Origin of the sequence: Qipengyuania benthica (assembly GCF_030717865.1) — a bacterium.
Classification (GTDB): Bacteria; Pseudomonadota; Alphaproteobacteria; order Sphingomonadales; family Sphingomonadaceae; genus Qipengyuania; species Qipengyuania benthica.
In genome coordinates, this window is sequence record NZ_JAVAIL010000001.1 from 661,440 (window position 1) to 715,071 (window position 53,632).

57 protein-coding genes, 3 tRNA genes, 1 other RNA gene, 1 pseudogene and 2 riboswitches (2 of these 64 only partly in view) are annotated in these 53,632 nt (G+C 66.7%); of the genes and pseudogenes, 34 read left to right on the forward strand and 28 right to left on the reverse strand.

All coding sequences use genetic code 11. The annotated features are described in order from the left end of the window. A protein-coding gene (locus tag Q9K01_RS03315; protein WP_305928778.1) for an RluA family pseudouridine synthase crosses the window boundary here: on the reverse strand, window positions 1-281 show its 5' portion. Its footprint begins 664 nt before the window's first position; only the first 281 of its 945 coding nucleotides appear in the window; it begins with the start codon at window positions 279-281; its stop codon lies off the left edge, out of view. Window positions 282-300: 19 nt separating this feature from the next. Here Q9K01_RS03315 and Q9K01_RS03320 point away from each other — a divergent pair, with 19 nt between their 5' ends. The 4 genes from Q9K01_RS03320 to rnpB all read left to right on the forward strand — a co-directional run bounded on the left by Q9K01_RS03320 (window position 301) and on the right by rnpB (window position 2,589). Next, window positions 301-702 (forward strand): M67 family metallopeptidase, encoded by a 402-nt coding sequence (locus Q9K01_RS03320; RefSeq protein ID WP_305928779.1) that lies wholly within the window; start codon window positions 301-303, stop codon window positions 700-702. A 33-nt stretch (window positions 703-735) separates the two neighbouring features. After that, window positions 736-1,395 (forward strand): histidine phosphotransferase family protein, encoded by a 660-nt coding sequence (locus tag Q9K01_RS03325; protein ID WP_305928780.1) that lies wholly within the window; start codon window positions 736-738, stop codon window positions 1,393-1,395. Next, a complete protein-coding gene (locus Q9K01_RS03330; RefSeq protein WP_305928781.1) occupies window positions 1,392-2,138 on the forward strand; it encodes an N-acetylmuramoyl-L-alanine amidase in 747 nt (248 codons plus the stop codon). The genes Q9K01_RS03325 and Q9K01_RS03330 overlap by 4 nt, the downstream gene beginning before the upstream one ends. 7 nt (window positions 2,139-2,145) lie before the next feature. Continuing rightward, window positions 2,146-2,589, forward strand: an RNA gene (gene rnpB / locus Q9K01_RS03335) — RNase P RNA component class A. Between the two features lie 22 nt (window positions 2,590-2,611). Here rnpB and Q9K01_RS03340 read toward each other — a convergent pair. Further along, window positions 2,612-3,391: an acyl-CoA thioesterase gene (locus Q9K01_RS03340; RefSeq protein ID WP_305928782.1), complete on the reverse strand. Its 780-nt coding sequence runs from the start codon at window positions 3,389-3,391 to the stop codon at window positions 2,612-2,614. A 145-nt stretch (window positions 3,392-3,536) separates the two neighbouring features. On the opposite strand from Q9K01_RS03340, the gene Q9K01_RS03345 reads away from it, so the two are divergent. Both Q9K01_RS03345 and Q9K01_RS03350 read left to right on the forward strand, forming a co-directional pair. Then, a tRNA-Cys gene (locus Q9K01_RS03345) sits at window positions 3,537-3,610 on the forward strand. Between the two features lie 57 nt (window positions 3,611-3,667). Then, window positions 3,668-3,743 (forward strand) — tRNA-Thr (locus tag Q9K01_RS03350). 63 nt (window positions 3,744-3,806) lie between these two features. Here the strand turns inward: Q9K01_RS03350 and Q9K01_RS03355 are convergent. The 3 genes from Q9K01_RS03355 to Q9K01_RS03365 form a co-directional block, all read right to left on the reverse strand. Continuing rightward, entirely contained in the window at window positions 3,807-4,343 is a 537-nt protein-coding gene (locus Q9K01_RS03355) for an acyloxyacyl hydrolase (protein ID WP_305928783.1), read from the reverse strand. 128 nt (window positions 4,344-4,471) lie between these two features. Further along, window positions 4,472-5,500, reverse strand: a complete 1,029-nt coding sequence (locus Q9K01_RS03360; RefSeq protein WP_305928784.1) for a sensor domain-containing diguanylate cyclase — start codon at window positions 5,498-5,500, stop codon at window positions 4,472-4,474. Window positions 5,501-5,588: 88 nt separating this feature from the next. Then, on the reverse strand, window positions 5,589-6,155 hold the full coding sequence (locus Q9K01_RS03365; protein ID WP_305928785.1) for a hypothetical protein: 567 nt from the start codon (window positions 6,153-6,155) through the stop codon (window positions 5,589-5,591). 84 nt (window positions 6,156-6,239) lie between these two features. Here Q9K01_RS03365 and Q9K01_RS03370 point away from each other — a divergent pair, with 84 nt between their 5' ends. Further along, the gene (locus Q9K01_RS03370; RefSeq protein WP_305928786.1) at window positions 6,240-7,364 is read left to right on the forward strand and encodes a winged helix-turn-helix domain-containing protein; all 1,125 of its coding nucleotides are present in this window, start codon (window positions 6,240-6,242) and stop codon (window positions 7,362-7,364) included. A gap of 32 nt (window positions 7,365-7,396) precedes the next feature. Here the strand turns inward: Q9K01_RS03370 and Q9K01_RS03375 are convergent, their stop codons facing one another. From Q9K01_RS03375 to Q9K01_RS03400, 6 genes are read right to left on the reverse strand one after another with little or no spacing between them, the layout of a single operon-like run. Next, window positions 7,397-7,816 (reverse strand): Na+/H+ antiporter subunit G, encoded by a 420-nt coding sequence (locus Q9K01_RS03375; protein ID WP_305928787.1) that lies wholly within the window; start codon window positions 7,814-7,816, stop codon window positions 7,397-7,399. Beyond that, the gene (locus tag Q9K01_RS03380) at window positions 7,813-8,082 is read right to left on the reverse strand and encodes a K+/H+ antiporter subunit F (RefSeq protein ID WP_305928788.1); all 270 of its coding nucleotides are present in this window, start codon (window positions 8,080-8,082) and stop codon (window positions 7,813-7,815) included. Before Q9K01_RS03380 ends, Q9K01_RS03375 begins: the two co-directional genes overlap by 4 nt. Next, window positions 8,079-8,564, reverse strand: a complete 486-nt coding sequence (locus Q9K01_RS03385) for a Na+/H+ antiporter subunit E (RefSeq protein ID WP_305928789.1) — start codon at window positions 8,562-8,564, stop codon at window positions 8,079-8,081. The genes Q9K01_RS03380 and Q9K01_RS03385 overlap by 4 nt, the downstream gene beginning before the upstream one ends. A gap of 1 nt (window position 8,565) precedes the next feature. After that, window positions 8,566-10,095, reverse strand: coding sequence for a monovalent cation/H+ antiporter subunit D (locus tag Q9K01_RS03390; protein WP_305928790.1), 1,530 nt, complete (start codon window positions 10,093-10,095; stop codon window positions 8,566-8,568). After that, entirely contained in the window at window positions 10,092-10,448 is a 357-nt protein-coding gene (locus tag Q9K01_RS03395; RefSeq protein WP_305929167.1) for a Na+/H+ antiporter subunit C, read from the reverse strand. Before Q9K01_RS03395 ends, Q9K01_RS03390 begins: the two co-directional genes overlap by 4 nt. Continuing rightward, window positions 10,448-13,306 carry a monovalent cation/H+ antiporter subunit A gene (locus tag Q9K01_RS03400; RefSeq protein WP_305928791.1) on the reverse strand — a complete coding sequence of 953 codons (2,859 nt, stop codon included), beginning with the start codon at window positions 13,304-13,306 and terminating at the stop codon, window positions 10,448-10,450. Before Q9K01_RS03400 ends, Q9K01_RS03395 begins: the two co-directional genes overlap by 1 nt. Before the next feature lie 184 nt (window positions 13,307-13,490). Here Q9K01_RS03400 and Q9K01_RS03405 point away from each other — a divergent pair, with 184 nt between their 5' ends. From Q9K01_RS03405 to gcvPB, 11 genes are all read left to right on the forward strand, one after another. After that, window positions 13,491-13,763 carry a metal-sensitive transcriptional regulator gene (locus tag Q9K01_RS03405; protein WP_305928792.1) on the forward strand — a complete coding sequence of 91 codons (273 nt, stop codon included), beginning with the start codon at window positions 13,491-13,493 and terminating at the stop codon, window positions 13,761-13,763. 43 nt (window positions 13,764-13,806) lie between these two features. Further along, window positions 13,807-14,295, forward strand: a complete 489-nt coding sequence (locus tag Q9K01_RS03410; protein ID WP_305928793.1) for a DUF411 domain-containing protein — start codon at window positions 13,807-13,809, stop codon at window positions 14,293-14,295. 41 nt (window positions 14,296-14,336) lie between these two features. Next, the gene (locus Q9K01_RS03415; RefSeq protein WP_305929168.1) at window positions 14,337-15,062 is read left to right on the forward strand and encodes a glutaredoxin family protein; all 726 of its coding nucleotides are present in this window, start codon (window positions 14,337-14,339) and stop codon (window positions 15,060-15,062) included. Between the two features lie 124 nt (window positions 15,063-15,186). Beyond that, entirely contained in the window at window positions 15,187-16,179 is a 993-nt protein-coding gene (locus tag Q9K01_RS03420) for an ArsR/SmtB family transcription factor (RefSeq protein ID WP_305928794.1), read from the forward strand. A gap of 17 nt (window positions 16,180-16,196) precedes the next feature. Then, complete coding sequence (gene metF / locus Q9K01_RS03425; protein ID WP_422785291.1) at window positions 16,197-17,108, forward strand: methylenetetrahydrofolate reductase [NAD(P)H]; 912 nt, start codon at window positions 16,197-16,199, stop codon at window positions 17,106-17,108. Continuing rightward, complete coding sequence (locus Q9K01_RS03430; RefSeq protein WP_305928796.1) at window positions 17,101-18,147, forward strand: homocysteine S-methyltransferase family protein; 1,047 nt, start codon at window positions 17,101-17,103, stop codon at window positions 18,145-18,147. Before metF ends, Q9K01_RS03430 begins: the two co-directional genes overlap by 8 nt. After that, window positions 18,147-20,768 carry a methionine synthase gene (gene metH / locus Q9K01_RS03435; protein WP_305928797.1) on the forward strand — a complete coding sequence of 874 codons (2,622 nt, stop codon included), beginning with the start codon at window positions 18,147-18,149 and terminating at the stop codon, window positions 20,766-20,768. The genes Q9K01_RS03430 and metH overlap by 1 nt, the downstream gene beginning before the upstream one ends. 153 nt (window positions 20,769-20,921) lie before the next feature. After that, a riboswitch (glycine riboswitch) is annotated at window positions 20,922-21,025 on the forward strand. A 34-nt stretch (window positions 21,026-21,059) separates the two neighbouring features. Beyond that, window positions 21,060-22,280, forward strand: coding sequence for a glycine cleavage system aminomethyltransferase GcvT (gene gcvT, locus Q9K01_RS03440; protein ID WP_305928798.1), 1,221 nt, complete (start codon window positions 21,060-21,062; stop codon window positions 22,278-22,280). A 4-nt stretch (window positions 22,281-22,284) separates the two neighbouring features. Further along, entirely contained in the window at window positions 22,285-22,656 is a 372-nt protein-coding gene (gene gcvH / locus Q9K01_RS03445) for a glycine cleavage system protein GcvH (protein ID WP_305928799.1), read from the forward strand. Window positions 22,657-22,803: 147 nt separating this feature from the next. Beyond that, window positions 22,804-24,165: an aminomethyl-transferring glycine dehydrogenase subunit GcvPA gene (gene gcvPA, locus Q9K01_RS03450; RefSeq protein WP_305928800.1), complete on the forward strand. Its 1,362-nt coding sequence runs from the start codon at window positions 22,804-22,806 to the stop codon at window positions 24,163-24,165. Then, complete coding sequence (gcvPB, locus tag Q9K01_RS03455) at window positions 24,162-25,781, forward strand: aminomethyl-transferring glycine dehydrogenase subunit GcvPB (RefSeq protein ID WP_422785280.1); 1,620 nt, start codon at window positions 24,162-24,164, stop codon at window positions 25,779-25,781. The genes gcvPA and gcvPB overlap by 4 nt, the downstream gene beginning before the upstream one ends. 9 nt (window positions 25,782-25,790) lie before the next feature. Here the strand turns inward: gcvPB and Q9K01_RS03460 are convergent, their stop codons facing one another. Together Q9K01_RS03460 and Q9K01_RS03465 are read right to left on the reverse strand one after the other, a co-directional pair. After that, on the reverse strand, window positions 25,791-27,056 hold the full coding sequence (locus Q9K01_RS03460; protein ID WP_305928801.1) for a lipopolysaccharide biosynthesis protein: 1,266 nt from the start codon (window positions 27,054-27,056) through the stop codon (window positions 25,791-25,793). 18 nt (window positions 27,057-27,074) lie between these two features. Next, window positions 27,075-27,866 carry an NTP transferase domain-containing protein gene (locus Q9K01_RS03465; protein WP_305928802.1) on the reverse strand — a complete coding sequence of 264 codons (792 nt, stop codon included), beginning with the start codon at window positions 27,864-27,866 and terminating at the stop codon, window positions 27,075-27,077. 89 nt (window positions 27,867-27,955) lie between these two features. Here Q9K01_RS03465 and Q9K01_RS03470 point away from each other — a divergent pair, with 89 nt between their 5' ends. After that, window positions 27,956-28,693 (forward strand): Nmad3 family putative nucleotide modification protein, encoded by a 738-nt coding sequence (locus Q9K01_RS03470; protein ID WP_305928803.1) that lies wholly within the window; start codon window positions 27,956-27,958, stop codon window positions 28,691-28,693. Here Q9K01_RS03470 and mmsB read toward each other — a convergent pair. From mmsB to Q9K01_RS03515, 9 genes are all read right to left on the reverse strand, one after another. After that, a complete protein-coding gene (mmsB, locus tag Q9K01_RS03475) occupies window positions 28,680-29,546 on the reverse strand; it encodes a 3-hydroxyisobutyrate dehydrogenase (protein ID WP_305928804.1) in 867 nt (288 codons plus the stop codon). The genes Q9K01_RS03470 and mmsB overlap by 14 nt on opposite strands. Before the next feature lie 203 nt (window positions 29,547-29,749). Next, complete coding sequence (locus tag Q9K01_RS03480; protein WP_305928805.1) at window positions 29,750-30,532, reverse strand: enoyl-CoA hydratase-related protein; 783 nt, start codon at window positions 30,530-30,532, stop codon at window positions 29,750-29,752. A 136-nt stretch (window positions 30,533-30,668) separates the two neighbouring features. Then, a complete protein-coding gene (locus Q9K01_RS03485; protein WP_305928806.1) occupies window positions 30,669-31,727 on the reverse strand; it encodes an enoyl-CoA hydratase/isomerase family protein in 1,059 nt (352 codons plus the stop codon). A 12-nt stretch (window positions 31,728-31,739) separates the two neighbouring features. Then, window positions 31,740-32,897 carry an acyl-CoA dehydrogenase family protein gene (locus Q9K01_RS03490; protein WP_305928807.1) on the reverse strand — a complete coding sequence of 386 codons (1,158 nt, stop codon included), beginning with the start codon at window positions 32,895-32,897 and terminating at the stop codon, window positions 31,740-31,742. 52 nt (window positions 32,898-32,949) lie between these two features. Next, window positions 32,950-33,336 carry a RidA family protein gene (locus Q9K01_RS03495; protein ID WP_305928808.1) on the reverse strand — a complete coding sequence of 129 codons (387 nt, stop codon included), beginning with the start codon at window positions 33,334-33,336 and terminating at the stop codon, window positions 32,950-32,952. After that, the gene (locus Q9K01_RS03500) at window positions 33,333-33,647 is read right to left on the reverse strand and encodes an I78 family peptidase inhibitor (RefSeq protein ID WP_305928809.1); all 315 of its coding nucleotides are present in this window, start codon (window positions 33,645-33,647) and stop codon (window positions 33,333-33,335) included. The genes Q9K01_RS03495 and Q9K01_RS03500 overlap by 4 nt, the downstream gene beginning before the upstream one ends. Window position 33,648: 1 nt before the next feature. Then, window positions 33,649-34,140: a hypothetical protein gene (locus Q9K01_RS03505; RefSeq protein WP_305928810.1), complete on the reverse strand. Its 492-nt coding sequence runs from the start codon at window positions 34,138-34,140 to the stop codon at window positions 33,649-33,651. 5 nt (window positions 34,141-34,145) lie between these two features. Further along, a complete protein-coding gene (locus Q9K01_RS03510; protein WP_305928811.1) occupies window positions 34,146-35,648 on the reverse strand; it encodes a CoA-acylating methylmalonate-semialdehyde dehydrogenase in 1,503 nt (500 codons plus the stop codon). A 92-nt stretch (window positions 35,649-35,740) separates the two neighbouring features. Further along, window positions 35,741-36,955: a DUF819 family protein gene (locus Q9K01_RS03515; RefSeq protein ID WP_305928812.1), complete on the reverse strand. Its 1,215-nt coding sequence runs from the start codon at window positions 36,953-36,955 to the stop codon at window positions 35,741-35,743. A 109-nt stretch (window positions 36,956-37,064) separates the two neighbouring features. Between Q9K01_RS03515 and Q9K01_RS03520 the strand changes: the two genes are divergently transcribed. Continuing rightward, window positions 37,065-37,138 (forward strand) — tRNA-Gly (locus Q9K01_RS03520). A 251-nt stretch (window positions 37,139-37,389) separates the two neighbouring features. On the opposite strand, the gene Q9K01_RS03525 is transcribed toward Q9K01_RS03520, so the two are convergent. Then, window positions 37,390-38,184 carry an SDR family oxidoreductase gene (locus tag Q9K01_RS03525; protein WP_305928813.1) on the reverse strand — a complete coding sequence of 265 codons (795 nt, stop codon included), beginning with the start codon at window positions 38,182-38,184 and terminating at the stop codon, window positions 37,390-37,392. Window positions 38,185-38,288: 104 nt separating this feature from the next. Here Q9K01_RS03525 and Q9K01_RS03530 point away from each other — a divergent pair, with 104 nt between their 5' ends. The 4 genes from Q9K01_RS03530 (at window position 38,289) to Q9K01_RS03545 (ending at window position 40,543) form a co-directional block, all read left to right on the forward strand. Further along, a complete protein-coding gene (locus tag Q9K01_RS03530) occupies window positions 38,289-38,852 on the forward strand; it encodes a hypothetical protein (RefSeq protein ID WP_305928814.1) in 564 nt (187 codons plus the stop codon). A 116-nt stretch (window positions 38,853-38,968) separates the two neighbouring features. Beyond that, a complete protein-coding gene (locus tag Q9K01_RS03535; protein WP_305928815.1) occupies window positions 38,969-39,430 on the forward strand; it encodes a Dps family protein in 462 nt (153 codons plus the stop codon). Window positions 39,431-39,455: 25 nt separating this feature from the next. After that, on the forward strand, window positions 39,456-40,079 hold the full coding sequence (locus Q9K01_RS03540) for a 6-phosphogluconolactonase (RefSeq protein ID WP_305928816.1): 624 nt from the start codon (window positions 39,456-39,458) through the stop codon (window positions 40,077-40,079). Further along, window positions 40,076-40,543, forward strand: a complete 468-nt coding sequence (locus tag Q9K01_RS03545) for an NUDIX domain-containing protein (protein ID WP_305928817.1) — start codon at window positions 40,076-40,078, stop codon at window positions 40,541-40,543. The genes Q9K01_RS03540 and Q9K01_RS03545 overlap by 4 nt, the downstream gene beginning before the upstream one ends. On the opposite strand, the gene dinB is transcribed toward Q9K01_RS03545, so the two are convergent. Beyond that, window positions 40,540-41,700, reverse strand: a complete 1,161-nt coding sequence (gene dinB / locus Q9K01_RS03550; RefSeq protein WP_305928818.1) for a DNA polymerase IV — start codon at window positions 41,698-41,700, stop codon at window positions 40,540-40,542. The genes Q9K01_RS03545 and dinB overlap by 4 nt on opposite strands. A 67-nt stretch (window positions 41,701-41,767) precedes the next feature. On the opposite strand from dinB, the gene Q9K01_RS03555 reads away from it, so the two are divergent. After that, entirely contained in the window at window positions 41,768-43,093 is a 1,326-nt protein-coding gene (locus Q9K01_RS03555) for a multidrug effflux MFS transporter (RefSeq protein WP_422785281.1), read from the forward strand. Window positions 43,094-43,097: 4 nt separating this feature from the next. Here the strand turns inward: Q9K01_RS03555 and Q9K01_RS03560 are convergent, their stop codons facing one another. Beyond that, window positions 43,098-44,645 (reverse strand): acyl-CoA carboxylase subunit beta, encoded by a 1,548-nt coding sequence (locus Q9K01_RS03560; protein WP_305928819.1) that lies wholly within the window; start codon window positions 44,643-44,645, stop codon window positions 43,098-43,100. Between the two features lie 233 nt (window positions 44,646-44,878). Further along, window positions 44,879-44,987: riboswitch (TPP riboswitch) on the forward strand. On the opposite strand from Q9K01_RS03560, the gene Q9K01_RS03565 reads away from it, so the two are divergent. From Q9K01_RS03565 to Q9K01_RS03580, 5 genes and pseudogenes are all read left to right on the forward strand, one after another. Continuing rightward, entirely contained in the window at window positions 44,970-45,419 is a 450-nt protein-coding gene (locus Q9K01_RS03565) for a hypothetical protein (protein ID WP_305928820.1), read from the forward strand. (Overlaps the previous riboswitch by 18 nt.) 54 nt (window positions 45,420-45,473) lie before the next feature. Beyond that, entirely contained in the window at window positions 45,474-47,390 is a 1,917-nt protein-coding gene (gene thiC / locus Q9K01_RS03570; protein WP_305928821.1) for a phosphomethylpyrimidine synthase ThiC, read from the forward strand. Window positions 47,391-47,448: 58 nt separating this feature from the next. Next, window positions 47,449-47,874, forward strand: coding sequence for a hypothetical protein (locus Q9K01_RS03575; RefSeq protein WP_305928822.1), 426 nt, complete (start codon window positions 47,449-47,451; stop codon window positions 47,872-47,874). A 138-nt stretch (window positions 47,875-48,012) separates the two neighbouring features. After that, window positions 48,013-48,111 (forward strand): annotated as a pseudogene (locus tag Q9K01_RS15455) (DUF6632 domain-containing protein); the annotation flags it as partial. Window positions 48,112-48,206: 95 nt separating this feature from the next. Then, the gene (locus tag Q9K01_RS03580) at window positions 48,207-48,353 is read left to right on the forward strand and encodes a DUF6632 domain-containing protein (RefSeq protein ID WP_305928823.1); all 147 of its coding nucleotides are present in this window, start codon (window positions 48,207-48,209) and stop codon (window positions 48,351-48,353) included. 403 nt (window positions 48,354-48,756) lie between these two features. Here the strand turns inward: Q9K01_RS03580 and Q9K01_RS03585 are convergent, their stop codons facing one another. Together Q9K01_RS03585 and Q9K01_RS03590 are read right to left on the reverse strand one after the other, a co-directional pair. Beyond that, window positions 48,757-49,479 (reverse strand): hypothetical protein, encoded by a 723-nt coding sequence (locus tag Q9K01_RS03585; protein ID WP_305928824.1) that lies wholly within the window; start codon window positions 49,477-49,479, stop codon window positions 48,757-48,759. Then, on the reverse strand, window positions 49,469-49,954 hold the full coding sequence (locus Q9K01_RS03590; protein WP_305928825.1) for a hypothetical protein: 486 nt from the start codon (window positions 49,952-49,954) through the stop codon (window positions 49,469-49,471). Before Q9K01_RS03590 ends, Q9K01_RS03585 begins: the two co-directional genes overlap by 11 nt. Window positions 49,955-50,478: 524 nt before the next feature. Here Q9K01_RS03590 and Q9K01_RS03595 point away from each other — a divergent pair. The 3 genes from Q9K01_RS03595 to Q9K01_RS03605 all read left to right on the forward strand — a co-directional run bounded on the left by Q9K01_RS03595 (window position 50,479) and on the right by Q9K01_RS03605 (window position 52,605). After that, window positions 50,479-51,102, forward strand: coding sequence for a cation efflux transmembrane domain-containing protein (locus Q9K01_RS03595; RefSeq protein WP_305928826.1), 624 nt, complete (start codon window positions 50,479-50,481; stop codon window positions 51,100-51,102). Between the two features lie 69 nt (window positions 51,103-51,171). Continuing rightward, entirely contained in the window at window positions 51,172-51,999 is an 828-nt protein-coding gene (locus Q9K01_RS03600; RefSeq protein ID WP_305928827.1) for a hypothetical protein, read from the forward strand. Between the two features lie 171 nt (window positions 52,000-52,170). Then, complete coding sequence (locus tag Q9K01_RS03605; protein WP_305928828.1) at window positions 52,171-52,605, forward strand: DUF6491 family protein; 435 nt, start codon at window positions 52,171-52,173, stop codon at window positions 52,603-52,605. 4 nt (window positions 52,606-52,609) lie between these two features. Here the strand turns inward: Q9K01_RS03605 and Q9K01_RS03610 are convergent, their stop codons facing one another. Further along, complete coding sequence (locus Q9K01_RS03610; protein ID WP_305928829.1) at window positions 52,610-52,876, reverse strand: DUF2061 domain-containing protein; 267 nt, start codon at window positions 52,874-52,876, stop codon at window positions 52,610-52,612. Between the two features lie 136 nt (window positions 52,877-53,012). Between Q9K01_RS03610 and Q9K01_RS03615 the strand changes: the two genes are divergently transcribed. Continuing rightward, a protein-coding gene (locus Q9K01_RS03615; protein WP_305928830.1) for a hypothetical protein crosses the window boundary here: on the forward strand, window positions 53,013-53,632 show its 5' portion. It continues 319 nt past the right edge of the window; the window shows 620 of its 939 coding nt (coding positions 1-620); its start codon is at window positions 53,013-53,015; the stop codon falls past the right edge of the window.

Genomic DNA, 53,632 nt, shown 5'->3' on the forward strand with positions numbered 1-53,632 from the left:
TTGTCGACCACGATCAGATGCTCGTCTTCGAAGGCCACGGTCAGCGGAATATCTTGGGGCTCGACATCGAGTGGCTTGGCGGGCGGCAGCGCAATGGCGAATTGTGCGCCGGCCGCGATCTTGCTCGATGGATCGAGCGCGACCGCGCCGCCCACACTGATGGCGCCATCGGCGATCAGCCTCTTGACCCGTTCGCGCGACAGCCCCGCAGCGCCGGCCAGCGCCTTGTCGAGCCGGCCGGCCCGATCGATCGTCCCGGTAATGATTTCCTTGGCCGTCATGGTTACAGAGCCATGGGTGATGACCCTGCAAGTGACAAGCGAGCTGTTGGATACGCTGCTGGCCGAGGCCGAGGCGGCACATCCGCGCGAATGCTGCGGACTGCTCTTTGGGGGGGCCGGGGAGGGCCGGATAGACTCCATGGCGCCCGCACCGAACATCCATCCGCAGCCCGAAACCCATTTCGAGATCGATCCCCGGGCACTGATCGATGCGCATCGCGCCTCGCGCCTGGCGGGTCCGGAACTGGTGGGCTATTACCACTCGCATCCCGACGGAAAGGCGCGCCCCTCCGCCACCGACACCGCCATGGCCGCGCGCGACGCAATGATCTGGGCGATCGTCGCCGGGCAACGGGTGACGTTCTGGCGCGCCGGGGATGCCGGGTTCAGCGCGCTTCCCTATCGCCTGGTCACCCGCTAATGCCACGGCCCTGGCTTTAGAACTTTGGAAACCATGTCCGAAAACTCCTCCATCGACCTTGCCGCGTTGCTGTGTTCCCGCCTGTGCCACGATCTGCTGTCGCCGGTCGGGGCGCTGAGCAACGGGCTCGAACTGCTCGCCACCGAAACCGACCCGGCGATGCGCCAGAACTGCATGGAGTTGCTCGAACAGAGCGCGCTGGTCAGCACCAACAAGCTCAAGTTCTTCCGGCTGGCCTTCGGCGCCGCGGGCGGCTTCGGCGACCGGGTCCCGATCGAAGAGATGCGCAAGCTCATCGAAAGCCTGGTGGCGGACAAGGGGCGGATCGAGCTGAACTGGTCGCTCCCGCAGTCCAACCTGCCCAAGCCCGCGGTCAAGGTGATGCTCAACTTCGCGCAGATCTCGGTCGATTCGCTGGTTCGCGGCGGGACGCTCGACATCGGTGTCGAACTGCGCGACGGAGCGACCGAGATCGTGCTGCGCGCCAGCGGTCCGCGGATCGCCTTCGACGAGGTGCTGGGGCTCGCGCTCGAAGGTCGGCTCGACCCCGCGGAATTGTCGAGCCGCACCGCGCCGGCACATATGATCCACCTGTTGGCGCAGCAATGCGGCGGCGGGCTGCAATTCGCGCGCAGCGAGGATGCGCTGGTGCTGGGCGCGGTCCTGCCCGAGCCAGAGGGCATGATCGGATGAGCGACTTCGGAGCGGTCGGGGCGCAGCTGCCCGTCAGCAAGGACGAACTGGTCGATCGGGAGGTTCTGTCGCCCAATCACGACGAGCGCCTGCTGCCGATCACCATGGTGGTGATCCACTACACCGAGATGGAGGACAAAGGCTTCGCGATCGAACGCCTCTGCGATCCCGAGGCGAAGGTTTCGGCCAATTATCTGATCGGGGAGCAGGGCGAGGTCGTCCGGCTGGTGCCCGAGGAAAAGCGCGCCTGGCACGCCGGGGTCTCCTACTGGCGCGGGATCAAGGACGTGAACTCCGCCAGCATCGGTATCGAGCTCGATCATCCGGGTCACAAATACGGCTACCGCCCCTTTCCCGACGCGCAGTTCGAGGCGCTGGTGCCGCTGGTCGCGCGGATGGTGAAGCGCTACGATATCCCGCGCGCGAATGTCGTCGGCCATTCCGACGTCGCGCCGGCGCGCAAGATCGATCCGGGCGAGCTGTTTAACTGGGATCGGCTGGCTGAATACGGGTTGTGCCTGCCGCGCCCGCAAAAGCTCGAACGCGGCGATCCGTTCGACAACGACGCCTCCTTCTACCTCGCGCTCGAGCGGTTCGGCTACGACATCACCGACGGCCACAAGGCGGTCGAAGCCTTCCAGCGGCGCTGGCGCCCCGAACGGATCGACGGCGCGATCGACGGCGAAGTGCGCGCGATCCTGTTCCAATTGCTGCTGGACAGGGATCGGGGGCACACTAGATAGGCACCTGCCAGGGGGCTGGGCAGCCGCGTCGGAAAGCGATTTCCGCCGAGGAAAGTCCGGGCTCCACGAAGAAAGGGTGGCGGGTAACGCCCGCCCGGTCGACGCTTTTTGTGCCGGCCGAGGGACAGTGCCACAGAGAGCAAACCGCCGATGGCCCCGAGTTCCTTCGGGAGCGCGACGGCACAGGCAAGGGTGAAAGGGTGCGGCAAGAGCGCACCGGGGCGCACGGCAACGTCGCCCGCATGGTAAACCCCACCCGGAGCAAAGCCGAATAGGGGTCGCGCGTCCGGCTTCCGCAAGGACCGGGCAGGGTGCTTCGCCCCACGCGACCCGGGTTGGCTGCTCGAGCCATGGAGCAATCCATGGCCCAGATGAATGGCTGCCCCTGCGGCGCAGGTCCTTCGGGATACCGGTTGCAGGACAGAACCCGGCTTACAGGCCCCCTGGCATCATCCTTTGAACTGCGATCGGGCTCAGCCGAAGATCGCCACCGACTGCAGCCCGTCCATCACCTGGCGGCCATCGGCGTTCCACAGCCGCAGGCGTTCGCTCGAATAGCCCGCCAAGGCATGCTGGCTGGCGTTCTCGGACAGCCACCAGCCGTCGCTCGTCTGTGGTGCGGTGCCGAGCAGGTTGAACGACCAGTTGATCGAGCTGAGCGGCCCCGGCCGGGCCATGGCGCGCATCGCGCCGGGCGGCAGCACGTCGCCCAGCAGGATCAGTTCGCTCACCGGATCGAGCCCGGTCGGCGGCTTGAGGCGCGCCCAGCGCCGCACCACCGGATCGCCCGGGCCGCGCTGGTCCTGCGCGCGGCGCAGCTCGAAATTGTTCTGCAGGAAGGCCGGACCCTGATTGCCCATCACCTCTTCGGCCTGCCCTGGCGAGCCGGGCCAGTCGGGAAGCGGTGCCGCCTCGTGGCGGGCATTGGCCTCGCGTTCGGCGCCGAACAGGAAGAATGCGGTGAGGGTGCATCGGCCTTCGCACCAGATCTCGCTGCGCACCTGAGTGACGTTGCGCCCCTGGCGGACGATTTCGCGGCGCAGCTCGGCGGTTTCGTCCACCGGCGCGACGAAGGCGATCTGGCCTGCACGCAGCGGCGGCAGGTCGGGAAAGGCGCGGATCGCCGCAGTATAGGCGATCAGCGCCGAGGCCCCGCCATACAGCGTGCGGCCCTGTTGCCATTCGTCGAAGCGTCCGAAGCGGACCTCGCCCCCGGCGGCGGTGATCGGATCGAGCAGTTCCTGGATAGCCATGGAGGAGGGACATAGCCGCCTTCGCGGAGAGGTCCAGACTGACGTAACGGAAGGGAGATCGGCAGAACGTGGAAGCGCATTGCCATGCGCGCCCGGGTTCGCTAATGCGCCGCTTCCCATCGTCGTCTGGCGGCGGGAACCTCAAGGCCCGATGGCGGAGTGGTTACGCAGAGGACTGCAAATCCTTGCACGCCGGTTCGATTCCGGCTCGGGCCTCCACATCCTCGCCCACCGGCATTGCGACCAACCGCAATGCGAACCCGGTGCGCGATCTGTGCCGCTTTAGCTCAGTTGGTAGAGCACATCATTCGTAATGATGGGGTCAGGTGTTCGAGTCACCTAAGCGGCACCACCCTTTTCTTCACGCGGTGCGACTGCACCCTCTCGGCAGGCTGCGCGCGGCGGCGATCGCGGCTTACAGCCCCACGTTCATTCGCAGCCCGAGCATGTCGATACCGGGGTTCTGTTCGGAATTGAACAGCCGCGCATTGCTGATGTGGACCCAGCTCAGTTCGAGCGAGACGCGCGGGGACACGCTGGTCCCCACCGCGATTTCCGGGGCGAACAGCGCCCTGCTGCCCAGGTCGGTGCGGATGCGTGTGACCGGATCGACGCGGCGATCCGGAGCGTCGTGGATTGCGAGGCCGACACCCGGCCGCACATAGAGCGGGCCGACATCGAGTTTCCAAGATAGTCCCGCGGCGATGAAATTCGTGCCATCGGCGGTGTTGAGCGATCCGAAGGCATGCGCCGAGGGCTTGCCGATGAAGTCCAGCGCGTCGATCGGCACCGTTCGGGCGCCGATCTGGACATCCGCACCTTGTTCGCCCGTATCGAGACTGAAAGGAGTATCCACGGCGTGGGCATACAGCCCGCCGAAGACTTCGCCTGCTTGAGCGGGGGTTGCGACAAACCCGAAGGCGAGCATGGCTGCCATAAGCGATTTCTGCATTTTGGGAGATTCCTCGGAGTGGAACCATACCCATCGTCTTTCCTGGCTTGCGCCAAGCTGAAGGTGCGGGGATATCGGCCTCGCCGGGGCGGAGCTTTCTTACCGCTACGCGAAAAGGGTGCCGATCCTCACGCGGCGGCCGGGATCGCTTCCTTGGGCGAGAACAGCAGCGCGCCTTCCACGCGGTTCCGACCGCCCGCCTTGGCCTTGTAGAGGGCGGCGTCGGCAGCTTGGAGCAGGCCGTGCGGCATCGCGATCGTACCGCCGTTTGCCGCCATCGCAGTGGCCACCCCGACGCTCACCGTGACGACCGAGCTTACTGCCGCGTCGGAATGCGGGACGCCCAGCGCTTCGACCACGCAACGAATTCGCTCCCCTGCCGCCAGCGCGCGCTTGTAGTCGGTGCGGGGCAGAACGAGCGCGAACTCCTCGCCTCCGTAGCGCGCGGCCAGCGCACCGTGCTGCTCGGCGTGCGCATCGATCGCGGCGGCTACCGTGCGCAGACAGTCGTCGCCGACCTGATGGCCGTTGGCATCGTTGAACGCCTTGAAGCAGTCGACGTCGATGATGAGCAACGACAGGGCGCCGTTTTCTCCGAGCGCGGCGCGCCATTCTCTCTCAAGCTCTTCGTCGAAAGCGCGGCGGTTGGCGATCCCGGTCAGTCCGTCCTTGCGTGCGAACGCTTCCAGTCTGGCCTCCAGCGCCTTTTTTTCGGAAATGTCCCGCATGGTGAAGACGATGTCGGTCGGACGGCCGCTCTTGCGATCGAGCACCGTGCTGCAATTGGTTTCCACCCAGATGATGGCGCCGCCGCGCTGCCTGATCCGAAACTCGAGCTTCGTCTGCGGCACGGTTCCCGCAAAGTGACCCTCGACCGCCAGCGCGACAGCCGCCTGATCTTCTTCGTAGACGAAGCCGTTCTGCACGACGTCGCCGCCCATCGCGTAGATGTCCTTGAGCGGACAACCGAACAGGCGCTCGACCGAGGACGAAATGTAGGGCACGCGACCGTCCACTCCGAAGCGGAAGATGACGTCGCCGCAATTCTCCGCCAGCAGGCGCAGCGATTCCTGTTCGTAGGAGATTCGGTTCGCCTCGGCGGCCGTGTGGCGAAACCGCTGCAAGAGCGCACGCGCATATCGAAATGTGCTTTTCATGTGCCCAGCCCTTCTCCGAACGGCGATGATACTAAGGCAACAGCATTAACGAACATCCCACATTCGAACGATTTCAACGCAACCCGGATTAGTCGGCCCCAGCGGCTGCGCCTCCTGTTTCGCTGGCCGCCTTTCTGAACAGCCATGCGGAAAAGAGCCACGCGCCCGTAAGAACCACGGTAAACACCCACGCGAAATGTCCGGCAAGCTGGACGATGAGGCCCACGGCCAGTTGCGCGGCGGCTGCGGCAGTCATGGCGACGGCCATTCCCGGGGCGCGAAATCGCGATCCTATCGCCGCGAACAAGGCCAGCAGCGGAACCAGATCGAACCACAGATTGATCAGCCGATCCTCATTGCCGACGATTCCGACGGCTGCATTGGCCCACAGGGTGAGCAGTCCGGCCCCCAAAGCGACGGCGGTCCCGCCGCGATAGGCCCGACTGCCGCTGGCTCGGACCGCCAGTTCGAAGGCAAGGCCGACGCCGCCCAGCATCACGAAGGCGAAGACGAAATCCTCGGTCTGCCAAGCGACCTCGCTGGTGAATTGCATCGCGACGGCAGGCAGCGCGATCAGGGTCGCGATGACGCCCCATCCCAGGATGCGCCAGGGGTTGAAAAGCTTGTGGCCGGGTCTCTTGTCGATCTTGTTCATGGCCTTGTCTCCCTTTGTCCGAAAGCCCATGATTGTCCCGAACACGAGGTGAGCGGCATGAGTGAAAAGTGAGCAATTGCTGAAATGAGCGGCTCGGCAGTGCGCTTCGGGGCGTTCGATCTCGATCCGGTTAATCGCAGCCTCGCACGCGAGGGCACGCGGGTCGAACTCAACGCGCGCTATCTGGACGCGTTGATCCTGCTGGTGGAAGCGGCTGGGGAACTCGTCACCAAGCAGCGCTTCATGGACGAGGTGTGGCGCGGCATACCCGTGACCGACGAAGCGCTGACGCAGGCTATACGGACCTTGCGCCGGACTCTGGGCGACAGCGCGTCGGCACCCCGCTTCATCGAGACCGTCCCCAAGCACGGCTACCGGTTCGTCGCGCCCGTCGAGGCGGCGAATGGATCGACTCCCGAGGCAGTCCCGCCCGGTTCTCGGATCGCGTTCCCGAATGCTGAGCCAGCCCGCTCGCATTTCCTGCATCGCGCGTCGGCCGCAACGGGAGGCGCAATGCTAGCGGGGGCGGCGGTGGGTCTGGTCTATGGCTTCCTCGGCGCAGGACAACCCGGTGCGGGCGGTTTTGCCGGCGGTGGTTCCGGGGGCGGGGGAGCCGTCTCGTTGCTGCTGGTGCTGGCGCTGGTATCGATCTTTTCTGCCGGCGTCGCGGGAGCCGGGATCGGGGCGGGTCTCGCGGCATCGCGGTTCGTCCATCCCTGGCGGTGGTATTCTCCGATTGCCGGCGGCGCGCTTGGCGGCCTGACCATCGGAGCGCTCGCGAACCTGATCGGCAGCGATGCGTTTCGCCTGCTGTTCGGACACGAGGTCGGCGCATTCGCCGGAGCTTTCGAAGGTTTCGTCCTCGGTGCGGCGGTGGGTGCGGCTGCCTTTCTGGCTGGCCGCAGGCTTGCGCACTCCTTGGTCATCGCCGGACTGCTGGGTGCGGGGGCGGGGCTTGCGATTGCCGTGCTCGACGGCCGGATGATGGCGGGGAGCCTCGCGAGCCTCGCAGCGGCCTTTCCTTCCTCGCAGATCAGGCTGGAAGGGATAAGCAATGTGCCGGGAGAGGCGGAGCTCGGTCCGCTTGGCCGAGCCCTCACATCCGCATTTGAAGGCGCCGTCTTTTCGTCCGGGATTGTTTGGGGGATCGAGCGGTTCGGAAAGCGCTCGCTGTCGCGCGGCGCGCCCGAGCAGCAACTGGTCGCCTAGTCCGAACTCGCAGAGCGCAGCACTTGCGGCCGCTATTCGTCCGAGGTCCTGACCGAGCTGTTGCGGTGTGGGGCTTCGTAGGTCGCCCAGTCGCCCTTTGCGGGCGGTTCGGGCGGTTTGCCCGCCGGGCTTTCGATCCCGTCGCCATCCTTCAGCCGCACTCGGTGCAGATGAACCTTGGCGACCATGTTCGCCGAGATCGGGGCGGTGATGAACAGGAAGATCGAAACCAGCAATTCCTGCGCCGACCAGACATCCTGCGCAAGCTGGAAATAGGCGACCGAACCCAGCAGGATGCCGCCCAGGCCGAGCGTGGTTGCCTTGGTCGGGCCGTGCAGCCGCTCCATCAGCGTGGGCAGGCGGACGAGACCCCAGCTGCCGATCAGCGCGAAACTCGCGCCCAGTACGATCAGCAGGCTCGTAACGATTTCGGCGAGGCTGGGCTGGATCATTCGATGATGTCCCCTCGCAGCAGGAATTTGCAATAGGCGACGGTGCCGATGAAGCCGACCATCGCCAGCAGCAGCGCCGCCTCGAAGGAGACCGCATCGTTGTTAGCGATGCCGGTGAGCACGATGAGGGCGATGGCGTTGATGACCATGGTGTCGAGCGCGATGATCCGGTCGCCCACGGTGGGGCCGCGCAGCAGCCGCCACAGATTGAACGCAAAGGCGAGCACGAGGCAGGCGAAGCCGAAGATGACAGCATAGCCGATCATGCGAACACCTTCTTCAAACGCTCTTCGTAGCGCTGCTTGATCCGCGCGATCTCCGCGTCGGGATCGGCAGCATCGAGCGCGTGAACGAGCAGGTATTTGCCGCAGGCGGAGACATCGGCGGACACCGTCCCCGGGGTCAGGCTGATCGTCCCGGCGAAGACGGTGATCGCCTCGGGAGTGTCGAGCTCGAGCGGGATGACCAGCCATTGCGGGCGCAGGTCGCGGCTGCGCCGGAACAGGATGATGGCGGCGACTTCGAAATTGGCGACGATGACGTCCCACAGCACCAGCAGGACGTAGGGAATCCCGTAGCGGAAGCGGACATCGGGTCGGCGCGGCCAGAACGGCGCGGTGAACAGCGGGAGCAGCACGCCGATGACGATGCCGATTGCCAGCGCGCCGAACGACAGGCTGTTGGCCATCAGCAGCCAGACGAGCACCAGCAGAACCGAGAGCCCGGGATGGGGGATCACGCGGCGCATACTATCGGGCTCCCAACACGGCGCGGGCAGTCGCCGGAGCGTCGAGCACCTGCGCGGCAGCGGCTGTCCCATAAGCGGTGGCCGGCCCCGCAGCGGCGGCCAATGCCGCAACCAGCAGCAGTGCGGTCGCCGGCGCCGCCATGTCGGATCGTGCCACATGCGCGGGCTCGGCGCCATCCGAGACCGGACCTTCCTTCCAGAAGATCGCGCTGCCGGCGCGGGCGAAGCCGATCACCCCGGCCAGCGTGGTCAGCAGGATGGCCGCCCAGGCCCAGCCCCAGCCGGGGGTGTCGGCGACCGACTCCATGATCAGCAGCTTGCCGATGAAGCCCGACAGCGGCGGGAGCCCGACGGTCGCGATCGCCGCAACCAGGAACAATAGCCCGACCGACTGCCGCTGACAGAATGCCGGGCCCGAGCTGACTGTGTCGCTGAAGCTGGCGCGGCGGCGAGCGACGACATCGGCGATCAGGAACAGCGCGGCGCCTGCAAGCGTCGAGTGGACCAGATAATAAAGCGCGGCGCCCAGCGTATCGACCTGCCAGCCGGCCACCGCGATCATCAGCGTACCGGTCGAGCCGATGATCGCATAGGCGGCCTGTTCGGAGAGGCGGCGCGCCACGAACACGCCGGCGAAGCCGACCAGTGCGGTCACGATCGCGGCGGGCAGCAGATAGGGCGCCGGCGCCCAGGCCGCCGAACCTGCATCGTCGCCGAGGACCTGCGGTACCACCCGGATCAGCGAATAGACCCCGACCTTGGTCATGATCGCAAACAGCGCCGCAACCGCCGGGGTGGCCACGGCGTAGGTGCGCGGCAGCCATAGATGCAGCGGGACCAGCGCGGCCTTGAGCGCGAAGACGCTGGCCAGCAGCAGCGCGGCCACGCGCAGCAGCCATTGGTCGTCGGGACCGATCGCGGCGATGCGCAGACCCATCTGCGCCATGTTGAGCGTGCCGGTCAGCGAATAGAGCAGCCCCAGCGCGATCAGGAACAGCGAGGAGCCGATGATGTTGACCACCACATATTGCACCCCCGCCTTGAGCCGCGCCGATCCCTGTCCGTGGACCATCAGGCCGTAGGACGCGATCAGAAGCACTTCGAAGAACACGAACAGGTTGAACAGGTCGCCGGTCAGGAACGCCCCGTTGAGGCCGAGCAGCTGGAACTGGAGCAGCGGATGGAAATGCCAGCCGTCGCGGTCGGCGTTCGTCACCACCGCGTGGAGCAGCGCCAGCAGCGCCAGAACCGCGGCCAGTACCAGCATGATCGCAGCCAGCCGGTCGCTGACCAGCAGGATGCCGAAGGGGGCTTCCCAGCCGCCCAGTTCGTAGGTCCGGATCGCCCCGTCGCCCGCCTGAACCAGCAGCGCGAGCGCGGCTGCCAGCATGGCGAAACACGAAACGAAGGAAATCGCGATGCCGAGCCTGCGCCGTCGCCGCATCACCAGCAGCGCCAGCGGCGCCGCCAGCGCGGGGATCACGATCGGCGCGATGGCCAGGTGAGGGGCGAGATCGAGCGCGAGGTTCACGAGGCTGCGTCCTCCGGCTCGTCGGACGGCGCCCCATCGACCTGATCGCTACCCGTTTCGAGGAAGCTGCGCAGCATCAGGATCACCGCCAGGGCGGTCATCCCGAAAGTGATGACGATCGCGGTCAGCACCAGCGCCTGCGGCAGCGGATCGGCGTATTCGGTCACCGTCTTGGACCAGATCGGCGCGCGGCCGACGACCAGCCGGCCCGAGGCGAACAGGAACAGGTTCACCGCATAGGAAAACAGCGTCAGCCCGAGCACCACCTGGAAGGTGCGGCCGCGCAGCGAGAGGTAGATCCCGCCCGCGACCAGCACGCCGATCGCGCTGGCGACGAGGAATTCGAGGCTGATCACGATTGCGCCTCCTGCGACTGGTCCCGCAGCTCCGCCTCATGGGCGGCGTGCGCGCGGGCCGCGCGTTTGGCGATATGGCTTAGCTGCGCAAGCGCCAGCATGACCGCGCCCAGCACCACGGAGAACACACCCAGATCGAACAGCATTGCGGTCGCCAGTTCGAACTCGCCGACTAGAGGCAGGGTGAAATAGTCGAAAGCGGTGGAGAGGAAATTGGCCTCGAAGAGCAGCGATCCCAACCCGGTGAACACCGCGATCAACACGCCGAAGCCGATCAGGATATGCTCGCCGATGCGGCGGCGCGAATCGGTCCAGTCGAAGCCCGAAGCGAGATATTGAAGCAGGAAGGCGATCGCCACGATCAGCCCGGCGATGAACCCGCCGCCCGGCTCGTTGTGGCCGCGCAGGAAGATGAAAATACCCGCCACCAGCACCAGCGGCAGGAGGATGCGGGTGGACATCACGAACATCACCGGGTGGCTTTCGGGCGAATGCGGCATGTCCTCCTGCCACGACCGCAGCCGCGCGCCCGCCGCGCCACGAGAAGTCGTGTCGAGCAGCGCGTAGATGACCAGCCCCGCGATCCCGAGGACGATGATCTCGCCCATCGTATCGAAGGCGCGGAAATCGACCAGCGTCACATTGACGACATTTGTCCCGCCGCCGCCGCTGTAGCTGTTGGCGAGATGGAAGGAGGAGATGGGGTCGTTGGGATTGCGCGTGAGCATGGCCCAGGCCGCGCCGCCGACGCCCAGTCCACCCAGCATTGCGAGAACGGAATCGCGCATCCGCCGGGTCGGGCTGGAGACCAGCGCGGGCAGCTTGGGAAGCAGGTTGAGCGCGAGCAGGAGCAGAAGGATCGTCACGACCTCGACCGAAATCTGAGTCAGCGCGAGATCGGGGGCGGAGAAGTGGACGAAGGCCAATGCGATGACGAGGCCGATGACGCTGATATAGATCAGCGCCCGGAACCGCTGGCGTTCCTCCACCAGCACCGCGATCGTGGCCGCGACCAGCAGCAGCCAGGCGGCGACCGCGCTCGGCGGCGCGGGCAGGAGCTCGCGCGGTCCGGTGAGGCTGCCGCCTCTGCCCGCGCCTTCGATCACCAGCACCACCACCACTGCGAAAACGGCGAACACCATCCGCTGCAGCGAGGGGCGGTGTACCGTCACCACCGCCTTGCGCACCGCCAGATCGGCGACCCGCATCGCGCGCTCGAACAGCGCCTTGGCATCGGCATGGCGCATCGCGGCGTACCCCCGCAGCAGCGCGGCATGCCGCCACAGCAGCAGAACGCCGACGAGGATGGCGAGGGCGCTCAGTCCCAGCGCGAGATTGAAACCGTGCCAGAGCGAGAGCTCGAGTTCGGGCGCGGGCCCGCCGGTGACTGCGCCCGCCACCGAGGAAACCACCGTCCCGGCCAGCAGCATCGGCGTAAGACCGAGCAGCACCGCGAGGCTCACCAATATTGCCGGAGCGAGCAGCATCCCTGCGCCGGGATCATGCGCCCGCGCGTGAGCATCGGCATCGCGCGCCCGGCCGAAGAACAGATGCGCCGCGAAGCGCAGCGAATAGCCGACCGACAGCGCCGCCGCGACAGCCGCCACCGTCGGCACCAGCCAGGGCAGACCGAACAGCGAGACGTTGAGCGCCTCGTAAAGCATCATCTCCTTGGAGATGAAGCCGCCCAGCGGCGGGATGCCCGCCATGGCGAGCGCCGCGAGCGTGCCGACCAGCGCGGTCACCGGCATGACCTTGGCGAGTGCGCCGAGATGGCGGATGTCGCGGGTCCCCGCCTCGTGGTCGACGATGCCGGCGGTCATGAACAGCGCCGCCTTGAAGGCCGCGTGGTTGAGGATGTGCAGCACCGCGCCGATCGCAGCCGCCTCGAGCGAGAAGCCCAATAGCATCACCAGCAGGCCCAATTGGCTGATCGTCGAATAGGCGAGGATGGCTTTGAGATCGTGGCGGAACAGCGCCACCCATGCGCCGAACAGCATGGTGACCAACCCGACGCTGCTGACGACCGCAGTGTAGAGGTCGGTCCCCGCGAGTACCGGCCACAGCCGGGCCAGCAGGAACACGCCGGCCTTCACCATGGTCGCCGAATGAAGATAGGCGCTGACCGGGGTGGGCGCGGCCATCGCGTGCGGCAGCCAGAAATGGAACGGGAATTGCGCCGATTTGGTGAAACAGCCGATCAGGATCAGCCCGAGGATCACCGGATAGAGCGGCGAGGCCTGGACGACATCCGCGTTCTGCAGGATCGTCATCAGATCGAAAGATCCGGCCACCACGCCCAGCAGGATCATCCCCGCGATCAGCACCAGTCCGCCGCCGCCGGTGATCGCCAGCGCCATCCGCGCGCCCTGCCGCGCTTCGGGCTTGTCGCGCCAGAAGCCGATCAGCAGGAAGGACGACAGGCTGGTCAGTTCCCAGAACACCAGCAGCAGCAGCACATTGCCCGACAGCACGATCCCCAGCATCGAGCCCTGGAACAGCATCAGCGAGGCGAAGAACCGCCCGGTGGCTTCCCCTTGCGCCAGATAGAAATGCCCGAAGATCATCACCAGCAGGCCGATCCCGAGGATCAGCCCGGCGAACATCAGGCCCAGCGGGTCCATCATCAGCGAGAAGTCGAGCCCGATCGCCGGGACCCAGGCGGCCGAAACCGCGATCTGGTCGCCGGCCAGCACTCGCCCCGCGAGCGAGAGCGTCAGCGCCAGACCGATCGCGCTCGCCGCGGCGGCGATGCCCGAATGGATCGCCCTTCCGCGATCGGCGCAGAGCGCGATCAGCAGGGCGGCGACGAAGGGCAGGCCGGCAAGAGTAAAGAGCGTCAGCGAAATCGGCATTGTCGGGTCGAGATCATCCTTCGGGCGCGGAGCTTTCGTGCGCCCCATAGCCATAACGACCCGCAAAACGCCACCGGATTTGGATTTTTCGACTCGGCGCTCGCTTTAGAGGACCCCTTGTTCTGGGGGACCCAAAGGGCCTATATACCCCCATACGGTATCGCGTTCCCGCTGGAGAAGAGCCTTGAAGCCCGATCAGACACCTCTTCTCAACCGCCTCCGCCGGATCGAGGGCCAGGTACGCGGGGTCGCAAAGATGGTGGCGGACGACCGCTATTGCATCGATATCCTGACGCAGGTCCAGGCGGTCAAGGCCGCGCTCGGGCGCGCCGAGAGCGAGATCCTCAAGCGCCACGCCGCCTGCTGCGTCTCCGAAGCGATCGCCAGCGGCGATGCGGCCGAGCAGAAGGTCAAGTTCGACGAACTCGTCGATCTCTTCGAACGCGCCAAAAGATGAAGCCATCTCTTACCCCATCCGTCCAGTAATCGAGGAACCGATCATGCTCGCCACCATCCGCACCGCCGTGCTTCGCCGCAGCCTCGCCGGCGCGCTCATGCTGGGCGGCTCGCTCGCCGCCTGCAGCGCGCAGGCCGCGACCTTCACCATGTACCGCGACGCCTCCTGCGGCTGCTGCACCGCCTGGGCCGATCACATCGAGCATGGCGACGACCACAGCGTCGAGACGGTCGACCACCCCGACATGCGCGCGGTGAAGGCAGAGCACGGCGTTCCGGCGCAGTTGCAGTCCTGCCACACGGCCATCGTCGATGGTTACGTCATCGAAGGCCATGTCCCGGCCGCGGATATCGAGCGGCTGCTCGCAGAGCGTCCCGCAGGCGTCACCGGGCTGGCCGTACCGGGAATGCCGATGGGCTCGCCGGGCATGGAGCATGGCGGCCATCGCCAGGCCTATCAGGTCGTCGCCTTCGGCCCCGAAGGCATGAAGGTCTGGGCGAGCTATCCGGCGCAAGCCGGCGCCGGGTCGTGAGCGCCCCGAAGACCGCCGCGAAGACCGCGAGCGTCTACCGCATGGTCATGCCGGGCCATGTCTGCCCCTATGGCCTCAAGACCGTTGACCTGCTCGAACGCGAGGGCTTCGCGGTCGAGGATCATCACCTGACCACCCGCGCTGAGACCGATGCCTTCAAGCAGGAGCATGGCGTTGCCACCACGCCGCAGGCATTCATCGAGGGCCGCCGGATCGGCGGCTATGAGGATCTGCGCGCGCATTTGGGCAAATCGGTGCAGAAGGAGGGCGCGACCAGCTACCAGCCGGTGATCGCGATCTTCGCGGTCGCCTTTCTGCTCGGGCTGGCGATCAGCTGGTATGCGCTCGGGACCGTCTTCTCGGTGCAGGCGATCGAGTGGTTCGTCAGCCTGTCGATGTGCTTCCTCGCGGTGCAGAAGCTGCAGGATCTGCGCAGCTTCTCGACCATGTTCCTCAATTACGACCTGCTGGCGCGGCGCTGGGTCCGCTACGGCTATATCTACCCTTTCGGCGAGGCGCTGGCGGGGGTGCTGATGGTTGCGCATGCGCTGCCGATCGTCTCGGTCCCGGTCGCGCTGTTCATCGGCAGCGTCGGCGCGGTCAGCGTGTTCAAGGCGGTCTATATCGACAAGCGCGAGCTCAAATGCGCCTGCGTCGGCGGCAATTCCAACGTCCCGCTGGGTTTCGTCTCGCTGACCGAGAACCTGTTCATGATCGGCATGGGGCTGTGGATGGGGGCGAGGGCGCTGGGCTGGATCCAGCTCTGAGCGCGCCGACGCCGGCAAGGGAGGGTATTCCCCCTCGCTCCAGCGCGCGGTGATATCATCCATTCCCGCCTCCCGGTGCGGAAATCCATTTACACATTTGTCGATACCTTTATATCCTCGATTCATGTTGATCGAGACGACCTTCCGGGCTTTGGCCGACAGCACCCGCCTGCGCATCCTGCGGCTGGTCGGGTCGATGGAGCTTGCGGTCGGCGAAATCGCGCAGGTGCTCGGCCAGAGCCAGCCGCGGGTCTCGCGGCATATCGGCATTCTCGCCAGCGCCGGTCTGGCCGAGAGGCGACGCGAGGGCAGCTGGGTGTTCCTGCGCGCCGCACCCGCAGGCGATCGGCAGAGCCCGCTGCGGCAGGCGATCACCACGATGCTCGAATGCGCCGAGCGCGAAGACCCGGAATTCGCCCGCGCCTGTGCGCAGGATCGCCAACGGCTTGCGGCGATCCGGGCCACGCGCGAAGAACAGGCGGCGTCCTATTTCGCCGAACACGCCCACGACTGGGACGAATTGCGGCGGATGCACACCTCGGACGAACAGGTCGAAACCGCGCTCGCCGGCGCACTCGATCGGCAGGGTCTGGGACGGTTGCTCGACATCGGCACCGGCACCGGACGCATGGCAGAGCTGTTCGCGCGCTCGGCCGACCATATCGTCGCGCTCGACAAGAGCCTGGCGATGCTGCGGGTGGCGCGCGCCAAGCTCCAGCACCTCCCGACCGAGCGGGTCGAACTGGTTCAGGGCGACTTCGCCGGCCTGGCCTTCTCCGATGCGAGTTTCGACACCGTATTGTTCCACCAGGTGCTGCATTTCGCGCCCGATCCCGCCGCCGCGCTGGTCGAGGCCGCGCGCGTGCTCAGGCCCGGTGGGCGAGTCGCCATCGTCGATTTCGCCGCCCATCAGCGCGAGGAACTGCGCGAAAAGCACGCTCATGCCCGGCTCGGCTTCCGCGACGACCAGATGGCGGATTTCCTCGCCGATGCGGGCTTCGATGCGGACGATCCGCAGGCGCTCGAAGGCGGCGAACTGGTGGTGAAGATCTGGGTCGGCGCGCGGCGGGATGTCCATCCGGCGCGGTTCGACCCCGAACGAAAGGTTGCCTCGTGAGCCCCACTCTCGACCAGATGCAGGAAGCGCGCACCGCGCTCGACGCGCCGCTGTTCTCCGGCCTGCCCGGCGATATCGACGTCAGCTTCGAGTTCTTCCCGCCCAAATCGGAAAAGATGGAAGCGCAGCTGTGGGCCTCGATCGAGGAACTGGCCCCGCTCGATCCCAGCTTCGTCTCGGTCACCTATGGGGCAGGCGGCAGCACCCGCGAGCGGACCCACCGCACCGTGGCGCGGATCGTCGAGGAGGCGAAGCTGCCCGCCGCCGCGCATCTCACCTGCGTCGATGCGAGCAAGACCGAAATCCGCGAAATCGCCGAGCGCTATTGGGAAGCGGGGGTGCGCCATATTGTCGCACTGCGCGGTGATCCGCCCGACAGCGCGCGCAAGTTCGCGCCGCATCCCGACGGGTTCGCCAGCGCCGCCGAACTGGTCGCCGGCCTGCGCGAAGTCGCCGATTTCGAGATCTCCGTCGCCGCCTATCCCGAGACCCACCCGCAGGCCGATTGTCCGGCGAGCGATCTCGACAATCTCAAGCGCAAGCTCGACGCCGGCGCCACGCGCGCGATCACGCAGTTCTTCTTTGCGCCCGACACCTTCTTCCGCTTCCGTGACGCCGCGCGGCGCCACGGGATCGAGGCGCCGATCGTGCCCGGGATTCTGCCGGTCACCAATGTCGCGCGGGCGCGCGAATTCGCCGGGCTGTGCGGCGCGGCGATCCCCGACTGGATGGACGGGCTGTTCGAAGGGCTCGACCGCCGCCCCGCAGCGCGCCAGCTGGTCGCCGCCACCCTCGCCGCCGAACTGTGCCGCAGGCTCTATGCAGGGGGGGTGCGCGAATATCATTTCTACACGCTCAACCGCGCCGATCTCAGCTATGCGATCTGCCACATGCTGGGCCGCCGTCCGCGCGGTGAAGCCGATGGATAAGCGCGCTGAGTTCAAGGCCGCCGCCGACAAGCGGGTTCTCGTCAAGGACGGCCCCTATGGCACCGAGATCCAGGCCGCGAAGCTGGCGGCACAGGACTATGCCGGTTCGACCGGGCTGACGCAGGACCAGAAGGGCAACAACGACCTGGTCAATCTGAGCCAGCCGGCAGTGATCCGCCGGATCTGCGACAGCTACATAGCGGCGGGCGCGCATGTGCTCGCCACCAACACCTTCAACGCCAACCGCATCAGCCAGGCGGATTACGGCGCCGAGCATCTCGTGCGCGAGATCAACAGCGCTGCCGCACGGATCATCCGCCGGGCGGTGGACGATGCCATGGCGAGGGACGGCATCCCGCGCTTCGTCGCGGGCGCAGTCGGACCCACCAACAAGACGCTCTCGCTCTCACCCGACGTCGAGGACCCCGGCTTTCGCGAGGTCACCTATGACGAGATCGTCGATGTCTATCGCGAGCAATGCGTCGCGCTGCTCGAGGGCGGGGCGGATTTCATCCTCGTCGAAACGGTGTTCGACACGCTCAATTGCAAGGCCGCGATCATGGCGGTGAAGCAGCTCGAGCGCGAGCTGGCGCGCGATATCCCGCTGATGATTTCGCTAACGCTCACCGATCTGTCGGGCCGCAATCTGTCGGGCCATACGGTCGAGGCGTTCTGGCATTCGGTCCGCCACGCCAGGCCGCTGGCGATCGGGCTCAACTGCAGCTTCGGTGCCGAACAATTGCGCCCGCATGTGCAATTGCTCTCCGCGATCGCCGACACCTATCTGCTCGCCTATCCCAACGCCGGCCTGCCCAACGAGCTGGGCGAATATGACGAGGCGCCCGAGACCACCGCCGGGCTGGTGGGCAAATGGGCGCAGAACGGCCGCGTCAACGTGGTGGGCGGCTGCTGCGGCTCGACCCCTGCGCATATCGCCGCCATTGCCCGAGCGGTCGAGGGGGTGACGCCGCGCGCCATTCCCGACCGCGACCACACCATGACCCTGGCGGGCCTCGAGCCCTTCACGATCGCCGCCTGATGCCCGACCTGACCACCGCCCGTTTCGTCAATATCGGCGAACGCACCAATGTGACCGGTTCGGCGCGGTTCAAGAAACTGATCATGTCCGGGGACTACGCCACCGCGGTCGAGGTCGCGCGCGAGCAGGTCGAGAACGGCGCGCAGGTGATCGACGTCAATATGGACGAAGGCCTGCTCGATGCCGAGCTGGCGATGACCACCTTCCTCAAGCTGATCGCCGCCGAACCCGATATTGCGCGGGTGCCGGTGATGATCGACAGTTCCAAATGGAGCGTGATCGAGGCCGGGCTGAAATGCGTCTCGGGCAAGCCGATCGTCAATTCGATCAGCATGAAGGAGGGCGAGGCCCAGTTCCTCGACCAGGCGCGGCTGTGCATGGACTATGGCGCCGCGGTGGTGGTGATGGCTTTCGACGAACAGGGCCAGGCCGACACCAAAGCCCGCAAGGTCGAAATCTGCGCGCGCGCCTACGATCTGTTGGTCGGCATCGGCTTCCCGCCCGAGGACATCATCTTCGATCCCAACATCTTCGCGGTCGCGACGGGGATCGAGGAACACGATCGCTACGGGCTCGACTTCCTCGAGGCGGTGAAGGAAATCAAGGCGCGCTGCCCGCTCGCCAAGACCAGCGGCGGGCTCTCCAACCTCTCCTTCAGCTTCCGCGGCAACGAGACCGTGCGCCGCGCGATGCATTCGGTGTTCCTGTTCCACGCGATCCCCGCCGGGCTCGACATGGCGATCGTCAACGCGGGCCAGCTCGACGTCTACGACGCGATCGACCCCAGCTTGCGCGAAGCCTGCGAGGACGTGATCCTGATGCGGCGGCCCCCCGCGGGCAGCGCCCATGAATCCGCGACCGAGCGGCTGATCGATCTCGCCGAAAGCTACAAGGGTCGCTCCGCCGCCGACGAGAAGGCCGCCGAGGAATGGCGCGGCTGGCCGGTGGCAAAGCGGCTCGAGCACGCGCTGGTCAAGGGCATCGACGCGCATGTCGTCGCCGATACCGAAGAGGCGCGGCAATCCGCCGACAAGCCGATCCACGTCATCGAAGGTCCGCTGATGGACGGGATGAACGTGGTCGGCGACCTGTTCGGCAGCGGCAAGATGTTCCTCCCTCAGGTGGTCAAGTCCGCGCGCGTCATGAAGAAGGCGGTCGCGCATCTCATCCCCTTCATCGAGGCGGGCAAGGAGCCCGGCGCGCGCGCCAAGGGCACCATCGTGATGGCGACGGTGAAGGGCGATGTGCACGATATCGGCAAGAACATCGTCGGCGTGGTGCTCCAGTGCAACGGCTACGAGGTGGTCGATCTGGGCGTCATGGTTCCGTGGTCGAAGATCCTCGAGACCGCGCGCGAGGTCGATGCCGACATGATCGGGCTGTCCGGTCTCATCACCCCCTCGCTCGACGAGATGGTTACCGTCGCCGAAGAGATGAAGACCGCCGCGATGACGCTGCCGCTGCTGATCGGCGGGGCGACCACCAGCAAGGTGCATACAGCGCTCAGGATCGATCCGGCCTATGACGGGCCGGTGATCCATGTGCTCGACGCCAGCCGCGCGGTCGGGGTCGCCAGTCGGCTGCTGTCGGAAACGCAATGCGACGATTTCGTCGGCGCGACCGCGGCCGAATATGTCGCGGTGCGCGACGCCCGAGCGGGCAAGACGGCCAGCGAATTGCTCGGCCTCGGCGAAGCGCGCGAACGTGCCTTTGCCGCCGACTTCGCCGACAAGCCGCCGGCACCCGCGAAGCCGGGACTGCATATCTACGAAGACTGGTCGCTCGCCGAATTGCGCGACTATATCGACTGGACACCCTTCTTCCGCGCCTGGGAATTGCACGGCAATTACCCCGCCATCCTCGAGGACGAGGTGGTCGGCGAGAGCGCGCGCAGCCTGTTCGCCGACGCGCAAGCCATGCTCGACCGGATCGTGGCGGAAAAATGGCTCACCGCGCGCGGCGTTTGCGGGCTGTGGCCCTGCCACCGCGAGGGCGACGATGTGGTGATCGACCTGGACGCTGGCGCCAAGGTCTTGCTCCCCTTCCTGCGCCAGCAGGTGAAGAAGAGCCGCGACCGCGCCAATTACTGTCTCGCCGATTTCATCGATCCCGCCGGGGACTGGATGGGCGGCTTCGCGGTCGGCATCCACGGGCTCGACGCGCATTCGGCGCGCTTCCAGGCGGACAAGGACGATTATTCGGACATCCTGCTGAAAGCGCTGGCCGATCGCTTCGCCGAAGCGCTTGCAGAGCGGCTGCACCAGCATGTCCGCACCGATCTGTGGGGCTATGCGCCGGGCGAGCAGCTCACCAACGAAGCGCTGATCAAGGAGCGTTACCGCGGCATTCGCCCCGCTCCGGGCTATCCCGCCTGCCCCGATCACAGCCTCAAGCCGACGCTGTTCGAGCTGCTCGAGGCGGAGAAGAACGTCGGGCTGGAACTGACCGAAAGCTTCGCCATGTTCCCGACCGCCGCGGTCAGCGGGTTCTATTTCGCGCACCCCGAAGCGGCCTATTTCGGCGTGGCGCGCATCGGCCGCGACCAGCTCGAGGATTACGCCGCGCGCCGCGGGGTGGATATTTCCACCGCCGAGCGCTGGCTGCGCCCCAATCTCGATTGACCGGCGCGGCGCAATCGCGCAGGGCGGTGCCGTCGGCGGCGGAAGCGATTCTGCGGCGGGCGCGCGCGGGAGAGATCGCGGGGCCGGGCAGGCCCCCGGCGCCGAAGGAGCAACCGCCCCGGAAACTCTCAGGCCAACGGACCGCGCGGGTCTCTTCGACACTCTGGAAAGCGTCGCTCCGCGAGGGGCGGCCACCGAAGGGGTAAGCCCGTCCATTCACGGGTCAGTCTCTCAGGTCACCCGACAGAGGGGGCATGGATCGGATCGCGTCCCGCCGGGGCGTGGCCGTGCATGCAGTCGGGAACCATGATGAGCGAAGCCCAAGACCTTCCCACCGAAGACTTCCCGGACGACGGCCCGGACGAGGCGCCGGCGAGGTTGCCGCTCGATGCCTGGCATCGCGGCAAGGGCGCGCGCATGGTCCCTTTCGCGGGCTACGAGATGCCGATCCAGTACGAAGGCATCGTCACCGAACACGATTGGACCCGCGAACAGGCTTCGCTGTTCGACGTCAGCCACATGGGCCAGCTACTGGTTTCGGGCGAGCGCGCGGCCGAGGAACTGGAAAAGCTGCTCCCCGGCGCCATCGCCACGCTCAAGCCGGGCCGGGTGCGCTATTCGCTGCTGCTCAACGAAGAAGGCTGCATCCTGGACGATCTGATGGTCACCAACGTCACCCCCTGGATCGAGGGCGACGAGGAAGCGGGCACCGAAGGCAGCTGGGGCGAGCCGACCTATTATCTGGTCGTCAACGGGGCGATGAAATGGGACGATATCGCCCATCTGCGCGAGCATCTCGACGATGATGTGACGCTGACTCATCTCGACGATCAGGCGCTGATCGCTTTGCAGGGCCCCAATGCCGCGACCGCGCTCAACCGCGTGATGCGCGGCGTGCCCGAGAAACTCGTGTTCATGCAGGCGCTGGACTACCACTTCGGCGAATGGCCGCTCAGAATCACCCGCGCGGGCTACACCGGCGAGGACGGCTTCGAGATCTCGGTCCCCGCCGAATTCGCCGAATCGCTCGCCGACCGGCTCTGCGCCGAGATCGAGGTTCGGCCCGCAGGGCTGGGCGCGCGCGACAGCCTGCGGCTCGAGGCCGGGCTCCCGCTCTACGGACATGACCTCACCGCCGAGCTCGATCCGGTCACCGCCGATCTCACCTTCGCGCTCACCAAGAGCCGCCGCGAGGCTGGCGGCTGGATGGGCCACGCCGCCTGCGCCGCGAAGCTCGAGAACGGTCCCGAAAGCAAGCGGGTCGGGCTGGTGTTCGAAGGTCGGTTGCCCGCCCGCGAGGGTGCACCGGTCTATGCGGGCGACCGCGAGATCGGCCGCGTCACCAGCGGCGGGTTCTCGCCCACGCTCGGCCATCCGATCGCGATGGCCTATCTTTCCGCCGATTTCGCCGCGGTAGGCACCGAGGTCGAAGTCGAGGTTCGCAAGAAGCGGCTGCCTGCGAAGGTCGCCGCTTTGCCTTTCGTCCCCCACCGCTACTACCGAGGGAAGTGACCCGATGGCCCGCTATTTCACCGATGAACACGAATGGATCGATGTCGAGGGCGATACCGCCACCGTCGGCATCACCGATTACGCGCAGGAGCAGCTCGGCGACATCGTCTTCGTCGAACTGCCCGATGTCGGAGCGGCGCTGACCAAGGGCAAGGATGCCGCGGTGGTCGAGAGCGTCAAGGCGGCGAGCGACGTCTACGCGCCGATCAGCGGCGAGGTGACCGAAGCCAACGACGCGCTCGACGACGACCCGGCGCTGGTCAATTCCAGCCCCGAGGAAGATGGCTGGTTCTTCAAGCTGACCATCGCCGACAAGGCTGAATTGGACGGGCTGATGGACGTCAAGGCCTACAAGAGCTTCTGCGACGAGCTTTGATGTTTCTCCCCTCCCGCTCGCGGGAGGGGCCGGGGGTGGGCCAGACAAGGGCCCTGTTCCCGACACGCCCACCCCGCTGCGACTAGCACCGCCGCGCGGTCCAAGTCTCGCGCCCCTCCCGCCAACGGGAGGGGATAAGGAGTTCCGATGCGCTACCTCCCCCTGACCCCCGCCGATCGTTCGGCCATGCTCGACACCATCGGCGCCGAGAGCGTCGATGCGCTGTTCGCCGATGTCCCCGCCGAAGCGCAGCTCGACGGTCCGATCCACGGGCTGCCGCACCACGCCAGCGAGATGGCGGTCGAGAAGCACATGCGGCGGCTGTCGCAGCGCAACCTCGCGGCGGGCGATGCGGCGTTCTTCCTCGGGGCGGGGGCCTATCGCCACCACGTGCCCGCAAGCGTCGATCACATCATCCAGCGCGGCGAGTTCCTGACCGCCTACACGCCCTACCAGCCCGAGATCGCGCAGGGCACGCTGCAGATGCTGTTCGAGTTCCAGAGCCAGCTCGCCAGGCTCTATGGCTGCGCGGTGGCGAACGCCTCGATGTACGACGGCTCGACCGCCTGCTGGGAAGCGGTGGCGATGGCGGCGCGGGTGACCAAACGCGACCGGGTGGTGCTCTCGGGCGCGCTGCACCCGCATTATGCCGAGGTCGTCAAGACCATGGCCAAGTTCACGCAGGACGAGATCGCCGATGCGCAGCCCGCATTTCAGGCGCAGCCCGACAATGCCGGGCTGATCGCGCGGATCGACGAGGAGACCTCCTGCGTCGTGGTGCAATATCCCGACATCCTCGGCAGGCTCCCCGACCTCACCGAGATCGCCGAGGCGGCGCATGCCAAGGGCGCGCTGCTGGTGGTGGTCAACACCGAGCCGGTGGCGCTGGGCGCGCTCAAATCGCCGGGCGAATGCGGCGCGGATATCGTCGTCGGCGAGGGCCAGTCGATCGGCGTGGGCCTGCAGTTTGGCGGGCCCTATCTCGGCCTGTTCGCGGTGCGCGACCCCAGGCACGTCCGCCAGATGCCCGGGCGGCTGTGCGGCGAAACCGTGGATGCGGAGGGCAAGCGCGGCTTCGTGCTCACGCTCTCGACCCGCGAACAGCACATCCGCCGCGAGAAGGCGACCAGCAACATCTGCACCAACAGCGGGCTGTGCGCGCTGGCCTTCAGCGTCCACATGACGCTGCTGGGCGAGAAGGGGCTGCGCGCGCTGGCGCTGGAGAACCACCGCCTCGCCTGCCTCGCCGCCGACAAGCTGGCGCAGATTCCCGGGGTCGAAGTGCTCAACGAGAGCTTCTTCAATGAATTCACGGTGACGCTGGGCACGGATGCCCGCGACGTGGTCCGCAAGCTCGCCGATCGCGGCGTGCTCGCGGGGGTCTCGCTCGGGCGGCTCTACCCGCAGGCGGAGGCGTTGGCCGAAGGCCTGCTGGTGGCGGTCACCGAGACCAGTACCGAGGAAGATATCGACACGCTCTGCGCCGCGCTCACGGAGATCCTGGCATGAACGCCCCCAACGCCTCGGGCTGGAAGCCCGGCACCCCCGTCACCGTCGACCATTCGATGGAAGGGCCTCCAACCGTAACCGGCAACCGCGCGCTGATGCTCGAGGAACCCTTGATCTTCGAGCTGGCGGGCACCACCACCACCGGGGTCGATCTGCCCCAATCTGCTGCTGGTGGCTCCAATCGCCTCGGCGGGTTCGAGCGTTCCGAGCCGATCGGTCTTCCCGGTCTCTCCGAGCCCGAGACGGTGCGCCACTACACCCGGCTCAGCCGCCAGAACTACGCCATCGATCTGGGGCTCTTCCCACTCGGCTCCTGCACGATGAAGCACAATCCGCGGCTCAACGAGAAGGTCGCGCGGCTGCCCGGCTTTGCCGATTGCCATCCATTGGCGCCGACTCAGACGGTGCAGGGCGCGCTCGGCGTCATCCACGAGCTGGGCGAATGGCTCAAATCGCTGACCGGGATGCCCGCGGTGGCGATGAGCCCCAAGGCGGGCGCGCATGGCGAGCTGTGCGGTATCCTCGCGATCCGCGCCGCATTGGAAGCGCGCGGCGATGCCCGCAAGGTCGTGCTGTGCCCCGAGAGCGCGCATGGCACCAACCCCGCCACCGCCGCCTTCGCGGGCTACGAGGTCGAGGACATCCCCGCCAATGCCGATGGCCGCGTCGATTTCGATGCGCTCGAGGCGCGGCTCGGGCCCGATATCGCCGCGGTCATGATCACCAACCCCAACACCTGCGGATTGTTCGAGCGCGATTTCCGGCGGATCGCCGATGCGGTCCATGCCGCGGGCGGGCTGGTCTATTGCGACGGCGCCAATTTCAACGCCATCGTCGGCCGCGTGCGTCCGGGCGATCTCGGCGTCGATGCGATGCACATCAACCTCCACAAGACCTTCTCCACCCCGCACGGGGGCGGGGGGCCCGGTTCGGGTCCGGTAGTGTTCTCCGAAGCGCTCGCTCCCTTCGCGCCGCTGCCCTTCGTCGAGCAGCTCGAGGACGGCAGCTTCCACCTCGTCGAGGAGGAAACCGCGCAGGAGCATCACGCCAGCACCTTCGGGCGGATGACCGCCTTCCACGGCCAGATGGGGATGTTCACCCGCGCGCTGGCCTATATCCTCAGCCATGGCGCTGACGGGTTGAAGCAGGTCGCCGAGGATGCGGTGCTCAACGCCAATTACATCCTGCGCAGCCTCGAGGATGTCCTCGCCGCGCCCTTCGCGCACAGCGGGCACTGCATGCACGAGGCGCTGTTCGGCGACGAGGGCTTTGGCGGCGGGCTGACGACGCTCGATCTCGCCAAGGGACTGATCGACGAGGGCTTTCATCCGATGACGATGTATTTCCCGCTGGTGGTCCACGGCGCGATGCTGGTCGAACCGACCGAAACCGAGAGCAAGGCCTCGCTCGACCAATTCATCACCGCGCTGCGCAGTGTGGCACAGCGGGCCAAGGCGGGCGACCAGACGCTCAAATCCGCGCCGCATTACGCGCCGCGCCGCCGGCTCGACGAAACGCAGGCCGCGCGCAAGCCGGTGTTGGCGTGGCAGGATCCGCCCGCCACTTCGCAAGCACCGGCGGGCACTCCGTCTCGGAGCGAACGCGGCGGACGCTGAGCGGGTGCGCTAGGGCGTCGGCTCGTCCTTCGCCTTGACGGTGATCGTGATCTGCTGGAGCGAGATGATCGCCACCCAGAAACCGATCACCGACAGTGCGCTCGATCCCAGCACGGTGAAGGCCGCGCCCTTGAGCCCGTTCCAGTCCATCGCGATCTCGAGCAGCAGCAGCGAGAGCAGCGTCGGAACCGCGCGGACCGCGAAGGCGGTACCCGCGCGTCCGGCGCTGACCAGCAGCGATTCAAGGCTCGCCCCGACCAGTTCGATCGCCCCGGCGATCGCGAGAATGACCATCGCCCAATAGACCACGCGGAATTCCGGGCCGGCGATCAGCACCAGCCCCTCCCGCCCGAACAGCAGTGCCACGCTGACCGCCAGCACTCCGCCGACCAATGCGATATTGGCCATCCGCCGCGCCATCTCGTGCGCCGCATCGGCGGCGTGGACCAGCTCGGGATAGATCGCCTTGGAGACGGTCTGCGCCAGCTGGACCAGCGCCTGGCCAAGCTGGCTGGCGACGCGAAAACCCCCCGCGAAGCCTTCGCCGCCGATCGCGCCGACCAGCAGGATCAGCACCTGCTTGCCGCCGACGTTGAGGCTGCCCGACATGTTGGTCGCCCAGACGAAACGCCAGGCACCGGGATGCGCGCGCGGAATGCGGGTCAGGCTGATCCGCGACAGATCGATCCGCTCGCGCAAGCCCGCGACCACCCACAAGGTCGCCGCCACCGCCACCTCGGCCGCCGCCCAGGCGAGCACGAAGCCCAGCACCGTGGGCATGAAGAACACCGCCAGCACCGCGCCCAGCGCGCGGACCACCGGCTGCACCGCTTCGGCGGCGGTGGCGGCGCCATAGGCGAAGCGCAGCCGCAACAGGCCCAGCGGCGTGGTGCGGATCGACAGCAGCGAGACCAGGCAATAGCCGAACGCCACCCATAGGAGATCGTCGGGCAGCGGCAGCCAGAACTGCGCGCTCCACACCAGCGCCGCCGCCAACACCGCGCCCAGCGCCACCGACATCAGGTCGAGCGCGATCGCGAAGCCGGTCGCCTCGCCGGGGCCGTCCTCGCCCGAACCCCAGCGGACCACGAATTGCCAGGTCTGGAAATTGGCGAGCCCCGTCACCGTCTGGCCCAGCGCCACCACCAGCGCGAAATAGCCGAAGCCGTCGAGCCCCAATGTGCGCGTCGCCAGCGCAAGATAGACCAGGCTCAGCACCGCGTTGATACCGCGCCCGCCGAGCAGCCAGCCGATATTGCCGAACAGCCGTTTCATCGTACCGACCGGGCTTCGCTACGCGGTTCTGGCGGCGAGGAGCTTCTCGGTGATCCGGTGCGAACGCGGTTCGTCGACATCGATCGCGTATTCGCCGTTGGAGAGCACGATCGGCGCCAGCTTGTAGCCGAAGCGGCGCGAGATCTGCGCGAACAGTCTGTCCTTGTCGCCCCAGCCGAAATAGAACCGCGCGAGGTTGAGCACTCCGAAGGCCTTGGCGATGCGACCGGGGTATTTCACGAACTGCCCGCCGCTGCGCATGATCTCGGCGGCCGAGAGCGCGCCCTCGTTGCCGATCCAGTAGGTGTTGCAATTGGAATAGCCGCCATCGGAGAATTCGTAGAATTTCTTCTGCCCCTCGGGGTCGGCAGCCATCACGTCTTCCTTGCGCGCCAGCGCGGCGGCGGCATCGGCGCGTGCGGCGAGGCATTTCTCGACGAATTCGGCATAGCCTTCGGGCGTGACGAGGCAATTGTCCGCGGTAGTGATGACCAGCGGAAACGCCGCGCCTTCGGCCCCGGAGAAAACGCTGTCGACGAGGTTGAAGGCTCCCGCGCGGAAGCTCAGCCGGCCCTCGCGCTCCAGCCTTCCAACCAGCGGGATGGCGCGGATCTCGTCGGCCTCGTGCGCGACGATCCGGATTGCGCCGATCCGCTTGCACGCGGCCAGCGCGGCGATCACATGCTCGATCATCGGCTTGCCCGCGACCGGAACCACGCTCTTCTGGCTGACGTTGGCGGCGGCGGCGAGCGGGTCGAGCGTACCCGATCGCTTGCCCGCCATGACGAGTGCGGTGGCCTGTTCCTGCATGGCCTCGGCCCTTAGGCGCGAATATCCCGACGCGCAAAGTTTTGTCGTGCCCTTGTCAGTCGGAGGAGGGCAGGGCAGCGCATGCAGTCATGCAGATCGTCTTCTCACGCAAAGGTTTCGACAGCGCGGCAGGGGGCGGGCCGTCGCCGATCGTCGGAGGGCGGCCGCTCAGCCTGCCGATTCCGGCCGGCGCGGCATCGCGCACCAGCTACGATGCGCTGGGGCTGGGCGAACATGCGCAGCGCGCCAGCCATGGCCGCATCGCGGGCGGGGATATGTGCCACCACGACCCGATGTTTCTCGAGGATAAAGACAGGGGCGGCACCTGCCTGTTCGGCCAGTGCGGCGCGGCGCAGACGCATCTGGTCAATCGGGGGGTCGGGGTGGGCGATGTCTTCGTCTTCTTCGGCCTGTTCCGCGAGGAGGCAAGCGGCGAACCGCATCACCGCATCTTCGGCTTCATGGAGGTGGCGGATATCGTCGATGTCAGGGCGGCCGCGCTACCCGAGCTGGTGGCGGTCGGGCATCCCCACGCGCTGGCGCCGCATGGAAACAATGACGTGGTCTATCGCGGTCCGGGAGCCACCGCGCGGACGGCACCGAACAGCCTGCGGCTCACCGTTGCGGGCGGTCCGCCGAGCCTGTGGCAGCGCCCCTCCTGGCTGCAACGCGGCGGTCTGAGCTATCACGACCGCGCCGACCGCTGGCTTCCGGGCAAGCGGCTGCGCAGCGTGGCGCGGGGTCAGGAATTCGTCGCCGATATCTGCAAGCGTCAGGCCCCGCGCGACTGGCTCGCCAGCGTGATCGCCGCGATCACAGCGTCTTGATGATCGCCGAGAAGTCGAGCCCGCCGTTCTCGGTTGCGAAGGCCTCGTAGAGCTCCTGCGCGTGTTTGCCGAGCGGGGTGCTGGCGCCCGAAGTCTCGGCGGCCTCCATCGCGAGCCGCAGATCCTTGAGCATCAGCGCGGTCGCGAAGCCGCCCTGGTAATCCTTGTCCGCCGGGCTCTCGACCCCGACGCCGGGCAGCGGCGTGTAGGCGTTGAGCGACCAGCAATAGCCCGAGGACTGCGAGGAGATCTCGTAGAATTTCTGCGGATCGAGCCCGAGCTTCTCTGCCATTTTCATCGCCTCGGCGGTCCCGATCATCGACACCGCGAGCAACATGTTGTTGCAGATCTTGGCGGTCTGGCCGGCCCCGGCATCGCCCGCATGGATCACCGCCTTGCCCATCGCCTGCAGCACCGGCTCGGCGCGGGTGAACGCCGTCTCGGTCCCGCCCACCATGAAGGTCAGCGTCCCGCCATTGGCCGCCGCGATCCCGCCCGAGACCGGCGCATCGACCATGTCGTAGCCCGCCGCTTCGGCGCTGGCGGTCACCTCCTTGGCGGTGGCGACATCGATGGTCGAACAGTCGAGCAGCACCGCGCCCGCGGGCGCATGGCCGATGACGTCGTTTTCGTAGACCGCTTTCACGATGCCGCCATTGGGCAGCATGGTCACCACCGCCTCGACACCCGCGCAGGCCTCGCGCGCATCGGTGAAGGTTGCGCAGCCGTTGTCCTTTGCATTGGCCAGCGCCTCTTCGCTGAGGTCGAAGGCGTTCACGGCATGACCTGCCTTGACGAGGTTTGCGGCCATTCCGCCGCCCATGTTGCCGAGGCCGATAAAGGCGATTTTCATGATGCGTTTCCTCTCAATTTATAATGGACGACAGGAGGGCGTCTCTGCTCGACGACGGCTTGTGGGCGTGAAGCCGACCCTCTCAGTTCGACATTGCGAGCGACCGCAAGGTCGCGCGGCAATCCATGGGGCCGCCCTCGCGGAACCGTCCGGCGGTGGATTGCTTCGTCGCTGCGCTCCTCGCAATGACGAAGCGTCGGTGGCTACCGCCCCTTCCACTGCCCTTCACGCTTCTCGACGAAGGCCGACATGCCCTCGGCCTTGTCCTCGCTCGCGGCGAGGATCTGGAAGATGCGGCGTTCCATCACCAGCCCCTGGTCGAGCGTGCTCTCGAAGGCGGCGTTGACCATTTCCTTGTTGGCGATCGAGGCCATCGGCGGCATCGAGGCGATGGTCTTCGCGGTCTTGAGCGCCTCGTCGAGCAGGGTCTCGTGCGGCACCACGCGGACCACCAGATTGGCGCGCTCGGCTTCCTCGGCGTCCATCATCCGCCCGGTCAGGCACATTTCCATCGCCTTGGACTTGCCGACCGCGCGGGTCAGCCGCTGCGAGCCGCCCATGCCGGGCGCGACGCCCAGCTTGATCTCGGGCTGGCCGAACTTGGCCTTGTCGCTGGCGATGATGAAATCGGCCATCATCGCCAGCTCGCAGCCGCCGCCCAGCGCGAAGCCGTTGACCGCGGCGATCCAGGGCTTGCGGGTCTTCTTCACGATCTCGCTGGTCCAGGGAGCGAAGAAATCGTCGAGATAGAAATCCGCCGCCTGCTTTTCGCTCATCTCCTTGATGTCGGCGCCCGCGGCGAAGGCCTTGTCGCCCGATCCGGTGAGCACGGCGCACAGCTGGCCGTCATCGGCCTGATAGGCGGCGAAAGCGGCGATAAGGTCCTCGAGCACCTTCGAATTGAGCGCGTTGAGCGCCTGCGGGCGGTTGAGCGTGATCAGCGTGACGGCGTCGCGCTGCTCAACGGTGATGCTTTGGTAGGTCATATCTTCTCCTTGAATCCTCCCCGATTTTTCGGGGAGGGGGACCACACGAAGTGTGGTGGAGGGGTAGGCCGTGCGGAGAGGAAACCCCTCCACCAGCCTGCGGCTGGTCCCCCTCCCCAAGCGGGCTTGGGGAGGATTACAGCGGCACCCATTCCTCGTCCTCGGGCAGCGGCGCGAAGATGCTGTCGATCAGCTCCGCGCTCACGCCCTCGGGCGTCGCCGGATTCCAGGCCGGGTCGCCGGTCTTGTCGACGATCACAGCGCGGACGCCCTCGGCGAAATCGGGGCGAGTGATGACGCGGCTGGCGATGCGGTATTCCTGGCGCATATTGTCGGCGAAATCGGTGAAATCTTTCGCGTTGGCTAACTGGCGCAGCGCGACCTTGCAGGTCTGCGGGCTCTTCGTGCGCAGCGTCGCCAGTTCCTTGGCCGCCCATTCGCCATCGGTCCCATTGGCATCCGCCTCGAGGCTCGCGAGGATGTCTTCGAAGCTATCCGAGGCGAAGTGGCGGTTGATCCGCTCGAGATTGCCTTCGATCCGCGGTTTGGGCGGAGTCCCGGCCAGTTCGGAGAGGATGCCCGCGATGCGGTCGGGATGCTCGATGATCCGCGCCTTGGCTTCGGCCAGTTTATCGGCGGGGAGGTAATGCGTCGCGATACCCGCCCACAGGCATTCCGCGCCATCGAGCCGCGCGCCGGTCAGCGCCAGGAACTGGCCCAGCCGCCCCTGCAGCCGCGACAGGTGCCAGCCGCCGCCGACATCGGGGAACAGGCCGATCCCGGTTTCGGGCATGGCGAAGCGGGTGTTCTCGGTCGCGACGCGGTATTTGCACGGCAGGGCGATTCCGACCCCGCCGCCCATGGTGATGCCGTCCATGAAGGCGACCACCGGCTTGCCGTAAGTGAACAGCTGGTGGTTGAGCTGGTATTCGTCGTGGAAGAACTTGCGCCCCGATTTGCCTTCATCGTTGAGCGCGGAATCGCGCAGCATCCCGATATCGCCCCCGGCGCAGAATCCGCGCCCTTCGGCATGGTCGAGCACCACCGCCTCGATCGCCTCGTCGCCTGCCCAGTCGCTCAGAGCCGCGCTCATCGCGTGGCACATGTCGAGGGTGAGCGCATGGAGCGCCTTGGGCCGGTCGAGCGAGATATGTCCAACCCGGCCATGCGAATGGATGTTGACGTCTTGGGTCACGTTTCTCTCCGTTTACTGGCGCAGCAGGTCGCGCCCGACGATCATCCGCATCACCTGGTTGGTGCCTTCGAGGATCGAATGCACCCTGAGATCGCGCCAGAATCGTTCGATCGGGTATTCCTTGAGATAGCCGTAGCCGCCGAACAGCTGGAGAGCGTCGTTGACCACCTTCGAACCGCTGTCGGTCGCCAGCCTCTTGGCCATCGCCGAGAAGCGGCTCTTGTCGGGCGCATCGTCGGTCACCTTGGCCGCCGCGAGATAGAGCAGCGCGCGCGCCGCCTCGAGCTCGGTCGCCATGTCGGCGAGCATGAACTGGGTGTTCTGGAAATCGGCGATCGGCTGGCCGAACTGCTGCCGCTCCTTGGTGTAGTTCACCGCCTCGTCGAGGCAGCGCTGCGCCCCGCCGAGCGAGCAGGCGCCGATGTTGAGCCGTCCGCCGTCCAGACCCATCATCGCGAAGCGGAAGCCTTCGCCCTCGGCGCCGACGCGGTTGGCGACCGGGACGCGGGCATCCTCGAAGATGACCTGCGCGGTCGGGCTGGCGTTCCAGCCGAGCTTCTTCTCGGGCTTGCCGAAGGAGACGCCGGGCGTGTCCTTGTCGATCACCAGGCAGGTGACGCCCTTGGTCTTGTCCTCGCTGGTGCGAACCATCGTCACATAGACGTCGTTATAGCCCGCACCCGAAATGAACTGCTTGGTGCCGTTGAGGACGTAGTGATCGCCCCCAGAATCACTGGCTCGCCGCGCGGTGGTCTTGAGCGCCGAGGCGTCCGAGCCGCTACCCGGTTCGGTCAGCGCGTAGCTCGCCATCTTGTCCATCGTCACCAGCTCGGGGAGGTAGCGGTCCTTGACCTCCTGCCCGCCGAAGCGGTCGATCATCCAGCTTGCCATGTTGTGGATCGAGATGAAGGCGCTGGTGGTCGGGCAGCCATAGGCCATCGCCTCCATGATCAGCGCCGCCTCGAGCCGGCCGAGCCCGATCCCCCCGGCTTCCTCCGAGACGTAGATCGCCCCGAAGCCCAATTCGGCGGTGCGCTTGATCACCTCGCGCGGGAAGTGGTGCTCCTCGTCCCATTGCGCGGCGTGCGGGGTGATGTTGTCGGCGGTGAACCGGCGCGCCATCTCCTGGATCGCGAGCTGGTCGTCGGTAAGCTGGAACTGTCCTGTCATGGCGCCCGCTCTAGCGGGGCCGACGCGCAGAGGAAAGAGGGCGGTCGGCGGCTCATTCGACGACTGCCTCGGCCTCGATTTCCACCTTCCAGTCGGGGCGGCACAGCCAGGCGACGCCCTGCATCGTCGCAACCGGGCGCGTCTCGCCGAAAAAGCGGGCATGGACCGCGCCGACCGCGTCCTGGTCGGCGGGATCGGTCAGCAGCATTCGGGTGCGGACGACGTCGCTCGCACCGCCACCAAGCTCGGTCACCGCTTTCAGGATCAGCGCGAGGCAGCGTTCGGCCTGCGCAGCTGCATCGCCGGGGACGGTCGAGCCGTCGTCGCCGACCGGTCCGGTCCCGGCCACCACGATCCGGTTGCCGACCCGCAGGGCGCGGGCGAAGCCGAACCGCGATTCGTAAGGCGATCCCGTGAAAGCCCGGCGGCGCGTACTCATCCGCAGGAGATTTCGGTGATCGCCATGGCGCGATCGTAGCTCACGCGGACCCGGTCCGGACGGTAGTCCATCGTCACCGCGGTGTCGGGGGCAACCCACTGGAACACGTCCGCACCGGTTCGCTGACGGATTTCGGTGCCGATCGCGGCGGTAGCGCGCTGGCCGATGAAGCTCTCCGTGCCGGCGGTCGAACAGGTGCCGTTCTCGCCGACGACGCGGTCCACCGGTTCGCCGGGCGACCCCGATGGGGTCGTGCATGCTGCGGCCAGGGCCGGGCAGATCAGGATGGCGGAGAGTTTGGCGAATTTCATGTCACGTCTCGCAGCGTTTGAGGGGAGTGGGTTCGAAATCTTCTTCGCCCGCGGGCGCGGTGGGGATCAGGCGACCGTCCTCGGCGAGGGCAAAGCGGCGGCGGACCGTCCAGCGCTCCCCTTCGCCCTCCATCGCCAGGGTGACGACGACCGCATCGGGACCATCCGCGACGATATCGGTCACCGCGCCACGCGCTTCGTAAAAGCCCAGGCTGCGCTCGCCGATTTCGATCCGCAGGTCCGATGCCGGCGCGCAATTGCCGTCGACCGCATCCCAGACGCCGCGAAACCGCTGCGGGATCGCGGTCAGCTGTCGCGTCGGACCTTGCGCGGTCGGATCGGCCAGCGACCGCTCCGCCTCGCGCAGATTTGCGTCGTCAGCGGTGCCAACCGGCGCGACCTCGCTCTCGACCGGCGGCTCGCTCTCCTGCGAACAGGCGGCGAGCGCGAGGGGCAGGGTCAGCGACAGCGTGGCAGCGAGAGCGATCCGCATCGCGCTCAGCCCATCGTCGGGATGACGAAGGCGTTCGATCCATCGCCGCCTCCATCGGGCCAGCGCTGGGTAACCTTCTTGGTCTTGGTCCAGAACCTGAGGCCTTCGGTGCCGTACTGGTCGATGTCGCCGAAGCCGGAACGCTTCCAGCCGCCGAAGCTGTGATAGCTGACCGGCACCGGGATCGGCACGTTGATCCCCACCATCCCGACATTGACGCGATGCGCGAATTCGCGCGCGGCGTGGCCGTTGCGCGTGAAGATGGCGACGCCATTGCCATATTGGTGTTCGCTGGGGAGCCGCACCGCTTCCTCGAAATCCTTGGCGCGGACGATCTGCAGCACGGGGCCGAAGATCTCTTCCTGATAGCTTTCCATTTGGGTGGTGACGCGGTCGAGCAGCGTCGGGCCGACGAAGAAGCCCTTCTCGTGACCCTGCAGCGAGAATCCGCGCCCGTCGATCACGACCTCGGCGCCTTCCTTCTCGGCGGTGTCGATCCAGCCCTCGATCCGCGCCTTGTGCTCGGGGGTGACCACCGGGCCGTAATGCGCGTCGGGATCGTTGGAGACCCCGATCCGCAGCGCGTTGATCGCGGGGATCAGCTTTTCGCGCAACCGGTCGGCGGTGTCCTCGCCCACGGGCACGACCACGGGCAGCGCCATGCAGCGCTCGCCCGCCGAGCCGAAGGCGGCGCCCGCGAGATCGTTGACCACCATGTCGAGATCGGCGTCGGGCATGACGATGCCGTGGTTCTTGGCGCCGCCCATCGCCTGGACGCGCTTGCCCGCCTCGGCGCCGCGCTTCGAGACGTAATGCGCGATGTCGGAGCTGCCGACGAAGCTGACGCCCGCGATATCGGGATGGTCGAGGATGGCGTCGACCAATTCCTTGTCGCCATGGACGACCTGCAGCAGCCCCTCGGGCGCGCCGGCCTCGAGGAACAGTTCGGCCAACCGCACCGGCACGGAAGGATCGCGCTCGGAAGGCTTGAGGATGAAGGCGTTGCCCGCCGCGATCGCCATGCCGAACATCCACATCGGGATCATCGCGGGGAAGTTGAACGGGGTGATCCCTGCGCCGATGCCGATCGGCTGGCGCATCGAATAGACGTCGATCCCCGGACCGGCGCCTTGCGTGTATTCGCCCTTCATCACCTGGGGGATGCCGCAGGCGTATTCGATCACCTCGAGCCCGCGCTGGACGTCGCCCTTGGCATCGTCGACCACCTTGCCGTGTTCGGAGGCGAGCAGCTCGGCGAGCTCCTGCATGTTCTCCTCGATCAGCTGCTTGTAGGCGAACATCACCCGCGCGCGGCGCTGAGGATTGGTCGCGGCCCAGCCGGGCTGGACCTGTTTGGCTGCCGCTATCGCGCGGTCGAGCAGCGCGGCGTCGCCCAGCGCGACCTCGGCCTGGATCTCGCCGGTCGACGGGTTCCAGATCTTGTGGGTGCGAGCGGAGCTGCCGGAACCGGTGGTGCCCGCAGCGAGGACGTGATCGATGGTGCGCATGAATACCTCTCTTTTCTGCCCAACGGCCTAGGCGCGCGAGGGGTCCGAGCGCAACCCGGTTTCATTTGCAACCGGGGTCCGGGTGCGGGCCGCTAGCCCACCGCGGCCATCATCTGCGCGCACAGAATCGCGCCATAAGTGCCCAGCGCATAGCCCAGAACCGCCAGCAGCACGCCCACCGGGGCGAGCGCGGGGTGGAAGGCGCTGGCGATCACCGGGGCCGAGGCCGCGCCGCCGACATTGGCCTTGCTGCCCACCGCGACGAAGAAGAACGGCGCCTTGATCGCCTTGGCCACCGCGATCAGCAGGATCGAGTGGAACAGCATCCAGATCACGCCGATCGCCATGAAGGCGGGCGCTTCGGCGATTTTGGTGATGTCCATCCGCGTGCCGATCACCGCGACCAGCACGAAGATGAACAGCGTCCCGAACTTGCTCGCGCCGACGCCTTCCAACTCGCGGGCGCGGGTAAAGCTGGCCGCCAGCCCGACCGTGGTGGCGATCACGACCACCCAGAAGAAACTGCTCGCCAGCGTCGCGTCCTCGCCCTGCAGGTCGGCGAAGAAGCCGCCGAGGAAATTGCCGAGCAGATGCGACAATCCGACCACCGCGAAGGTCGCCCCGAACAGCAGCACATAGTCGTTGGCCCCGGCGACCCGCTCGATCGAAGAGGTGTAGCCGGCCATCTTGTCGCGCAGCCGGTCGATCGCCGAACTGTCCGCGCCCAGCCAGCGGTCGACCCGCTCGCTCGCGCCCGCACCATAAAGCAGGAACACCATCCAGATTTCCGCGACGATGATATCCACCGCCAGCAGCGCGCCGAACAGCTCGAGCGGATAGCCGTAGACCTCGAGCATCGCGGTCTGGTTGGCGCCCCCGCCGATCCAGCTGCCCGCCAGCGTCGCCAGCCCGCGCCAGGCTGCGCTCTGTCCTTCGCCCAGAATGCTCGGGTCGAACTGCGCGACCACCCACAGCGCCAGCGGCCCGCCAAGGATGATCCCGACGGTGGCGGTCAGGAACATGATGATCGCCTTGTTGCCGAGGCCAAGAATGCCCTTGAGATCGATCGACAGCGTCATCAGGAACAGCGCGGCGGGGAGGAAGTAATCCTTCGCCACCGGCCACAGATTGCTTTCCTCGGTATCGATCAGCCCGAAGGTGACCATCAGCGAAGGCACCAGATAGCACACCAGGATGATCGGCACGAAGGTGTAGAAGCGCTGCCACCCCTCGCGGTCGCGCGTCGCGAACACGAAGCCGAGGATGAGGGCCAGCAGCCCGAGGATGATCCGGTCGTCGGTGATCATGAGGAAGAAGCGCTCCGCTGCGGTGACAATCGGGGGGCCTAGCGGGCGCGGATGCGAAAATCCATGTTGACCGCGCCTCCGCGCACAGGCAAATCGCCCCCACCGCGCCGCGGGTGTAGCTCAATGGTAGAGCAGCAGCTTCCCAAGCTGACGACGAGGGTTCGATTCCCTTCACCCGCTCCAGTTTTGGTTGTGCACGCCCATCCGGGCGCGCGATGTCCTCGCGCCTTCGGCGCTGCGGGCGGGCAGTCGCCCTTGCGACGCCTGCGGCGTCGTTCTGCCGCTTGATCCCGATCCATCCTCTGCAGAGCCTGCGAACTCTCGACAGGGGTGGCGGAGCACGGTCGCATCGGCGACCGCAAGGCCGACCGGCCGCCCGCAGGCCCGTCAGGGCCGAGGATGCTGCGCGCCCGGATGGGCGTGCATACACAAAATCAGCGAGGAGGCATGCGGATCGCGCCATCCAGCCGGAACTGGTGCGCGTTGAGATAGGAATTGCGCGCGATCTCGAGGATCAGCGAGGCGAATTCCTCGGGGTGGCCGAGCCGTTTGGGGAAGGGGACGCTGGCGTTGAGCTGGTCCCACATCTGCGGGTTGCGGTCCTTCATTCCCAGCATCAGCGGGGTGGCGAAGATTCCGGGCATCACGGAATTCACGCGGATGCCCATGTCCATCAAATCGCGCGCCATCGGCAGCACCAGCCCGTTCACCCCCGCCTTGCAGCTGCCGTAGATCACCTGTCCGATCTGTCCGTCCTGCGCCGCGACGCTGGCGGTCAGCGTGATGCAGCCGCGCTCGCCATCTTCATTGAGCGGTTCGGCATTGGCCATCCCCAGCGCCGAAAGGCTGGCGATTCGATAGGAGGACACGAGGATCCCCTCGGCGCCGAAGGCATAGTCTTCGGTCGGCAGCCGCTTGTAGCCGCCGCTCGCCTTGTCCCAGCCCAGCGTCTTGCCGCGCCGGCTCGCCATCGCGCAATGCACCGTGACGCGCTCCTGGCCATGCGCCGCGCGCGCGGCCTCGAACCCGGCGACGACCGAATCCTCGTCGGTGATGTCGACATGGTGGAAGGTCCCGCCGATCTCGCGCGCATGCGCCTCGCCCGCCTCGCGGTTGAGGTCGAAGATCGCCACCTTGAGCCCGGCCTGCGCCAGCGCAATCGCGCTTGCCTTGCCCAGACCCGATGCGCCCCCGGTCACCACCGCCGCCATGCCTTCGGTCAATTCCATCACCCGTCCTCCGCTCGTTAACTTTCCTCGTCCGGAGTGCTATCGCATGCACGAGCGCGCCGCCAGACAGGAGCTTGCATGCCGATCACGCCACCCGCGCAGCCATGACCGCCTCGCTGATCTTCGCGATGGTCGCGGCGTTTCTCGCCGGGATCGGTGCGCGCGACCAGCTGATCGTCGCGCGGCTGAGCGGGCATTTCGGCGGTTCGCGGCCGGTGCTGGCGGTCGCGCTGGCCTGCGCGGCGTTGAGCGCGGCGGCGCTGGCCTGGGCGGGCTGGCGGGTCGAGACGCTGATCTCGGATGCGGCGGAGACCATGCTGGTCGCCTTCGCGTTGGCGGCGGCATCGCTCGAACTGTTCTGGCGCAACCGCGAGGCACCCGCGCGCGAGCCGACCCGTTCGCTCGCCGCGCTGGCGATCGTGCTGCTTTCGCGCCAGCTCGGCGACGGCGCCCGCTTCTGCATCTTCGCCATCGCCGCCGCCACCGCCTCGCCGCAGATGGCGGCGCTGGGCGGGGCGCTCGGCGGCGGTGCCGCGCTGGCGATGGGCTGGATGCTGGGCTATTCGCTCGAGCGCAGAGTGCCGCTTCGCAAGATCCGGGTCGCGATCGGCAGCATCACGCTGGCGACCGCGCTGGTAATCGCTCTGACCGCACGCGGGATCGTCTGATGATCGCCGCAGTCGATTTCAGCAACCAAGCTCCTGCATGAAACAAACCGGTCCCTCCGCCGTTCAATCTGCGATACATCGGTGCCGCGAGAGCCGCGGCCGCAACAGGAGGAAATATGACTGAACTGGGCAACAACGCCAAAGCCGGACTTGTCGAAGCGCTCAATGGCGCGCTCGCCGATACTTTCGCGCTCTATGTAAAAACGAAGAACTTCCACTGGCATGTCGCCGGGCCGCGCTTTCGCGATCTGCATCTGCTGTTCGACGAACAGGCGGCGCAGCTGATCGGCACGGTCGACGATATCGGCGAGCGGGTCCGCAAGAATGGCGAAAACACGCTCACTTCGATCGGCTCGATCGGCAAGGCTACGCGGGTCAAGGACCAGGACGACGTCACCATCTCCGCCGATGCGATGGTCGAGGAGCTGCGCGATGCCAATCGCAAGCTGCACGACCGGTTGAACGAGGTGAAGGACGAGGCCGAGAAGGTGGGCGACAACGCCACCAGCGGGATCGTCGACGACTGGATCGACCAGTGCGAGGAGCGCATCTGGTTCCTCGGCCAGACCGCCAAGTAACGCGCGCCTGACCAGGGGCGCGGCGATGACCGACATCACCCGCATCGATGGCGCGAGCGACGCCGCCATCGCCGACTGGCTCGCTGCACGGTTGCAGCGGGCCTTTCGCGCGTCCGCCGGTCCGGTGACGATCACCGTCCCCGGCGGCTCCACTCCATTCCCGATCATCGAGGCGCTGCTGGCGCACGATCTGCCATGGGAGCGGCTGGTGGTGTGGCCCAACGACGACCGCGTGGTTCCCGAGGATCACGAAGCCAGCAACACCGGGAAGCTGCGGCGGCTGTTCGAGCCGGTCGGAGCCGAGGTGGTCACGCTGAGCGTGATGGAGCAGGTTCCGCATTTCGCGCTCGCCTGGCTGGGAATGGGTGCGGACGGCCATGTCGCCTCGCTGTTCCCCAACACCGATCCGCGCGCCGACGATCCGCGCAGCGTGGTGCAGCTCACCCCCGATCCACTCCCGCCCGAAGCGCCCTTCGACCGGATCAGCCTGACCATTCCGGCGCTGCTCGACAGCGACGAGATAGCGTTCGTCATCCGCGGTGACGACAAGAGTGACGTCATGGCGGCGGCAGAGGCGGGCGAGGGCGATCTGCCCGTGGCCCGCCTGCTCGCCGCCGCGCGCCAGCCGGTGACGGTGTTCGCGGGATGATCGCGAAGCTCCACCGCCTCGGGCTGCGGCTGGCGCATGATCTGCGTCACCGCTGGCGGTTGTGGCGCGGCACCCCGCTCGAGGGCGTGACGATGATCGCCTGCGACCACCGCGACCACGTGCTGCTGGTCCGCCACAGCTACGGCCCGAGCGGCTGGTTCCTGCCCGGCGGCGGGATCCGGCGCGGCGAGACGCCCCAGCAGGCGGCGGTGCGCGAATTGCGCGAGGAAACCGGTTGCACTGCCGAAGGCGCGCGGCTGGTCGGCCAGTTCGAGGAACAGGTCTCGGGCTCGCCGCACACCGCGCATGTATTCACCTGCATGACCCATGACGAGCCCCGGCCCGATCGCCGCGAGGTGGTGGAGGCGAAGTTCTTTCCGCTGCAATCGCTGCCCGAACCGCTCAGCCCGCGCACCCGCGCCCGGCTGGCGTTCTGGCGCGAGCGGGTGAACGGCGGGCTCTAGAGCAGCGACAATTGCGCATCGGGGCGGGGCAGCTCCTCGTCCGCGCCGTTCTCCTGCTTGGGGCGCTCCAGCTTCGACAGCGTCAGTCCCATCAGCCGGATCGGCATCGGCAGCGGCAGCATCTCGTCGAGCAGCGCGCGCGCCGCCTGCGCGAATTCGTCGCGACCCGCGAATGCGCGCGGCAGCGATTTCGCGCGGCTGGTGATCTGGAAATCGGTGTATTTGAGCTTGAGCGTGACCGTGCGCCCGCGCGCCTCGGCGCGGGTGATGCTGGCCCAGACGATGGCGATGATATCCTCCAGAGTCTCCCGCAAAGCCGGTCCGCTGGAGATGTCCTCGCCGAAGGTCCGCTCGCCGCCGACCGATTTGCGGATCCGGCTCGACCGCACCGGGCGCAAATCGATCCCGCGTGCGGCGCGGTAGAGATAATCGGCGAAACTGCCGAAATGCGCGCGCAGCCAGGCGATGTCCTTGCCCGCCAGATCCGCGCCCGTCGCGATGCCGAGCCGCGCCATCTTCTCCGCGCCCTTGGGACCGACCCCGTGGAACCGCCGCACCGGCAGTTGGGCAACGAATTGCGCGCCCTCGCCGGGGCGAATCACGCATAGCCCGTCGGGCTTGTTCTGGTCGCTGGCGAGCTTGGCGAGGAATTTGTTGTAGCTCACCCCGGCGCTGGCGGTGAGCCGCGTCTTGGCGCGGATTTCCTGGCGGATCAGCTCGGCGATCCTTGTCGCCGATCCGATCCCGAGCCGGTCGGTGGTGACGTCGAGATAGGCTTCGTCGAGGCTCAGCGGTTCGACCAGCTCGGTGTGGTGGCGGAACACCGCGCGGATCTGCCGGCTGACCTCGCGATAGACCTCGAAGCGGCTCTTGCAGAAGATCAGGTCGGGGCACAATCGCTTGGCGGTGACAGACGGCATCGCGCTCTTCACCCCGAATTTGCGCGCCTCGTAGCTCGCCGCCGCGACCACGCCGCGCCCGCCCGATCCGCCCACCGCCACGGGTTTGCCGCGCAATTCGGGATGGTCGCGCTGTTCGACGCTGGCGAAGAAGGCGTCCATGTCGACGTGGATGATCTTGCGGAGACCTTGCGCCTCGGCCTCTTCGCCGTCCGCCGCCCCGTCCGCCCCAGGCGCTCTATGATCGTCCGTGCTCATGGCGCAGCAAAGATAGGCGCGCGGGTTGCAAATCGGAACCGTTGGTTCCAACCGGCATATTGTGCACATGCGAAACGACATACCGGCGCGCGGCGAGCCCCAAGACCCGGCCCAAGATCCCGCCCCAGACCCGGCACAAAGCCCGGCGAACCGGGCGCGCCGGCCCTCCTCGGCTGCCACCCGCAAGCCGATCGGCGAGCGCGAGTTGCTCTGGATGATGGCGCTGCTGATGGCGCTCAACGCCTTCGGGATCGACGCAATCCTCCCCGCGCTCGACGATCTGGCCGAGACTCTGGGCGCGCCCGGCAATGATCGCCAATTTGTGGTCGGCGCCTATTTGCTGGCGGCGGGGCTCGGAACCCTCGCGCCCGGGGCCTTCGCCGATCGCTTCGGACGCCGTCCGGTTCTGTTCGTCGCGCTGGCGGCGTATATCGGCCTCTCGCTCGCCTGCGCCAGCGCGACGACCTTCGACGGTCTGGTGATCCTGCGCGCGGCGCAGGGGTTTTTCGCCGCAGGAATCGTGGCGCTTCCGCCTGCCATCATTCGCGACCGCGTCGGCGGCGACAAGATGGCGCGGATGATGAGCCTGATCTTCGTCATCTTCCTGCTGGTGCCCGCGATCGCGCCTTCGATCGGCCGGGGCGTGCTGGTGCTCACGGGCGACTGGCGCTGGATTTTCGTGACCATGGCCCTGGCCGGGATCGCCATGTCCGCGTGGGTCTTCATTCGCCTGCCCGAGACGCTGCACGAAGAGGATCGCCAGGAAATCCGCATCCCGCTGATCGCGCGCAATATGAAAAGCGCGGTCAGCCTGCGCGAAACCATCGGCTACACTCTGGGCAGCATGCTGGTGTTCGGGGGCCTGTTCGGCTTCATCAATTCCAGCCAGCAGCTGATCGGAGAAGCCTTCGGCGCGGGCGATGATTTCAATATCATCTTCGCCATCTGCGCGGGCTGCATGGCGATCGCCAACTGGCTCAACAGCCGGATCGTCGAGCGCTACGGTGCCCGCCGCGTCAGCCATGCGGCGCTGTTCGTCTTCATCTTCGTGGCGGCGGCGCAATTGTGGTTCGCCAACCAGCCCGACGAGAGCCTGTGGACCTTCGTGCCCTTGATGGCGGCGAACATGAGCCTGCTCGGCTTCATCGGCGCCAATTTCGGCTCGATCGCGCTCCAGCCGTTCCGCCATATCGCCGGCGCCGCCAGCTCGGCGCAGGGCTTTTTGCGGATGACCGGCGGCGCGGCGCTGGGGGCCTATATCGGCTATGCCTACGACGGCACCGCGCGCCCGCTGGCGCTGGCGCTGCTGGTCACCGCAGTGCTCAGCCTGGCCTTCGTGCTGTTCTCGGAGCGCGGTACGCTGTTCGGCCCGCCGGTGCCCGAGGAAGATTGAGCGGCTACTCCCCCGCCAGCCGCCGCCACGCCAGCCCGGCGAATTCGCACAGCAGCGGGCGGGTGTCGCGCGGGTCGATGATGTCCTCGACGTTGAAGCGCTCGGCGCTGCGGAACGGGCTGGCGACCTGGTCCAGCCTCTCGCGGATCGCCGCCAGTTCCGCCGCCGGGTCCGCCGCCGCCTCGAGCTCGGATTTGTAGGCCACCTCGACCCCGCCCGCGATCGGCAGCGAGCCCCAGTCGCCGCTCGGCCAGCAATAGCGGTACTGGAACCGCTCGGCATTGCTCATCGCGCTGCCGGCGATGCCATAGGCGCGGCGCAGCACTACCGAGGCCAGCGGCACACGGGCGCGATAGACGGCGTTCATCGCCTGCACGCCGTAGCGGATCGTCCCCGCCATTTCCGCCTCGCGCCCGATCATGAAGCCGGGATTGTCCACCAGATGGACGATCGGCAGGCGGAAGCGGTCGGCCAGCGCCACGAAGCGTTCGACCTTCTCGCTGGTCTTGGCGTCCCACGAGCCGCCGAGGAAGGACGGATCGCTGGCGAGCACCGCCACCGGCCAGCCGTCGAGCCGCGCCAGCGCGGTGATCGCCGCGCGGCCCCACATCCGGCCGATCTCGAACAATGTGCCCTTGTCGGCCACCATGTCGAGACAGCGGCGCATCGAATAGACCTGCTTGTCCTCGCGCGGGACCAGGCTCAGCAACGCCTCCTCGCGGCGATTGACGGGATCGTCGCAGGCACCGCGCCGCGCCAGCTGGCCGACGTGCTCGGGCATGAAGGAGAGGAAATGGCGCGCGCGGGCGAAGGCTTCGGCCTCGCTTTCGACCTCGTCGTCCACCACCCCGTTGCGGGTGTGAATCGCGCTGCCGCCGAGCTCCTCCTTGGCCTGCGCGTGGTCCTGCGAGCCTCTGTAGCCTTCACCCAGTCCATCGACCACAGCGGGTCCGGCGGCGAAAATCTGCGACAGGCCCCGGACCATGATCGAATAATGGCTCGCCACCACCCGCGCCGCGCCAAGCCCCGCGGTCGGCCCCAGCGCCAGCGCCACCACGGGCACGGTTTCGAGATTGGTCACCACATCGCCCCAGCCGGGCACCGCGGGAATATAGGTCGCGCCGATCTGCTCGAGCGTCTTGACCGATCCGCCCCCGCCGGTGCCGTCGATCATCCGCACCAGCGGCAGCCGCAGCTCGTTCGCCATCTTCTCCGCCTGGACCATCTTGCGGCTGATCCCGGCATCGGCCGCGCCGCCGCGGATGGTGAAATCGTCGGCGGTGGCGACCACCGGCCGGCCGTTTATCTCTGCCTTGCCGAACAGGAAGGGCGCGGGCAGCACGCCGGCGAGTTCGCCGTCCTCGTCATAGCTCGCCTTGCCCGCGATCTTGCCGATTTCGCGGAAGGAGCCGGGATCGACCAGCGCCGCCAGCCGCGCGCGGGCATCCAGCTTGCCGCGCGCATGCTGGCGCGCCAGCTTGTCGGTCCCGCCCATTTGCTCCGCCAGCGCCTCCCGGCGGCGCAGTTCTTCCAGTTCCCTCGCCCAGCTCAAGCCTCGCTCCTCTCGCCTGCAGGAATGCCGCGTCGGAGCAGGAGAGGCCAGCGCAAAGAATCGGATTTCGCCGGACCATTGCGATAAAAGACGTCATCCCAGCGAAGGCTGGGATCGCTCTCCGCCTAGTCCTCGACCCGAAGCAGATCCCGGCTTTCGCTGGGATGACGTCCTTCCTCCTCTTCCGTCTTCCCGTTCTCGCCCTTTCGCCGCTCGCGACAATCGGCTAGGAAGACCCATCCCCGGGGAGCCAGTGCTGGCTGAGAGGGGCAGGTCACGCTGCCCGACCCGTCGAACCTGAACCGGCTGATACCGGCGGAGGGAGTGGGTCGCAGCGAAGCGCGCCCGCTCTCGTCGACCGACGAGGAGAGCGACTTGGCGAGCGATTTCGAAACCAGCGCATGGATCGTGATGGTGATGGGCCTCTACGCCGCCGCCGCCGGCGTCGGAGAGCTGCGCGTTCCCGGCTTCTGGGCGAGCATGGTCGACGATCTCGCGCGCAGCCCCGCCGCGCGCTTCCTCACCGGGCTGATCTGCATGGTGGTGGGCGGCGCGCTCTATCTGGTCGGATCCTGGGACACGGCGGGCTGGATGGTGGTGCTGATCAAGGTGATCGGCGGCTGGATGGTACTCGAGGGCGCGCTCATTCTCGCATTGGGCGACTGGGTGATGGGACTTGCCCGCAGGCTGATGACCGCCGCCCCCCGCCTGTGGGCGCTGCTCTCGCTTCTCCTCGGGCTCGGCCTGATCGCCGCGGCCATCATCCGCTTCTGATTTTTCATCCCCATTTTCGACAATTCACGCGTTTCAGCGAAGGACACGAGCCCCATGGCCGACATCAATTCCCCGCACGAGATTTCCCCCACCGGAGAGCCGGTGACCGTCACCACCGGCCCGATCCGCGGCAGCCGCAAGGTCCATGTCGGCAAGCTGGGCGTGGCGATGCGCGAGATCGACCTCGCAGGCGGCGAGGCGCCGGTACGCGTCTACGACACCTCGGGTCCCTACACCGATCCCGCCGCCAGCATCGACATCCAGGCGGGCCTGCCCGCGCTGCGCCGCGACTGGCAGCTCGCGCGCGGCGACGTCGAGGAATACGCGCCGCGCGAGGTGAAGCCGGAAGACAACGGCCAGCTCGGCCCCGACCGCTCGGGCGGCGTCCCGCCGTTCCCAGCCGCGCTGCGCCGCCCCTTGCGCGCCAAATCCGGCGGCAACATCAGCCAGATGCACTACGCGCGCCGCGGCATCATCACGCCGGAAATGGAATATGTCGCCGAGCGCGAGAACCTGGGCCGCGCCCGGCTCGCCGAATATGTCCGAGACGGGCAGGACTGGGGCGCCCAGATCCCCGATTACGTTACCCCCGAATTCGTCCGCGACGAAGTGGCGAGGGGCCGCGCGATCATCCCCAGCAACGTCAACCACCCCGAATGCGAGCCGATGGCGATCGGGCGCAATTTCCTCGTCAAGATCAACGCCAATATCGGCAACTCGGCGGTTGCCTCCGACGTCGCCAACGAAGTCGACAAGATGGTCTGGTCGATCCGCTGGGGTGCCGACACCGTCATGGACCTCTCCACCGGGCGCAACATCCACGACACCCGCGAATGGATCATCCGCAACTCCCCCGTGCCGATCGGCACCGTGCCGATCTATCAGGCGCTCGAAAAGGTCGGCGGGGTGGCCGAGGATCTCACCTGGGAGATCTACCGCGACACGCTGATCGAGCAGGCCGAGCAGGGCGTCGACTATTTCACCATCCACGCCGGCGTCCGACTGCCCTATGTGCCGATGGCGGCCAAGCGGATGACCGGGATCGTCAGCCGCGGCGGCTCGATCATGGCGAAATGGTGCCTGTCGCACCACAAGGAGAGCTTCCTCTACGAGCGGTTCGACGAGATCACCGAGATCTGCAAGGCCTACGACATCGCCTATTCGCTCGGCGACGGCCTGCGCCCCGGCTCGATCTACGACGCCAATGACGAAGCGCAGTTCGCCGAACTCTACACGCTGGGAGAGCTGACCAAGCGCGCCTGGGCGCAGGACGTGCAGGTGATGATCGAGGGCCCCGGCCATGTGCCGATGCACAAGATCAAGGAGAACATGACCAAGCAATTGGAGGCCTGCGGCGAAGCGCCCTTCTACACCCTCGGCCCCCTCGTCACCGATATCGCGCCCGGCTACGATCACATCACCAGCGGCATCGGCGCGGCGCAGATCGGCTGGTACGGCACCGCGATGCTCTGCTACGTCACGCCGAAAGAGCACCTCGGCCTGCCCGACCGCGACGATGTGAAAGTCGGCGTCGTCACCTACAAGCTCGCCGCCCACGCCGCCGATCTCGCCAAGGGCCACCCCGCCGCGCAGGTCCGCGACGATGCGCTGAGCAAGGCGCGCTTCGAATTCCGCTGGCGCGACCAGTTCAATCTCAGCCTCGATCCCGACACGGCGGAGCAATATCACGACCAGACCCTCCCCGCAGAAGGCGCCAAGACCGCGCATTTCTGCTCGATGTGCGGACCCAAGTTCTGCAGCATGAAGATCAGCCAGGAAGTCCGCGATTTCGCCGCCAGGCAGAATTCGGACAGCTATCTCGCCGCCGAGAACATCCGCAGCGAGACCCCGCCCGAAGCGCGCGCGAATGCGGAAGAGGGGATGGAAGAGATGTCGCGCCGCTACAAGGAGAAGGGCGAGCGGCTGTACCTGCCCGAAGACGAGGTGGACGGGGTCGGCCCGGCGACATAGGCTGGCGACCGGACCGGCCGCGACCGGGGCCGACTGCTACTGGAACAGGGGAGCGCCCATGGCCGCCACCGAAGCCGCCACCGATGCCGCCACCAACGAGACCGCGACCGAGACTGACACCGATGCGGGCACCGGGACCGGCGCGATCCTCGACGACCGGCGCGAGCGGCGGCGCCTGCCGCTGGTCGGGCTGGTCCTCTCGGCGCTCTATGTCGCGGGGGTGACGCTCTACCTGTTCGTCCAGGGCCAGAACCCCGCCGACCTGAGGCTCAACGAGCTGGGCGATTTCCTCGGCGGGGTGTCGAGCCCGCTTGCCTTCCTGTGGCTGGTGCTCGGCTTCTTCCAGCAAAGCCGCGAGATCCGGCTGAGCGGCAAGGCGCTGCACCTCCAGGCGAGCGAAATGCGCCGCAGCGTGGACGAACACCGGCGGCTGGCGGGTGGCGGCGCGGAGCGGGGCAAGGGCGAGCGACAAGGCCAGGATTGACCGCGCGCGCGAAAGGGCAGACACGGTTCGCGGGCCGCGCCTCCATGAAAGAGGACGCCTGCCATGTCCGGATACCGCCTGCTGCAAATTCTGCTCGTCGCCTTCGGGCTGGTGTTCTGACTCGTCTGGCCGCTCGCCCTGGTCTGGCCCGCGGGCTGGGCGTGGCACGCGGGCGCGCCCTCGGCCTCGCAATATTTCATGATGATCGTCGGGGTCTATGCCACGCTGGGCGCGTTCCTGATCGCCGCCGCGCGCGACCCGCTCGCGCATGTCTCGCTGATCCGGTTCGCCCCAGCGTCGAGCAACCGTCGAGCGCGGTCCACGCCGCGATCATGGCGCTCCAGTCGCTCGCCGACCCGATGCACCGCGGCCACCTCTTCGGCGATGTCCCCGCGCTGCTGCTGGTGGCGCTGGCCTTCGCGGTGCTGCTGCCGAAGGCGCAGCGCGAGGCGGCGGGGGGTGTGGCGAGGGTGGTTTGAAGGGGGGTGAAGGTGCCCAGACTGTGTCTTGTGCTCTGGGCAAAGGCCGAGCAAAACCGCGAAGCCGTTGATATAATCTACCCAATTAACCGGCCGCGAAGCAGAATCCGAACGCGGGGGCGATCGTTGCGACCGAAGAGGCTGAGACCAGCATGGCGTAAATGCGCGAGAAATTCCTCGAAAAAGGATTAGAACCCTACGTGAGTGCCGACGCTTGAGAGCATGATTGAACGTGCGGCAGGTTCATCTGCGACGGTGGAAAACGTTGCGTTTACTTCGAAGCTAACGCAATGAGTTATCGAACGGTGGGCCAACCCCCGAATGAAAGGGGAAGTCCGTTAGGTTTGGGGCCCGGCACTGCCCACCGTTCTGCCACACACCGCGTGGTCCAATTTGAAGGTCCCTAGAATCTCGAAAATACGTTGAGCACTAACGTTTCGATGTGCGCTGCAACAATATTAGGTCCTATTTTATAACTGTTGGGATGACCGCAAGCATTGCGTCGATCCAAACATTCTTTAAGTGCGGATTTAACATTTTTTCCTACGAGGCCGATCGCTGCCGTTCTGTCTAGAAAATCAGATTCCTTCATCTTTCCTAGATCATCTGTTGATTTGGCCGGTTTCCAGCGGCTATCCACTCTTGCTGCCTCAGCGTTGAAAGCGGTGAGATGGTTATTCAGTATATTCAATTGCATGACATATACGGCTGCAATCCAGGCCATGACCACGGCGCTACGCAATAACCCCAGTTCGTAGCATCTCACAGTCTCGTTCAAATACTCCCGAACCTCGTCATCTGTGACCAGCGAAACATGTCGCCTCAAATCCGATGCAAGATTGATTGTTCCTTGGTTGCCCTCAATAATCCCATCGTTTGTTAGTTTTTGACGCCCGGAACTAGTTATTTCCCAACCCGCTCCAGTGTGTATCGCTAATCCCCTCAAGCGGGACAGTGAGGCCGATGCATTGGCCCAAGACTTGCGCTTTACACCCGCCGCCTCGCCCCGAGATACAATCTCCTTCAATGGCACTGGCCCCTCAAAGGTGCTAAGCAGGATTAGTAGCTTGTCCGCTTGACTTAGCTCATTTCGGTGTAGCCAATCCTTGAGAAAATCACTGCTCATTTAGCTTGGGCTCAAGAGAGTCCCGCATTTTTGCTGGAAGTCCATAAACGCCTTCTGAGATTAGTCTCAGACTATCCGCTTTAGTCAGATTATCCAGATAGTTACTGAGATTGCTGGTATAAGTCTTTTTGTAATATGATGTGGCTCCCCTCATTTCTGATATTATCGCTTGACGCGAAACAGTCGCGTCACCGTCCACGAGAATCTTCTTGGCAACGGCGGCAAGAATCAAATCGGGTCCCGTCTTTACGTCCAAAAGCTTAGCGACCGTATTGGTGGAATGCCTCTGTCCGCTCGAATTTCGTTGACTTACAGCGTTCGCTCCGCTCCCTTCAAAAGAATGAGGTGAGGCAAAAGTCACACCGCCCACCTTTTCCAAAAAGCCTTCTACGAACGCCGCGACATCTTTGCTAAAAAAGGCTTCGTCACCATCATACTCTAAGGCGACTTGGCCGACAGAGATTTTGAAATGCATAGTGAATCTCCCTGTAGTTGATTCGCTATGTAGGTGAAGATTAATGCGATGGCAAGTGCCTCGCCCTATCGCAGGAGTGGAAAAAGATGCCTCCCAGCGACAGGGAATCCAGCATAAGCGAGGCAGGCAATGCCACTGCAATTCGAGTCCATTTCGTATAGAATGGTAGCGCCTATCAATTTGGATGACGTAACAGCTTGAAATACACCGATAAAATCGTTGTCGGAATTCATGCCATGAGATTAGAAGGGTGGGCGCATGCAGTCACTAGTCTCGTTTATGGTTTGTTCGTTTGGAATTCGGGGCTGGTTCTAGGGCGTTAAATTGCCAAAGCTAACCTGTGCACCAACGCCCGAAGCTCACCCGGCGTCGTATGCCCCGCGACCACCTCGTGATAGCCGATCCCCGCCTTGCGCAGCGCATCCTTCTTCACCACGTCGCGCGCGGGGGGCGAGGCGCACAAATGATGGCCCGAGCCCTGACGAACCCTTGCCCCCACCGCACCCGTTCGCCACATAGCCGCCATGTCCGCCGACTGCTGCTCCGCCAAATCCGCCACGCTCGAAACGCTCGCCCGCCAGGCCGACCAGCGGCGCGTGCTCGTCATCGTGCTGGCGATCAACGCGGTGATGTTCGTGCTCGAATTCGGGGCGGGGGTGATCGCCGGGTCGGCCGCGCTGATGGCGGATGCCTCCGACATGCTTGGCGATGCGCTGGTCTATGCGGTCAGCCTCTATGCGCTCGCGCGCTCCGACCGCTGGAAGGCGGGGGCGGCGATGCTCAAGGGGGTGGTGATCCTGGCGCTGGGCATCGGGATCGCGGTCAATGTCGCGCTCAAGATCCAGAGCGGGGTGCCGCCGTCCTCGACGCTGATGCTGGGGTTCGGTGCGCTGGCGCTGGTCGCCAATCTGGTCTGCTTCCGGCTGCTCACCCGCTTCCGCCATCAGGACGTCAACATGGCGAGCACCTGGGAATGTTCGCGCAACGACCTGATCAACAACACCGGCGTGATCCTCGCCGCCGTGCTGGTCTGGTGGCTGGCCTCGCCCTGGCCCGACATCGTGATCGGCTCGCTGATGGCGCTGGTGTTCCTGCGCTCGGCGTTCCGGGTCATGCGCGAGGCCGCGCCGCAATTGCGCGCCGCCTGAGCCTCGGGCCGGTCGGGACCCCGCAAAACACCTTTCCTACAGACCCCCGTCTGTGGCTTATCCTGTGCGATGAAACGGACACCGCCCCAGACTCCGCCCCGGGTTGCCGCGCGTCCAGCGCCCGCTCCCGCCCCCACCACGCCTGCCGCGCTCGCCGCCGGGCTCTCGCTCCCCGTGCTCGCCGCGGCGCAGGCGGCCTTGCCCGGCGTCAACCGCCGCCGCGCCGCCAGGGGCAGCCGCGGGCCGCGCTGGACCAGGGCGCGCCAGACCGCCTTCCTCGCCGCGCTGGCAGAGACGCATTCGGTGGCCGAGGCCGCGCGCAGCGTCGGCATGTCGCGCCAGTCGGCCTACAAGCTTCGAACGAGGTTGCGCGAACAACCCTTCGCGATGGCATGGGACGCGGCCTATGCCTCCGCGCCGCACAGCCTCTACCGCGCGGCGCTCGAGCGCGCGATCGCCGGGGTCGAGGTGCCGCATTACGCGGGCGGCGAGCTGGTGGGCACCTCGCGCAAATACGACGAACGGCTGACGCTGGCGCTGCTCGCCATGCCCGCGCCCGCGCGCGCCGCGCTGGGGTTCGACGCGCCGGGCAGCCGCTACAGTCCCGACGACTTTCGCACCCTGCTGCTGCGCGTCGAACACGGCTCCGAGCGTTTCGAGGCGTGGGATACCGAGCGCGCGCGCCGCGCGGACGAGGCGGAGGAAGCGGCGGCGGAGGAGGCGCTGGGCGAGGCGCTCGGGGAGGCGCTCGGGGAGGAAGGGGGTGGGCCAGCCGACCAAGATGACGACGCGCGATGGCAGGAGGAGTGGCGCGCCTGGGAGCGCGAACGGGCGGACCCGCGCCGCCGCACCCCCCTTACCCCCGATGTGTCACCCTGCGACGAGGAATATCCGTAAATACAAGGGTTTGGCTCGTTCGTAAGGGTGACGGCGCTGTCACCCTGCGTCACCCTGTGGCACCCTGGCGATGGTCTCGCAACGGTCTCGGCCCCGCGCGCTCGCCCGGAACTCGCCCGGAACCGGGACCGCTCCCGCCCATTGGTCCCCTATCGCCAATGGAGAAACGCGATGACACCTCCGACCCGAAATCCCGCCACTGCCGCGCTGCCGGCCGCGCTTGCCGCCAGCCTCGCGCTCGTCGGCTGCGCGCAGACCGCCGCCGAGCCCGAGCCGACCCCGGTGCTGTCGTCCCCGGTGCTGTCGTCGGAGCGGCAATGCTTCTTCACCCGCCAGATCAACGGCTATTCCGAAGCCCCCGACGGGCCGGGCGGCGAAGACCGGCTCTACGTCCGCACCGGGGTGAACGATCGCTTCCTGCTCGAGACTTTCGGCCCGTGCCCCGATCTCGACTGGTCGCTGTCGATCGCGCTCGACACGCGTTTTTCCGGCACCAACCTGTGCAGCGGAGAGACGGTCACCGTGCTGGTGCCGCAGAGCGTCGGCGGGATCACCGACCGCTGCACCGCGCGGGTGCTGGGCAAGGTGGTGGAACCGCGCTCCTGACACCTCAGCCGGGAGTCGAGCGCCCCTCGGCACCGTGGCGGTGGAGCAGAACGTCGAGCAGGGCGGGGCGGCCCTTTCGCTCCCCCGTACGCTCCCCCGTCCGTTCCCACGCGCGTTCGTGGAAGAAGAACACCACCGCGTTCACCAGCGGCTCGACCAGCGCGATGCCGCCCGCCAGCGCCAGCGAGCCGGTGAACAGATAGGCCACGCTGAAGCCCACCAGCAGGTGCAGCGCGAGGAAGCTGAGAGTTTTCGAGAGATTGCGGTTCATGTCTCCACGATGCCACAGAAGAGAAATCGTTCCAGACGAATAGTGCGCCCACACTGATCGCGTTGATCGATAAAGGTGGGCGGCGGAGGGTGCGGCCCGGGCTTGCGCGGTCGGCGGCGAAGGGTGCGGCCCGGGCTTGCGCGGTCGGCGGCGACAGGCGATATTCATCGCTGCGGCGGTACAGGCTGCGGCTTTCCCGGACACTCTGGCAGGACACAGCGCTATCCCGGTCGTCGATCACAGCGCTCGCGAGCAGCCGGCCGGACGGCTGGCGCTTCCGCGTTTTCCGCTTCCGCGTTTTCGCGAGGGCTTCCCCCGCCGCGCCGCCGCGGTGGCCGCCGCGCTGGCGATCGAGCTGCTGATCCTGTGGGCGCTGCTCAGCCTAGGGGTCGGCAGCGGGGCCGGCGCGCCCGAGGCTTCCACCATCGCCACCTTCGATGCCCGCACGATGAGCGAGCCCGAGACGGAGCCTGCGCCCGAGATCGAGCCTGCCGAAGCCGCTCCGGCCACGCCGCAGGAGCCTGCCCCGACCACCCCCCAGGTCCAGCCGCAACCTTCGCCCGAAACCGCGACTCCGCCAACGCCGTCGGTCGTGCTGCCCCGCGAGCGGCCGATCTTCGTTCCGCCTGCGCCCCCCGCTCCGCCGCAGCCCGAAGCCTCCCCGGCGCCCTCGCGCGCCACTGCGGTCATCCGCCCGGGCGCGCAATACGGCCCCGCCGATCGGCCCCGCGGCGGCGGTGCGGACAGCGAGGTGGT

Excerpts from the sequence above, each read along its gene's own strand:
- Q9K01_RS03320 (WP_305928779.1), top strand. The coding sequence starts at position 301 with ATGACCCTGCAAGTGACAAGCGAGCTGTTGGATACGCTGCTGGCCGAG.
- Q9K01_RS03325 (WP_305928780.1), top strand. The coding sequence starts at position 736 with ATGTCCGAAAACTCCTCCATCGACCTTGCCGCGTTGCTGTGTTCCCGC.
- Q9K01_RS03330 (WP_305928781.1), top strand. The coding sequence starts at position 1,392 with ATGAGCGACTTCGGAGCGGTCGGGGCGCAGCTGCCCGTCAGCAAGGAC.
- Q9K01_RS03340 (WP_305928782.1), bottom strand. The coding sequence starts at position 3,391 with ATGGCTATCCAGGAACTGCTCGATCCGATCACCGCCGCCGGGGGCGAG.
- Q9K01_RS03355 (WP_305928783.1), bottom strand. The coding sequence starts at position 4,343 with ATGCAGAAATCGCTTATGGCAGCCATGCTCGCCTTCGGGTTTGTCGCA.
- Q9K01_RS03360 (WP_305928784.1), bottom strand. The coding sequence starts at position 5,500 with ATGAAAAGCACATTTCGATATGCGCGTGCGCTCTTGCAGCGGTTTCGC.
- Q9K01_RS03365 (WP_305928785.1), bottom strand. The coding sequence starts at position 6,155 with ATGAACAAGATCGACAAGAGACCCGGCCACAAGCTTTTCAACCCCTGG.
- Q9K01_RS03370 (WP_305928786.1), top strand. The coding sequence starts at position 6,240 with ATGAGCGGCTCGGCAGTGCGCTTCGGGGCGTTCGATCTCGATCCGGTT.
- Q9K01_RS03375 (WP_305928787.1), bottom strand. The coding sequence starts at position 7,816 with ATGATCCAGCCCAGCCTCGCCGAAATCGTTACGAGCCTGCTGATCGTA.
- Q9K01_RS03380 (WP_305928788.1), bottom strand. The coding sequence starts at position 8,082 with ATGATCGGCTATGCTGTCATCTTCGGCTTCGCCTGCCTCGTGCTCGCC.
- Q9K01_RS03385 (WP_305928789.1), bottom strand. The coding sequence starts at position 8,564 with ATGCGCCGCGTGATCCCCCATCCCGGGCTCTCGGTTCTGCTGGTGCTC.
- Q9K01_RS03400 (WP_305928791.1), bottom strand. The coding sequence starts at position 13,306 with ATGCCGATTTCGCTGACGCTCTTTACTCTTGCCGGCCTGCCCTTCGTC.
- Q9K01_RS03410 (WP_305928793.1), top strand. The coding sequence starts at position 13,807 with ATGCTCGCCACCATCCGCACCGCCGTGCTTCGCCGCAGCCTCGCCGGC.
- Q9K01_RS03415 (WP_305929168.1), top strand. The coding sequence starts at position 14,337 with ATGGTCATGCCGGGCCATGTCTGCCCCTATGGCCTCAAGACCGTTGAC.
- Q9K01_RS03420 (WP_305928794.1), top strand. The coding sequence starts at position 15,187 with ATGTTGATCGAGACGACCTTCCGGGCTTTGGCCGACAGCACCCGCCTG.
- metF (WP_422785291.1), top strand. The coding sequence starts at position 16,197 with ATGCAGGAAGCGCGCACCGCGCTCGACGCGCCGCTGTTCTCCGGCCTG.
- Q9K01_RS03430 (WP_305928796.1), top strand. The coding sequence starts at position 17,101 with ATGGATAAGCGCGCTGAGTTCAAGGCCGCCGCCGACAAGCGGGTTCTC.
- metH (WP_305928797.1), top strand. The coding sequence starts at position 18,147 with ATGCCCGACCTGACCACCGCCCGTTTCGTCAATATCGGCGAACGCACC.
- gcvT (WP_305928798.1), top strand. The coding sequence starts at position 21,060 with ATGCAGTCGGGAACCATGATGAGCGAAGCCCAAGACCTTCCCACCGAA.
- gcvH (WP_305928799.1), top strand. The coding sequence starts at position 22,285 with ATGGCCCGCTATTTCACCGATGAACACGAATGGATCGATGTCGAGGGC.
- gcvPA (WP_305928800.1), top strand. The coding sequence starts at position 22,804 with ATGCGCTACCTCCCCCTGACCCCCGCCGATCGTTCGGCCATGCTCGAC.
- gcvPB (WP_422785280.1), top strand. The coding sequence starts at position 24,162 with ATGAACGCCCCCAACGCCTCGGGCTGGAAGCCCGGCACCCCCGTCACC.
- Q9K01_RS03460 (WP_305928801.1), bottom strand. The coding sequence starts at position 27,056 with ATGAAACGGCTGTTCGGCAATATCGGCTGGCTGCTCGGCGGGCGCGGT.
- Q9K01_RS03465 (WP_305928802.1), bottom strand. The coding sequence starts at position 27,866 with ATGCAGGAACAGGCCACCGCACTCGTCATGGCGGGCAAGCGATCGGGT.
- Q9K01_RS03470 (WP_305928803.1), top strand. The coding sequence starts at position 27,956 with ATGCAGATCGTCTTCTCACGCAAAGGTTTCGACAGCGCGGCAGGGGGC.
- mmsB (WP_305928804.1), bottom strand. The coding sequence starts at position 29,546 with ATGAAAATCGCCTTTATCGGCCTCGGCAACATGGGCGGCGGAATGGCC.
- Q9K01_RS03480 (WP_305928805.1), bottom strand. The coding sequence starts at position 30,532 with ATGACCTACCAAAGCATCACCGTTGAGCAGCGCGACGCCGTCACGCTG.
- Q9K01_RS03490 (WP_305928807.1), bottom strand. The coding sequence starts at position 32,897 with ATGACAGGACAGTTCCAGCTTACCGACGACCAGCTCGCGATCCAGGAG.
- Q9K01_RS03495 (WP_305928808.1), bottom strand. The coding sequence starts at position 33,336 with ATGAGTACGCGCCGCCGGGCTTTCACGGGATCGCCTTACGAATCGCGG.
- Q9K01_RS03500 (WP_305928809.1), bottom strand. The coding sequence starts at position 33,647 with ATGAAATTCGCCAAACTCTCCGCCATCCTGATCTGCCCGGCCCTGGCC.
- Q9K01_RS03505 (WP_305928810.1), bottom strand. The coding sequence starts at position 34,140 with ATGCGGATCGCTCTCGCTGCCACGCTGTCGCTGACCCTGCCCCTCGCG.
- Q9K01_RS03510 (WP_305928811.1), bottom strand. The coding sequence starts at position 35,648 with ATGCGCACCATCGATCACGTCCTCGCTGCGGGCACCACCGGTTCCGGC.
- Q9K01_RS03515 (WP_305928812.1), bottom strand. The coding sequence starts at position 36,955 with ATGATCACCGACGACCGGATCATCCTCGGGCTGCTGGCCCTCATCCTC.
- Q9K01_RS03525 (WP_305928813.1), bottom strand. The coding sequence starts at position 38,184 with ATGGAATTGACCGAAGGCATGGCGGCGGTGGTGACCGGGGGCGCATCG.
- Q9K01_RS03530 (WP_305928814.1), top strand. The coding sequence starts at position 38,289 with ATGACCGCCTCGCTGATCTTCGCGATGGTCGCGGCGTTTCTCGCCGGG.
- Q9K01_RS03535 (WP_305928815.1), top strand. The coding sequence starts at position 38,969 with ATGACTGAACTGGGCAACAACGCCAAAGCCGGACTTGTCGAAGCGCTC.
- Q9K01_RS03540 (WP_305928816.1), top strand. The coding sequence starts at position 39,456 with ATGACCGACATCACCCGCATCGATGGCGCGAGCGACGCCGCCATCGCC.
- Q9K01_RS03545 (WP_305928817.1), top strand. The coding sequence starts at position 40,076 with ATGATCGCGAAGCTCCACCGCCTCGGGCTGCGGCTGGCGCATGATCTG.
- dinB (WP_305928818.1), bottom strand. The coding sequence starts at position 41,700 with ATGAGCACGGACGATCATAGAGCGCCTGGGGCGGACGGGGCGGCGGAC.
- Q9K01_RS03555 (WP_422785281.1), top strand. The coding sequence starts at position 41,768 with ATGCGAAACGACATACCGGCGCGCGGCGAGCCCCAAGACCCGGCCCAA.
- thiC (WP_305928821.1), top strand. The coding sequence starts at position 45,474 with ATGGCCGACATCAATTCCCCGCACGAGATTTCCCCCACCGGAGAGCCG.
- Q9K01_RS03575 (WP_305928822.1), top strand. The coding sequence starts at position 47,449 with ATGGCCGCCACCGAAGCCGCCACCGATGCCGCCACCAACGAGACCGCG.
- Q9K01_RS03580 (WP_305928823.1), top strand. The coding sequence starts at position 48,207 with ATGGCGCTCCAGTCGCTCGCCGACCCGATGCACCGCGGCCACCTCTTC.
- Q9K01_RS03585 (WP_305928824.1), bottom strand. The coding sequence starts at position 49,479 with ATGAGCAGTGATTTTCTCAAGGATTGGCTACACCGAAATGAGCTAAGT.
- Q9K01_RS03590 (WP_305928825.1), bottom strand. The coding sequence starts at position 49,954 with ATGCATTTCAAAATCTCTGTCGGCCAAGTCGCCTTAGAGTATGATGGT.
- Q9K01_RS03595 (WP_305928826.1), top strand. The coding sequence starts at position 50,479 with ATGTCCGCCGACTGCTGCTCCGCCAAATCCGCCACGCTCGAAACGCTC.
- Q9K01_RS03600 (WP_305928827.1), top strand. The coding sequence starts at position 51,172 with ATGAAACGGACACCGCCCCAGACTCCGCCCCGGGTTGCCGCGCGTCCA.
- Q9K01_RS03605 (WP_305928828.1), top strand. The coding sequence starts at position 52,171 with ATGACACCTCCGACCCGAAATCCCGCCACTGCCGCGCTGCCGGCCGCG.
- Q9K01_RS03610 (WP_305928829.1), bottom strand. The coding sequence starts at position 52,876 with ATGAACCGCAATCTCTCGAAAACTCTCAGCTTCCTCGCGCTGCACCTG.